At 56.5% G+C, this 57,671-nt stretch carries 50 protein-coding genes and 1 pseudogene (1 of these 51 only partly in view); 27 read left to right on the forward strand and 24 right to left on the reverse strand.

Annotated features, from left to right (window positions below):
- The 7 genes from ACR3EH_RS19745 to ACR3EH_RS19775 all read left to right on the forward strand — a co-directional run.
- Positions 1 to 60, forward strand: partial view of a sugar ABC transporter ATP-binding protein gene (locus tag ACR3EH_RS19745; protein ID WP_171187360.1) — the final stretch only. It extends 1,446 nt beyond the left edge of the window; the window shows 60 of its 1,506 coding nt (coding positions 1,447–1,506); its start codon lies off the left edge, out of view; it ends in the stop codon at positions 58 to 60.
- A complete protein-coding gene (locus ACR3EH_RS19750; protein WP_171187362.1) occupies positions 53 to 1,060 on the forward strand; it encodes an ABC transporter permease in 1,008 nt (335 codons plus the stop codon). The genes ACR3EH_RS19745 and ACR3EH_RS19750 overlap by 8 nt, the downstream gene beginning before the upstream one ends.
- A complete protein-coding gene (locus ACR3EH_RS19755; RefSeq protein ID WP_171187363.1) occupies positions 1,057 to 2,049 on the forward strand; it encodes an ABC transporter permease in 993 nt (330 codons plus the stop codon). Before ACR3EH_RS19750 ends, ACR3EH_RS19755 begins: the two co-directional genes overlap by 4 nt.
- A 2-nt stretch (positions 2,050 to 2,051) precedes the next feature.
- The gene (locus ACR3EH_RS19760; protein ID WP_216601663.1) at positions 2,052 to 2,900 is read left to right on the forward strand and encodes a sugar phosphate isomerase/epimerase family protein; all 849 of its coding nucleotides are present in this window, start codon (positions 2,052 to 2,054) and stop codon (positions 2,898 to 2,900) included.
- A gap of 61 nt (positions 2,901 to 2,961) precedes the next feature.
- Positions 2,962 to 4,389, forward strand: coding sequence for an FGGY family carbohydrate kinase (locus tag ACR3EH_RS19765; protein ID WP_174839931.1), 1,428 nt, complete (start codon positions 2,962 to 2,964; stop codon positions 4,387 to 4,389).
- Positions 4,382 to 5,062 carry a class II aldolase/adducin family protein gene (locus ACR3EH_RS19770; protein WP_171187367.1) on the forward strand — a complete coding sequence of 227 codons (681 nt, stop codon included), beginning with the start codon at positions 4,382 to 4,384 and terminating at the stop codon, positions 5,060 to 5,062. Before ACR3EH_RS19765 ends, ACR3EH_RS19770 begins: the two co-directional genes overlap by 8 nt.
- A gap of 32 nt (positions 5,063 to 5,094) precedes the next feature.
- Positions 5,095 to 6,708 (forward strand): FGGY-family carbohydrate kinase, encoded by a 1,614-nt coding sequence (locus ACR3EH_RS19775; protein WP_171676221.1) that lies wholly within the window; start codon positions 5,095 to 5,097, stop codon positions 6,706 to 6,708.
- Positions 6,709 to 6,842: 134 nt separating this feature from the next.
- Here the strand turns inward: ACR3EH_RS19775 and ACR3EH_RS19780 are convergent, their stop codons facing one another.
- The 7 genes from ACR3EH_RS19780 to ACR3EH_RS19810 form a co-directional block, all read right to left on the reverse strand.
- Positions 6,843 to 8,336: a mannitol dehydrogenase family protein gene (locus ACR3EH_RS19780; RefSeq protein ID WP_171187370.1), complete on the reverse strand. Its 1,494-nt coding sequence runs from the start codon at positions 8,334 to 8,336 to the stop codon at positions 6,843 to 6,845.
- Entirely contained in the window at positions 8,336 to 9,109 is a 774-nt protein-coding gene (locus ACR3EH_RS19785) for an L-iditol 2-dehydrogenase (RefSeq protein WP_171187372.1), read from the reverse strand. The genes ACR3EH_RS19780 and ACR3EH_RS19785 overlap by 1 nt, the downstream gene beginning before the upstream one ends.
- Positions 9,106 to 10,110 (reverse strand): ABC transporter ATP-binding protein, encoded by a 1,005-nt coding sequence (locus tag ACR3EH_RS19790; RefSeq protein ID WP_171187374.1) that lies wholly within the window; start codon positions 10,108 to 10,110, stop codon positions 9,106 to 9,108. Before ACR3EH_RS19790 ends, ACR3EH_RS19785 begins: the two co-directional genes overlap by 4 nt.
- A 12-nt stretch (positions 10,111 to 10,122) precedes the next feature.
- Positions 10,123 to 10,953 (reverse strand): carbohydrate ABC transporter permease, encoded by an 831-nt coding sequence (locus ACR3EH_RS19795; protein WP_171187375.1) that lies wholly within the window; start codon positions 10,951 to 10,953, stop codon positions 10,123 to 10,125.
- 12 nt (positions 10,954 to 10,965) lie between these two features.
- Complete coding sequence (locus tag ACR3EH_RS19800) at positions 10,966 to 11,832, reverse strand: carbohydrate ABC transporter permease (RefSeq protein WP_170534370.1); 867 nt, start codon at positions 11,830 to 11,832, stop codon at positions 10,966 to 10,968.
- Between the two features lie 107 nt (positions 11,833 to 11,939).
- A complete protein-coding gene (locus ACR3EH_RS19805; RefSeq protein ID WP_171187377.1) occupies positions 11,940 to 13,244 on the reverse strand; it encodes an ABC transporter substrate-binding protein in 1,305 nt (434 codons plus the stop codon).
- 95 nt (positions 13,245 to 13,339) lie between these two features.
- A complete protein-coding gene (locus ACR3EH_RS19810; RefSeq protein WP_171095549.1) occupies positions 13,340 to 14,365 on the reverse strand; it encodes a LacI family DNA-binding transcriptional regulator in 1,026 nt (341 codons plus the stop codon).
- Between the two features lie 108 nt (positions 14,366 to 14,473).
- Here ACR3EH_RS19810 and xylB point away from each other — a divergent pair, with 108 nt between their 5' ends.
- Complete coding sequence (gene xylB, locus ACR3EH_RS19815; protein ID WP_171187379.1) at positions 14,474 to 15,910, forward strand: xylulokinase; 1,437 nt, start codon at positions 14,474 to 14,476, stop codon at positions 15,908 to 15,910.
- A gap of 522 nt (positions 15,911 to 16,432) precedes the next feature.
- On the opposite strand, the gene ACR3EH_RS19820 is transcribed toward xylB, so the two are convergent.
- The 6 genes and pseudogenes from ACR3EH_RS19820 to ACR3EH_RS19845 form a co-directional block, all read right to left on the reverse strand.
- The gene (locus ACR3EH_RS19820; protein ID WP_171187381.1) at positions 16,433 to 16,732 is read right to left on the reverse strand and encodes a CcdB family protein; all 300 of its coding nucleotides are present in this window, start codon (positions 16,730 to 16,732) and stop codon (positions 16,433 to 16,435) included.
- Complete coding sequence (locus ACR3EH_RS19825) at positions 16,732 to 16,962, reverse strand: type II toxin-antitoxin system CcdA family antitoxin (protein WP_171187382.1); 231 nt, start codon at positions 16,960 to 16,962, stop codon at positions 16,732 to 16,734. Before ACR3EH_RS19825 ends, ACR3EH_RS19820 begins: the two co-directional genes overlap by 1 nt.
- 181 nt (positions 16,963 to 17,143) lie before the next feature.
- A complete protein-coding gene (locus ACR3EH_RS19830) occupies positions 17,144 to 19,162 on the reverse strand; it encodes an adenylate/guanylate cyclase domain-containing protein (protein ID WP_171676223.1) in 2,019 nt (672 codons plus the stop codon).
- Between the two features lie 335 nt (positions 19,163 to 19,497).
- Positions 19,498 to 22,074 carry a hypothetical protein gene (locus ACR3EH_RS19835; RefSeq protein WP_171676225.1) on the reverse strand — a complete coding sequence of 859 codons (2,577 nt, stop codon included), beginning with the start codon at positions 22,072 to 22,074 and terminating at the stop codon, positions 19,498 to 19,500.
- Between the two features lie 594 nt (positions 22,075 to 22,668).
- Positions 22,669 to 22,836: pseudogene (locus tag ACR3EH_RS19840) on the reverse strand (transposase); the annotation flags it as partial.
- Between the two features lie 306 nt (positions 22,837 to 23,142).
- Complete coding sequence (locus ACR3EH_RS19845) at positions 23,143 to 24,117, reverse strand: LysR family transcriptional regulator (protein WP_171187389.1); 975 nt, start codon at positions 24,115 to 24,117, stop codon at positions 23,143 to 23,145.
- A gap of 275 nt (positions 24,118 to 24,392) precedes the next feature.
- Between ACR3EH_RS19845 and ACR3EH_RS19850 the strand changes: the two genes are divergently transcribed.
- The 5 genes from ACR3EH_RS19850 (at position 24,393) to uxuA (ending at position 29,395) form a co-directional block, all read left to right on the forward strand.
- Positions 24,393 to 25,265, forward strand: a complete 873-nt coding sequence (locus ACR3EH_RS19850; RefSeq protein ID WP_371810736.1) for an ABC transporter substrate-binding protein — start codon at positions 24,393 to 24,395, stop codon at positions 25,263 to 25,265.
- Positions 25,266 to 25,335: 70 nt separating this feature from the next.
- Positions 25,336 to 26,364 carry an ABC transporter permease gene (locus ACR3EH_RS19855; RefSeq protein ID WP_171095564.1) on the forward strand — a complete coding sequence of 343 codons (1,029 nt, stop codon included), beginning with the start codon at positions 25,336 to 25,338 and terminating at the stop codon, positions 26,362 to 26,364.
- Between the two features lie 12 nt (positions 26,365 to 26,376).
- Positions 26,377 to 27,426 (forward strand): quaternary amine ABC transporter ATP-binding protein, encoded by a 1,050-nt coding sequence (locus tag ACR3EH_RS19860; RefSeq protein ID WP_171187392.1) that lies wholly within the window; start codon positions 26,377 to 26,379, stop codon positions 27,424 to 27,426.
- A gap of 321 nt (positions 27,427 to 27,747) precedes the next feature.
- The gene (locus tag ACR3EH_RS19865) at positions 27,748 to 28,209 is read left to right on the forward strand and encodes an FCD domain-containing protein (RefSeq protein WP_256368448.1); all 462 of its coding nucleotides are present in this window, start codon (positions 27,748 to 27,750) and stop codon (positions 28,207 to 28,209) included.
- Positions 28,210 to 28,231: 22 nt separating this feature from the next.
- Positions 28,232 to 29,395 carry a mannonate dehydratase gene (uxuA, locus tag ACR3EH_RS19870; RefSeq protein WP_171187394.1) on the forward strand — a complete coding sequence of 388 codons (1,164 nt, stop codon included), beginning with the start codon at positions 28,232 to 28,234 and terminating at the stop codon, positions 29,393 to 29,395.
- A gap of 132 nt (positions 29,396 to 29,527) precedes the next feature.
- Here the strand turns inward: uxuA and ACR3EH_RS19875 are convergent, their stop codons facing one another.
- Positions 29,528 to 31,963 carry a GcvT family protein gene (locus ACR3EH_RS19875; protein WP_171676227.1) on the reverse strand — a complete coding sequence of 812 codons (2,436 nt, stop codon included), beginning with the start codon at positions 31,961 to 31,963 and terminating at the stop codon, positions 29,528 to 29,530.
- A 190-nt stretch (positions 31,964 to 32,153) separates the two neighbouring features.
- Between ACR3EH_RS19875 and ACR3EH_RS19880 the strand changes: the two genes are divergently transcribed.
- Complete coding sequence (locus ACR3EH_RS19880) at positions 32,154 to 33,680, forward strand: trimethylamine methyltransferase family protein (RefSeq protein WP_171187398.1); 1,527 nt, start codon at positions 32,154 to 32,156, stop codon at positions 33,678 to 33,680.
- A gap of 280 nt (positions 33,681 to 33,960) precedes the next feature.
- Here ACR3EH_RS19880 and ACR3EH_RS19885 read toward each other — a convergent pair whose 3' ends face one another.
- Positions 33,961 to 34,335, reverse strand: a complete 375-nt coding sequence (locus tag ACR3EH_RS19885) for a hypothetical protein (protein WP_171187400.1) — start codon at positions 34,333 to 34,335, stop codon at positions 33,961 to 33,963.
- Between the two features lie 111 nt (positions 34,336 to 34,446).
- Entirely contained in the window at positions 34,447 to 35,403 is a 957-nt protein-coding gene (locus ACR3EH_RS19890; RefSeq protein WP_171187402.1) for an oxidoreductase, read from the reverse strand.
- Between the two features lie 90 nt (positions 35,404 to 35,493).
- On the opposite strand from ACR3EH_RS19890, the gene ACR3EH_RS19895 reads away from it, so the two are divergent.
- Complete coding sequence (locus tag ACR3EH_RS19895) at positions 35,494 to 36,042, forward strand: TetR/AcrR family transcriptional regulator (protein WP_171187404.1); 549 nt, start codon at positions 35,494 to 35,496, stop codon at positions 36,040 to 36,042.
- A gap of 126 nt (positions 36,043 to 36,168) precedes the next feature.
- On the opposite strand, the gene ACR3EH_RS19900 is transcribed toward ACR3EH_RS19895, so the two are convergent.
- Positions 36,169 to 37,053: a LysR family transcriptional regulator gene (locus ACR3EH_RS19900; RefSeq protein WP_171095580.1), complete on the reverse strand. Its 885-nt coding sequence runs from the start codon at positions 37,051 to 37,053 to the stop codon at positions 36,169 to 36,171.
- Between the two features lie 229 nt (positions 37,054 to 37,282).
- On the opposite strand from ACR3EH_RS19900, the gene ACR3EH_RS19905 reads away from it, so the two are divergent.
- Genes ACR3EH_RS19905 through ACR3EH_RS19920 form a run of 4 tightly spaced genes read left to right on the forward strand, consistent with a single transcriptional unit; the run spans position 37,283 to position 43,594 of the window.
- Complete coding sequence (locus tag ACR3EH_RS19905; RefSeq protein WP_171187408.1) at positions 37,283 to 39,736, forward strand: GcvT family protein; 2,454 nt, start codon at positions 37,283 to 37,285, stop codon at positions 39,734 to 39,736.
- 14 nt (positions 39,737 to 39,750) lie between these two features.
- Positions 39,751 to 41,271, forward strand: a complete 1,521-nt coding sequence (locus ACR3EH_RS19910; RefSeq protein WP_171187410.1) for a trimethylamine methyltransferase family protein — start codon at positions 39,751 to 39,753, stop codon at positions 41,269 to 41,271.
- A gap of 56 nt (positions 41,272 to 41,327) precedes the next feature.
- Positions 41,328 to 42,341, forward strand: coding sequence for an Ldh family oxidoreductase (locus ACR3EH_RS19915; protein WP_171187412.1), 1,014 nt, complete (start codon positions 41,328 to 41,330; stop codon positions 42,339 to 42,341).
- Between the two features lie 11 nt (positions 42,342 to 42,352).
- The gene (locus ACR3EH_RS19920) at positions 42,353 to 43,594 is read left to right on the forward strand and encodes an NAD(P)/FAD-dependent oxidoreductase (RefSeq protein WP_171187414.1); all 1,242 of its coding nucleotides are present in this window, start codon (positions 42,353 to 42,355) and stop codon (positions 43,592 to 43,594) included.
- A 53-nt stretch (positions 43,595 to 43,647) separates the two neighbouring features.
- On the opposite strand, the gene ACR3EH_RS19925 is transcribed toward ACR3EH_RS19920, so the two are convergent.
- The 6 genes from ACR3EH_RS19925 to ACR3EH_RS19950 form a co-directional block, all read right to left on the reverse strand.
- Positions 43,648 to 44,643: an ABC transporter ATP-binding protein gene (locus tag ACR3EH_RS19925; RefSeq protein ID WP_171095587.1), complete on the reverse strand. Its 996-nt coding sequence runs from the start codon at positions 44,641 to 44,643 to the stop codon at positions 43,648 to 43,650.
- Positions 44,640 to 45,674, reverse strand: coding sequence for a Gfo/Idh/MocA family protein (locus ACR3EH_RS19930; RefSeq protein WP_171187415.1), 1,035 nt, complete (start codon positions 45,672 to 45,674; stop codon positions 44,640 to 44,642). Before ACR3EH_RS19930 ends, ACR3EH_RS19925 begins: the two co-directional genes overlap by 4 nt.
- The gene (locus ACR3EH_RS19935) at positions 45,671 to 46,510 is read right to left on the reverse strand and encodes a carbohydrate ABC transporter permease (RefSeq protein WP_171187418.1); all 840 of its coding nucleotides are present in this window, start codon (positions 46,508 to 46,510) and stop codon (positions 45,671 to 45,673) included. The genes ACR3EH_RS19930 and ACR3EH_RS19935 overlap by 4 nt, the downstream gene beginning before the upstream one ends.
- Positions 46,511 to 46,520: 10 nt before the next feature.
- Positions 46,521 to 47,435: a carbohydrate ABC transporter permease gene (locus ACR3EH_RS19940; RefSeq protein WP_171095593.1), complete on the reverse strand. Its 915-nt coding sequence runs from the start codon at positions 47,433 to 47,435 to the stop codon at positions 46,521 to 46,523.
- Between the two features lie 64 nt (positions 47,436 to 47,499).
- Complete coding sequence (locus ACR3EH_RS19945) at positions 47,500 to 48,750, reverse strand: ABC transporter substrate-binding protein (RefSeq protein ID WP_171187420.1); 1,251 nt, start codon at positions 48,748 to 48,750, stop codon at positions 47,500 to 47,502.
- Positions 48,747 to 49,670: an N-acetylmuramic acid 6-phosphate etherase gene (locus ACR3EH_RS19950; protein ID WP_216601664.1), complete on the reverse strand. Its 924-nt coding sequence runs from the start codon at positions 49,668 to 49,670 to the stop codon at positions 48,747 to 48,749. Before ACR3EH_RS19950 ends, ACR3EH_RS19945 begins: the two co-directional genes overlap by 4 nt.
- Positions 49,671 to 49,829: 159 nt before the next feature.
- Between ACR3EH_RS19950 and ACR3EH_RS19955 the strand changes: the two genes are divergently transcribed.
- The 4 genes from ACR3EH_RS19955 to nagA are packed head-to-tail and all read left to right on the forward strand — an operon-like array spanning position 49,830 to position 53,634.
- Positions 49,830 to 50,705, forward strand: a complete 876-nt coding sequence (locus tag ACR3EH_RS19955) for a glucosamine kinase nucleotide-binding domain-containing protein (protein ID WP_253746631.1) — start codon at positions 49,830 to 49,832, stop codon at positions 50,703 to 50,705.
- Positions 50,692 to 51,447 carry a GntR family transcriptional regulator gene (locus tag ACR3EH_RS19960; protein WP_171187426.1) on the forward strand — a complete coding sequence of 252 codons (756 nt, stop codon included), beginning with the start codon at positions 50,692 to 50,694 and terminating at the stop codon, positions 51,445 to 51,447. The genes ACR3EH_RS19955 and ACR3EH_RS19960 overlap by 14 nt, the downstream gene beginning before the upstream one ends.
- A 13-nt stretch (positions 51,448 to 51,460) precedes the next feature.
- Positions 51,461 to 52,489, forward strand: coding sequence for an SIS domain-containing protein (locus tag ACR3EH_RS19965; RefSeq protein ID WP_171187428.1), 1,029 nt, complete (start codon positions 51,461 to 51,463; stop codon positions 52,487 to 52,489).
- Positions 52,486 to 53,634 (forward strand): N-acetylglucosamine-6-phosphate deacetylase, encoded by a 1,149-nt coding sequence (gene nagA, locus ACR3EH_RS19970; RefSeq protein WP_171676231.1) that lies wholly within the window; start codon positions 52,486 to 52,488, stop codon positions 53,632 to 53,634. The genes ACR3EH_RS19965 and nagA overlap by 4 nt, the downstream gene beginning before the upstream one ends.
- A 23-nt stretch (positions 53,635 to 53,657) precedes the next feature.
- Here nagA and ACR3EH_RS19975 read toward each other — a convergent pair whose 3' ends face one another.
- Positions 53,658 to 54,557 carry a LysR family transcriptional regulator gene (locus ACR3EH_RS19975; RefSeq protein ID WP_171187433.1) on the reverse strand — a complete coding sequence of 300 codons (900 nt, stop codon included), beginning with the start codon at positions 54,555 to 54,557 and terminating at the stop codon, positions 53,658 to 53,660.
- A gap of 161 nt (positions 54,558 to 54,718) precedes the next feature.
- Here ACR3EH_RS19975 and ACR3EH_RS19980 point away from each other — a divergent pair, with 161 nt between their 5' ends.
- The 4 genes from ACR3EH_RS19980 (at position 54,719) to ACR3EH_RS19995 (ending at position 57,529) form a co-directional block, all read left to right on the forward strand.
- Entirely contained in the window at positions 54,719 to 55,213 is a 495-nt protein-coding gene (locus ACR3EH_RS19980) for a nuclear transport factor 2 family protein (RefSeq protein WP_216600462.1), read from the forward strand.
- 20 nt (positions 55,214 to 55,233) lie between these two features.
- A complete protein-coding gene (locus ACR3EH_RS19985; protein WP_171647893.1) occupies positions 55,234 to 55,626 on the forward strand; it encodes a nuclear transport factor 2 family protein in 393 nt (130 codons plus the stop codon).
- On the forward strand, positions 55,623 to 56,225 hold the full coding sequence (locus tag ACR3EH_RS19990) for an NAD(P)H-dependent oxidoreductase (RefSeq protein WP_171676233.1): 603 nt from the start codon (positions 55,623 to 55,625) through the stop codon (positions 56,223 to 56,225). Before ACR3EH_RS19985 ends, ACR3EH_RS19990 begins: the two co-directional genes overlap by 4 nt.
- A 137-nt stretch (positions 56,226 to 56,362) precedes the next feature.
- Complete coding sequence (locus ACR3EH_RS19995) at positions 56,363 to 57,529, forward strand: adenylate/guanylate cyclase domain-containing protein (protein ID WP_171187438.1); 1,167 nt, start codon at positions 56,363 to 56,365, stop codon at positions 57,527 to 57,529.
- Positions 57,530 to 57,671: the final 142 nt, after the last annotated feature.

Raw genomic sequence — 57,671 nt, forward strand, 5'->3', positions numbered from 1 at the left:
GGCGAATACGATCCACGCACCACCAGCGTGTCTGAACTAGAGGCACGTATCTATGCGTGACCACTTTCGAACACACCCCGTCGAAGCGCGCCTCAGCGTCGTTCTGCTTTTGATGATCTTCGGTTTGTCGCTTGGCACCGACACATTCCTGACAATGGGAAATGTCACGTCGCTGTTGAACAATAACGCAGTCAATCTGATCTGGGCGGTCGGCTTGCTGGTTGTCCTAATTGCTGGCGGTATCGATATTTCCTTCGCGGTGGCTGCTTCGGTTGTTCAATATGTGGCAGCTCAGGTTTTCATGAGCATTGGCGGCGGCAATTGGGCGATTGGTTTTTTCGTTGCAGCTCTGCTCGGGATCGGTCTCGGACTGGTCAACGCGCTTTTGATCCACGGATTTCGGGTGATTTCCATCGTTATCACCATCGCCACCTTCAATGCGTTCTTTGGATTGCTGATGTTCTTCACCAAAGGCCGAAACATCTACAACCTGCCGGATTGGTGGACCGACCGCATCTTCATCTTCGAACGGCAGGCGGCGGACGGGACCTGGTCAGAACTGAATCTCTCGGTTGCTGTCATGATTGTCTGTGTGGTCGCGACTTGGGGTCTCATTCGCCTGACTACGCTTGGTCGCCAGCTTTATGCTTTTGGCGATAATCCCGAGGGCGCTCGGCGTGCGGGTGTGAATATCTGGCAAATGCAGATCGTCGCCTTTGGATGGTGCGGAATGATGGCCGGGATCGGTGGGTTGATGCAGGTAAACATTGCGCAAGAGGTGGTGCCAAATGCGCTTTACGGTCGAGAGTTGGACGTGTTGGCCGCGGTAGTGCTTGGCGGTGCCCGGTTGGGCGGCGGTCGTGGCACCGTCTTTGGATGCATTCTGGGGGTTATGTTTGTCGCGATCACGCAAAACGGTCTGAACCTTCTGGGGATCTCTCCCTTTGCGTTCCAGATGATTATCGGCGCTGCGATCCTGTTGGCGATTTCGTCATCGAACCTGAGCTTTGGTTGGCGTCCGCGTGCTGCCACTAGTATTGCAAAGGCAGAAACGGGATGAACCTGCGCGAACGGATACATGCGGCACTTGGGGCCGAAACCTTACCATTGCTTGTCTTTCTCGGCTTGGTCTTTCTGGCGTTTTCCCTGGCAACACCATTGTTTCTGACGGGCGCTAATTTACGCTCAATGGCCTTTCAAATGCCGGTATTGGGTCTGCTGACATTGGCCATGCTTGTGCCGATCCTGTCGGGCGGATTGAACCTTGCGATCATCTTTCAGGCCAACATCTCGGGGCTCGCATTGGCGTGGGTTCTCATCGCGTTCGGAGGGGCCGAAGCGGGGCCAGGGGCTTTCGTTCTTGGAGCAGCGCTTGCCTTGCTGGCTGGTGCCGCCTCTGGCGCCGTCATGGGAGTCGTGGTGGCTTATGTGGGCGCGCACCCCATTCTGGTTTCGCTGGCCATGATGATTTTCCTGCGTGGTTTGGGAGAATTTCTGACGCGCGGCGGCGATATTTCGGGTTTCCCGGAATATATGAATGTACTGGGTCACGGCAGTTTTCTGGGCATTCCGGTCCCGATGATCATCTTCCTGCTGGCCGCGCTTGTTTGGCACATCATGCTCAAACGCACGCGGCACGGGTTCTCGGTCTACATGATCGGTTCGAACATTCAGGCGTCTGAGTATTCCGGGCTGCCGACACGTCGTACCCTTGTGTTGATATATGCCATTTCAGGCATGATCTGCGCTGTGGCGGGCATTCTGATGGCCGCGCGCTTCAATTCAGTCCGTGTCGGCCATGGTGAGGCGTTGCTTTTGGTAACTGTTCTGGCGTGTTTTCTGGGCGGGATTGATCCGTTCGGAGGGTTCGGGCGCGTGCTGCCAGTGGTCTTGGCCCTGATTATTCTGCAAGCTCTTTCATCAGGTCTGAACCTGATCGGTGCCAACCAGCATCTGTCTACGGCTGTCTGGGGTCTGTTTCTGATTGGCGTGATGGCGTTGCGGTGGGTTGGCGCGCGATGGCAATTAAAACGACGAAGAGGGACATGATTATGGAAGGTTTCGGCGTACATACCAGCATGTGGACAATGCACTGGGATCGCGATGGGGCCGAGCGGACAATACCGGCCGCCGCCGCCTATCAGATGGACTTCATCGAGATTGCCCTGCTGGATACAGGCGTTGTCGACGCGGCCCATACGCGTGACTTACTTGAAAAATACGAGATGCGGGCTGTCTGCTCGCTGGGGCTGCCCGATCAAAACTGGGCCTCGGTCAACCCGGATGGCGCAATCGCGCACCTTGTCAACGCTATGGACAAAGCCAAGGAGATGGGCGCAGAAGCCCTGTCCGGTGTCACGTATGGTGGCATTGGAGAACGCACGGGTGTGCCGCCCACTCAGGCCGAGTATGACAATATCGCACGCGCCTTGGAGGGCGCCGCGAAACACGCAAAAACGCTGGGCATCGCCTTTGGTATCGAGCCCGTGAATCGCTATGAGAACCACTTGATCAATACGGGTTGGCAGGCGGTCGAGATGATCGAAAAAGTGGGCGCTGACAATATTTTCATCCATCTCGACACTTATCACATGAATATCGAAGAGAAGGGCGCAGGTAATGGCATCCTCGATGCACGCGAACACCTGCGTTACATTCATTTGTCGGAAAGTGACCGTGGCACGCCGGGCGAGGGGACGTGTGATTGGGACGAGATTTACGCCACTTTGGCGGCGATTGGGTTCAAGGGCGGGCTCGCAATGGAGAGTTTCATCAATATGCCGCCACAGATCGGGTACGGGCTTGCGATTTGGCGACCCGTTGCCCCTTCTTTCAAGGATGTTATGGACAAGGGTTTGCCGTTCCTCAGGAACAAGGCCGCCCAATATCGGCTCATATGACTGCGGTGCAAGGTTCACCCGGACATGAGAGAGGCTGTCCCACAACCCCCGTGGTAAGACGTTGACGGGCAAGGGTGATATCGCGGTACTTGACGTTGGTAAAACCAATGTCGAACTTTGGGTCGCCAGCAAAGATGGCACTTTGCTAGAGAATTGGTCGACCCCCAACACTGTGCTGGATGGAAAGATTTGGCGGTTTCACGACCTGGATGGTATCGCAGCCTGGCTGATCGGTACGCTTTCCGAGCTCTGCCAACGGCACCCCATTCGGACGATTGTTCCTGTTGGTCACGGTTCGGGCGGTGTGCTTGTGGGTTCCGATCCGGATAGCACCGGCGCCGGATGCGTCTTGCACATGATCGACTATGAACAGGCATGTCCACCCGAAATTGATGTTGAATATCGCAGAAAGGCGGGAACGTTCGAGGACCGTGGCAGTCCGGTAATGATGGCTTCCACTCACTCCGCCCGACAGTTGCTATGGATGGAGCGTGCCTGTCCAACTGAGTTCGGAAAGGCCCGGCATTTTCTGAATATAGCGCAATTCTGGGGATGGTGGCTGACCGGTGTTGCGGCTTCGGAATACTCTGCAATGGGCGCGCAGTCGCATCTGTGGAACGTCCCGCGCCGCCGCTGGACACCAATAGTTCAAGATCATGGCTGGCAGAGATTGATCCCAGAGTTTCGGGCGGCCTGGGAACCGCTTGGACCAGTTCGCAACACTCTGGTGCAGCGTTTCGGCTTGCCTCAAAACATGGTTGTACTGACTGGCGCGCATGACTCTTCCGCGAATTTCTTCAGGTATCTGGCTGCTCAGATCGCCGACTTTACACTTGTTTCCACGGGCACCTGGGTGGTTGCATTGTCGCGCGAAGCAGACATCGCAAGTCTTGATCAAACGCTCGGCACAACAATCAACGCCGATATGGACGGCGACCCGGTCGGAGGCGCGCTGACGATGGGTGGGCGCGAATTCTCGGCCATAGCAGGACCGGACGCCGATAATCAGGCTGCCGACCGCAAGGTCTTGGAGCGAATGATTGCACGCGGGACCATGGCGATACCAAGTTTTGGAGAAAACGAAGGGCAGTTTCCCGGCTCGGCAAGGCAAGGGCATTTCGTTGGGGCACCTCCGGCAGACGAGTTAGAACGCAAAGCGCTGGCGGTGCTTCATTCGGCGTTGCTGACAGTGACCTGTTCTGATGTGTTGAACGGTGGGGACAGGCTTATTCTGGATGGGACCTTTCTGAATGAGCCGCTTTATGCGCCCATTGTTGCTGCTCTGCGCCCGGAACGTCGGACCGAAGCGTCACATGAAACGCATGGTGTTGTCGCCGGTGCGTTGCAACTGGCTTGCAAACACTCTGGATCTTCACCGCCACCTCTGGCGCTTGATCCGGTAACCCCTATTGTGATGCCTGGTCTGGCAGAATACGCGAAGCAGTGGCGCAAGGCCGCAAACGGACAAGGAGCCCGCCTCAATGACTGAACGAGAATTGCGCGAGCGCATGGTCGAGACATGCCTAAAAATGAATGCCACCGGAATTAATCAGGGTACGGCAGGCAATTTGTCGGCCCGTTTCGAGCGCGGGTTCCTGATCACGCCATCATCTCTGCCGTATGACAAGATGAAACCCGAAGATCTGGTCGAGATGGATTTCGAGGGCACCTATGTCGGGCGCAGGCCATCGTCGGAATGGCGGTTCCACCGTGATATTCTGCAAAAGCGGGCGGATATCGATGTCGTGCTGCACTGCCACTCGGTCTACGCAACCACGCTTGCCTGTCACCATCGTCAGATTCCGGCGTTTCACTACATGGTGGGTGTGGCTGGGGGTACAACGATCCCTTGCGCACAATATGCAACCTTTGGGACTCAGGATTTGTCTGACGCGGTGCTGACTGCGCTTAAGGACCGAACCGCGTGTCTATTGGCCCAACACGGGCAGATCGCGATTGGCAAGACTTTGGACGAAGCTCTTTGGCTGGCGACTGAAGTCGAGACCTTGTCGCGCCTTTACGTGCAGGCGTTGCCGTTGGGGGAACCACCGATATTGTCGGACGATGAAATGTCACGTGTTATCGACCAGATGCAGCGTATGAAGTATGGTTTTGGCCCCGAGTCCGAGGGCAGCAACGATGTTGCGAGGCCACGCATCTAACAACGCCAGAGAAAACAGAAGAGACGGGAACAATGCGATTTTTCTTGGGGGTTGATGTCGGGACCGGCAGTGCGCGCGCAGGAATATTCGATTCAGAAGGTCACCTGCAAGGCTGCGGTGTGTGTGAACTTGCGCTGTTTCAAGAAGGCGCGGATATTGTCGAACAATCCTCGACGCAAGCTTGGTCCGCAGTCTGCAAGGCTGTGCAAGCAGCAGTGGCCCAGAGCAACGTCGACCCGAAGGATGTTGCCGGCATCGGGTTCGATGCCACATGTTCTCTCGTCGTTGTAGGCAAGAACGGGGCACCGTTACCCGTGGGATCCAGCGGGGACGCAGCGCGGGACATCATCGTCTGGATGGATCATCGTGCCATGGCAGAGACGGATGAAATCAACGCAACGAAGCATGCTGTTCTGGCTTATGTGGGCGGAGCTGTTTCACCCGAAATGCAGTTACCGAAGCTTCTTTGGCTCAAACGCCACATGCCCGAAACATTTACTGCTGCCGAGCATTTCTTTGACCTGACGGATTTCCTGACATGGAAGGCCACAGGATCTACGGCGCGGTCAAGTTGCACGGTGACATGTAAATGGACCTACGTCGCGCGAAGCGGCGGTTGGGATGAAAGCTTTTTCAAACAAACAGGTTTAGGCGAACTGGCGGAAGAAGGCTTTCGTCGCATTGGCAATGAAATCATCGACCCAGGGCAGCCTTTGGCGAATGGTCTTACTGCCGAAGCGGCCAAATCGCTTGGTCTTGTCGCGGGTACCCCTGTGGCTGCCGGATTGATCGACGCTCATGCTGGCGGTGTCGGAACGGTGGGCGCAAAGGGTCTTGGTCCTGCGAACGAAAACATGGCGTATGTGTTCGGGACATCTTCTTGTACAATGACAACAACCGCCGATCCTACTTTTGTTCCTGGTGTTTGGGGGCCGTACTACTCGGCAATGCTGCCGGGCATGTGGCTGAATGAAGGTGGTCAGTCCGCTGCTGGCGTTGGAATAGAGCGGCTGATTGCGATGCACCCCGCAGCCCAGCAAGCGGCAGATCGCGCCAAAAATGCCGGCCTTTCCGTTCCCAACTGGCTGATGACGAAGGCTACGGAAATGGTCGACAGCTCTGGCCATCTTGTTGACCTCGCCCGTGACCTGCATGTTGTTCCCGAGTTCCTCGGCAACCGCGCACCGTTTGCCGACCCGCGCACACGCGCGGTGATTGCAGGGCTGGACATGGACACATCTCTGGAAAGTCTTGTCAGCCTCTATATCGCCGGTCTTTGTGGGTTGGGCTACGGGCTGCGGCAGATCATCGAAACGCAGGCGGAACACAGTGCCAAAATCTCGAACATAGTTGTCTCCGGAGGGGCCAGCCGACAAGAGCCCGTGCGGCAGCTTTTGGCGGATACAACGGGCATCTCAATTTCTGGTCCGGAAACTGAAGAGCCGGTTCTTTTAGGCGCGGCGATCCTTGGGGCCTGCGCAGCCGGACAGCACGGTGCGAGTTTGTCCAAATGTATGTCAGAGATGTCACGCGTTTCTGATGTTTATCGGCCCTCGGGCGGACGGATTTCAGATCTTCATCAAAGACGATTTCAAACCTATCAAGCTTTTCAAACTGTAGCACGCGAAGCTGCTGCTTTGATGTAGGGTTTGTTTTTGCAACATTCCCCGTTGGCCAATTGTATCGCCAAGTTCTGACCATTTTACTGATAAAATGGTGCTGAAATCGAAACCGATACCCCGAAACACGGCTGCCAGTTCGCCTTAAGTGACCGGATCAATCATGCGATGTATCGAGCTATAGCTGCCCGGCTCCCATTCCGCCAAATCGCGTTCAGCCACATGGCAAAGACTTCGGCAAATCGCGTTCCGCGCCCGAGGTCGCCGTAATACTGACGCTGTTCGAGCCATGCTTCCGGATCGGCTTTAGAGACCAAAGCAGCTTTGTGAAGGGTGTCCCATTGCGGATCGTTGGGCTCAATCTCCGAGCCGTCTTCACGAATACCCGCACACATCCGGCACCAGAAAGCTTCGGCAAGTGCAAGCCCGTTTGCGAAAGACCCAGATGCCGTTGCATCGCGCAGCGACGGAAGCAGAAAACCCGGATGGCGTGCCGATCCGTCGAACGCAACCCGGCGCGTCGTGTCATGAACTGCGGTGTTTGCAAACCGCTTCTCAACCAGCTCTAGGTATTCTTTCGGGGTCGTTCCGGGAACGGCTTCGACAAACGGCAAAATATCATCTGCTTGAACTTTCCGAAAAAATGCCTGGATGTCCGGGTCCGACATACAATCAGATATTGTCGAAACATTTAGAATTTCACCGACATTCGCAAGCAGCTGGTGACCACCGTTCAATATGCGCAGTTTCATTGTCTCGTAGCTGTGGACATCGCGGGTCAGCGTTACCCCAACCTTTTCGAGTGGCGGTCGTCCTGCGCAGAAATCATCTTCGACCACCCATTGACGGAAGTTTTCGTGAGAGACTGGCACGCGGTCGTCGATGCCAAGCGCGCGGCACTGCGATATCACTTGGTCTGTCGTTGCCGGAACGATGCAATCCACCATGGAATTGGGGAACGCGCCGTTTCGGTCAATCCACTCGGCCAGATCAGTGTCAGACAGGCGCGCCAGCCCGACAACGCATTCTCGCAGGATTGCCCCATTGCCCTGAAGGTTGTCGCAACTTAACGCGGTGAATGGTCTGAGGCCTGTGTCCCGGCGTTTTTTCAAAGCCGAAACGATTGCGCCAAAAACCGTACGGGGTTGATCCGGGTTTTTCGCATCATACCGAATATCTTCGTGATCAAGGCCAAGCGTACCGGTATTGGCGTTCAGAAAATACCCGCCTTCCGTTACCGTCATTGACACGATTTTCGTGGATGGCTCAGCCATGCATTGGATCAAAGTACCATTGCCGGGTTCAATCGGCAGGTAATCAATCATCGAACCAATTACCTCTGCGGTTATCCCGTTGGGATCCAGCTCGATCAACGTTGTCAGGCAGTCCTGTTCCAGCAGGCGTTCTCGCATCTTGGCGTCATAGTTTCGTACACCGGCACCTATGATCGCCCAGTCATATGCCAGACCTTGTTGCATCAGTTGGTGAATGTACCAAGCCTGATGCGCACGATGAAAGTTACCAAGCCCGATGTGAACGATGCCCGGCGCAAGGTCAGCGCGTTCATACGCGGGCGTCCCAACACTTTCTGGCAGGTCTGGCAGGGTGTTGCGCTGTAACCTGACCGGGAGATTTGCGTTCGCCAGAGGGTCCATCAGCTCATCCAGTTTCCGCCGTCGACGTTGTAGGTTTGTGCGACAATGTATTCGGCCTCATCCGAGGCTAGAAACACCGCCATCCCGGTCAGATCGTCGGCGCGACCCATCCGGCCGTACGGAACGGCTGCCGCCACTTCGCGTTTCTTTTGACCAAGCGGTTTGCCTTCATGTTTTGCGAAGAAAGCATCGACACCGTCCCAATGCTCGCCGTCGACGACACCTGGGGCAATGGCGTTCACGTTGATCCCATGAGAGATCAGGTTCAGTCCCGCAGATTGCGTGAGGGAGATAATCGCGGCTTTGCTGGCACAGTAAACAGCGACCAAAGGTTCGCCCCTGCGCCCGGCCTGCGATGCCATGTTTATGATCCGACCCTTGGTTCCATGCTCGATCATATGGCGCGCAACGGCTTGCATTGTGAACAGAACACCTGCGACGTTTATTTCGAAAACACGGTTGTAATCTGAGCGCTCGATTTCGACGATGGGTGCCGCTGAGAAGATGGCTGCGTTATTGATCAATATGTCGATGGGGCCGAGAAGTGAGGCCGTCTTGGCAACGGCTGCGTCTATGCTCTGTTGGCTGGTTACGTCCATTTCGATAGCAAAGGCGGCCTCGCCTATCCCGGCGGCTGCGTCCTGCGCACGCTTAATTTCAATGTCGGCTATAGCTACGCGGGCGCCCTCTGCCACATATGCTTTGGCAAACGCCAATCCAATGCCACGCGCGGCCCCGGTGATCAGGGCGGTTTTGCCTGCCAGCCGTTTCATTCGATCCGCAGACCTTTTGCGTCAAACCGGTGAATGACGTTATCCCTTGGTGTCAGGTGGATGCGGTCCCCATGGCGGAACCCAACCTCGCCATCCGCACGGACGGTGATCGTTTCCGCCAATCCGGTTTCGTGAACGTGGAAAAAGGTGTCGGATCCAAGGTGCTCTGAAACACTTACAACCCCAGACCATTCACCTTCCGTTTCTGAGACAGCAATATGTTCTGGCCGGATTCCGATGGTTTGAGCGCCGTGTTTTGCCGCTTCTGGCCCTTCGATGAAGTTCATCTTTGGCGAGCCGATGAAGCCAGCCACGAACAGATTGCGCGGTGTGCGGTATAGCTCCAGCGGGCTGCCGACTTGCTCGATCACTCCGGCCTGTAGAACAACGATTTTGTCGGCCATAGTCATGGCTTCCACCTGATCGTGGGTCACGTAGATCATCGTGGTCGCCAACCGTTCGTGCAACTCACTGATCTCCAGCCGCATGCCGACCCGTAGAGCCGCGTCGAGGTTCGACAACGGTTCATCGAACAGGAACGCCGCAGGCTCGCGCACAATAGCGCGGCCAATGGCCACCCGCTGGCGCTGACCACCGGACAGTTGGCCGGGGCGGCGGTCCAGATAGTCGGTCAGGTTCAAAACGCTTGCAGCGCCTTCGACGCGTTTGTCGATCTCGGCCTGATCCAGCTTGGCCATGCGCAAGGGAAAAGCGATGTTCTTGCGCACTGTCATATGCGGGTAGAGCGCGTAGGACTGGAACACCATCGCCAATCCACGTTTGGCGGGCGGCACGTCTGTGGCATCCGAACCGTCAATGTCGATGGAGCCTGAGGTGATATCCTCCAACCCCGCGATCAGGCGCAGAAGGGTGGACTTGCCGCAACCCGAGGGGCCGACGAAGACGGTGAACTCGCCATCTTCGATGGTTAGGTCCAGCGGCGGGATGACCTGCACGTCGCCGAAGCTTTTGGTCACGGACTTGAGTTGAATGCGTCCCATGTGTCGTGTTCCTTATTTCACAGCGCCGAAGGTCAGGCCGCGGACGAGTTGTTTCTGGCTGAACCAGCCAAGGATCAGGATCGGTGCGATAGCCATGGTCGAGGCCGCGCTGAGCTTGGCGAAGAACAGGCCCTCGGGGCTGGAGTAGCTGGCGATGAAAGCCGTAAGCGGTGCCGCATCAACGGCCGTCAGATTGAGCGTCCAGAACGCCTCGTTCCACGCGAGGATGAAGTTCAGCAGCACCGTTGAGGCGATGCCGGGGATAGCCATGGGTGTCAGGACGAAGAGGATTTCCTCTTTGAGTGTCGCGCCATCCATCCGCGCAGCTTCTAGAATTTCACCAGGAATTTCACGGAAGTATGTGTAAAGCATCCAGACGATGATCGGCAGGTTGATCAGCATCAAGACGACGACCAACCCTCCACGCGTGTCCAGCAGGCCCAACCGGATGAACAGCAGGTAAATCGGGTACAGTACGCCGACGGCAGGCAGCATCTTGGTGGACAACATCCACAGCAGGATGTCCTTGGTGCGCTTGGACGGCACGAAGGCCATGGCCCATGCGGCGGGGACGGCGATGATCACACCCAGTATGGTCGAGCCACCCGCGATGATGACCGAATTCCACAGGAACCGCATATAATCAGATCGTTCCTGCACGATGGCATAGTTCTCAAGCGTCCAGTTGAAGTTCAGAAAAATCGGTGGGCTGGCAATTGCCTGCGCCTCGGTCTTGAAGCTGGTCAGGATGGTCCAGAGGATCGGGAAAAAGATCAGCAGTCCGACGGCCCAGGCAAGGGCAGTGTTCAGCGATTTGCGGCGGGTTGTGACGGCGCGGGCCATGGTCTTACCTCCTCACGCGTCCAGGTTTTTGCCGACGATGCGCATCAGGAAGATTGCAACGATATTGGCAAGAATGATGGCATAGACACCTCCGGCTGATCCGAGGCCGACATTCTGGCTCTCCAGCACGCGCTGGAAGATCAGGTAGGTGAGCGTGCGGGTGCCGAATGCGCCGCCAGTGGTCACGAAGATCTCGGCGAATATCGACAGCAGGAAAATCGTCTGGATCAGGATCACGATGGTGATCGCGCGACTCAGATGCGGCAGGATGATGTGGTAAAAGCGTTTCAGGACCGGTGCGCCGTCCATCTCTGCCGCTTCCAACTGCTCACTGTCCAGCGACTGGATCGCGGTCAACAGGATCAATGTTGCAAAGGGCAGCCACTGCCACGAGACGATCATGATGATCGAGGTCATCGACGCCTCGGACAGCCATGAGATCGGCTCGGCCCCAAAGAAACGCCACAGATGCGCCAGCAGGCCGTTGACCGGGTCCATGAACATGTTCTTCCAGACCAGCGCGGATACTGTAGGCATTACGAAGAAGGGCGCGATCACAAGGATACGGACAACTCCTTGGCCCCACATCGGCTGATCCAGAAGCATCGCCAGTAGGATGCCCAGAACAACGGTGATGACCAGAACACCGCCGACGATCATCAGCGTTGCCTGAACTGCAGGCCAAAACGAACTGGACGAGACAAAGCGGACGTAGTTGTCGAACCCGACCCATCCCAGATCACCGCCACGCAGGGGCAGGTACTTCTTGAAGGAAAAATACAGCGTCATCGTCAGAGGCACCAGCATCCAGCCAAGCAGCAGGACCACTGCGGGTGCCATCATCAGGCGAGCAACGGATCGGGAATGTTGAGTAGCCATGACGCAAGACCTCTCTGTTCAGGCGTAGCTTAGCCTGCGAGAAAAACGCGGGTTGTGGAAGGGTTGAGGCGGGGGGCAGAGCGCTGCCCACCCGCGGGGAGAAGACGTCAGTACCCTGCGGCTTCCATTTCTTCAGCGGTGAAGGCCTGCGCTTTTTCAAGCGCCTCGTCCACCGTCTGTTGTCCGGCATAGACTGCCGAGAACTCCTGGCTCACCTGCGTGGCGATGCCTGCGAATTCCGGGATCGCGACGAACTGGATGCCAACATAGGGCGTCGGTTGTGCACAGCAGTTGTCCGGATCGGCCGCAAGGATCGAATCCAGCGTCATCTTGGCGAATGGAACCTTCTGGTATTCCGGATTCTCATACAGTGAGGTCCGTGCACCCGGAGGCACATTGGCCCAGCCTTCATTTTCGGCCACCAACTCGATGTAATCTTTCGAAGTTGCCCACTCGATGAACTGCTTGGCCGCATCTTCCTGCTGCGTGCCCGCAGGAATGGCCAGTGCCCAAGCCCACAGCCAGTTGGCACGTTTGTCGACACCTTCCGAATTTGGTGCCAGCGCAAAGCCAACCTGGTCAGCCACGGTCGAGTCATTCGGGTTGGTCACAAAGGATGCCGCGACGGTGGCGTCGATCCACATGCCGCACTTGCCTTGCTGGAACAGCGAGAGGTTTTCGTTGAACCCGTTGGTCGCATATCCCGCTGGGCCAGACTCATTCATCATATCGACGAAGAAGGTCAGCGCTTCTTTCCATTCGGGTTGATCGAACTGAGGTTTCCAGTCCTCATCGAACCAGCGGGCACCGAAGGAATTCCCAGTCACGGTGATAAACGCGCCGCCCTCACCCCAACCGGCCTTGCCGCGCAGGCAGATGCCGTTGATGTCGTTGTCGCGGTCGGTCATGGCTGCCGCAGCTTCACGGATGAACTGCCACGTCGGCGCATCAGGCATCTCCAGCCCGGCCTGTTCCATCAGGTCGGTGCGGTACATCACCATCGAGCTTTCGCCGTAGAACGGGGCTGCATACAGTGTGCCGTCGTTGCTGAGGCCGTTACGCATCGCGGGCAGGATGTCGTCCACGTCATATTCGGCGGACATGCCTTCTAACGGGACCAGCCAGCCATTCGCGCCCCAGATTGGCGTTTCGTACATGCCGATGGTCATGATGTCGAACTGACCGCCCTTGGTGGTGATGTCGGTGGTCACGCGCTGGCGTAGCACGTTTTCTTCCAGTGTCACCCATTCCACATCAATGCCGGTCGCTTCGGTAAATTTGTCGGTATAGCCCTGCATCCGGATCATGTCGCCGTTGTTCACAGTGGCGATGGTAATGGATTGCGCGTGGGCCGCTGCCGTGGCGACGAAAGTCAATGCAGTCGCCGCACGAAGTGCGTGCTTCAGATACATCCCTGTCCTCCCTGAGCTTGGATGTCGTGCAGGGAGCCTAGATCGTAAATTGTCGCGCCGTCAATAAAAACTTTACGCGCGTTAAAATAATTCGCTTATGCAGAATCCCTCAGAACCAGCCTTGCGGGAAAAAGGGTTTCACTGCGTGTTTCAAATTCTCCACCATTTTCAATAAGTTCGAACAAAGTCTCTACGCTGCGCCCCGCAACGTTGTCGTAGTCATGTGCAGCAGTCGTCAGAGACGGGCACGTAAACTTTGCAAAGGGGTGATCGTCATTCGAGGCCACGCGCAGCGTGCAATCATCTTTGCGCCCTACCCGAATCCCCTGTTCAAAACAGGCCGCAAGAAATCCAATGGCCAGCCTGTCATTGCTGCACAAAACCGAGTTTGTTTTCAGCCCACGCTCTGCCAGAACTTTTAAAGCGCCCCGATGCCCAATCTCTTCAAAAGCCCAGCCTTTGCCATCGACTTTGATGATATGAGGCTCGAACCCCAGGCGTTCCATAACCTCAATATAGGCTTTCCGTCGTTTGTTGGCGTTTGGGTTTGCAGGTGTGCGCATTTCAAAGAATGAAGGCGGCTCGCCTGTCCGTGTCATGTATTCCACGGTCTGCGAAACAAAGCTGAAATTGTCCGAACCAACAAAAGCTGCCCCCAGACCATCAAGATTACTGTCGAACAGGACGGTTGGCACATTGGCACAGAATTTTTCGACTGCGGATCGGTCCGAGATGCGCCCCAATGGTGCCAGCAAAACCCCTGCGGGTTTCATGGATTGCAGCCCGTCCAGAATTTCGTTTTCTAGTTTTTGTTCCCCGTGTGAGCTGAACAGGGACGGTCGGTAGCCCGCCGCAATGCAGGATTGTTCCAGATACCTGGCAATTTCAGCGAAGAACGGATCGGCAAGATAGGGCACGACGATGCCAATGTTCTTGGTCAGTTTCCGGTTCTGGTTCACAGCATAGATATTCGGGCGGTAGTCAAACCGTTCCAGCGCCTCTTCGATGCGCGCCCTTGTTGTCGGGCGTACGCTGTCGGGGTCGTGGAAATACTTGGACACCGTGGGTCGCGAGATCCCGCTGAGGGCCGCGAACTCTTCCATGTTTTTTATCTTGGTCATTCCAGTCTGCCTGCGGATTCCAGCCGCCTTGATCTTATCATATTTTTACATATTCTTTGCGCGCGACAAAAAATCAATAGCCAGACATGAGCGGTGCAAGAGGTCTGAATGTATCTTGGGATTGATATCGGAACATCAGCAGTCAAACTTGTCTGCACGGATACCGACCGGATTCTCGCCACTTCCTCGGTAGGGATCGACACGTCCTCGCCGCGGCCCGGATGGTCAGAACAGCACCCGGATCTGTGGTGGGATGCAACACGCGACGCATTGAACCAACTTTCCGGACAAGTCACGCTGTCGGGCGTGAAAGCCATCGGTTTGTCTGGTCAGATGCATGGGGCCGTGTTGCTGGACCACAATCTGCGTCCGATCCGCCCGGCAATCCTTTGGAATGACAGCAGATCAGCACGAGAATGCGACGAACTGCGCGCGGTCCAGCCGAAAATCGGGCAGATCGCAGGTGTTCTTCCGCTGCCAGGGTTTACAGCGCCCAAGATTTCGTGGCTGAAACAGAATGAACCCGAACACTATTCGCGTCTCGCTCATATGCTGCTGCCCAAGGATTACGTCGGCTTATGCCTGCATGGAGAATTGGCAACCGATACCTCAGATGCTGCGGGAACACTTTGGCTGGATCAGGCCGCGCGCAACTGGCATGTCGGGATTACTGAGGCCACTGGCGTCTTACCCAGCTGGTTGCCACCGATTTTTAACGGCACCGACGTTGTAGGAAGTGTAACAGCACAAGCTGCCGCGATGACCGGGTTGAAGGAAGGTGTTCCCGTGGTGGCCGGAGGAGGTGACGCGGCAACAGGTGCTGTATCTCTGGGGGCTACCGAACCGGGACGTGGGTTTATCTCACTGGGAACATCCGGCCAACTGTTCGTTGCAGATCGCGAATACAAACCCAATCCAGAACGTTATGTACACGCATTTGCGCACACGTTGCCGGGCCGTTGGTATCAAATGGCCGCAATGCTGAACGGTGCGCGGCCAATTTCGTGGATAGGTGGGCAGCTGGGGCTTTCCGCTGCCGAGGTTGTTGCACTTGCCGAAACGGCCAGCGGAGAGCGTTTGCCGATCTTCCTGCCTTACCTGACTGGTGAGCGAAGCCCTTTGGGAGATCCCCATATCCGCGCGAGCTTCTTTGGTCTTGAGGATTCGACAACACGCGCTGAAATCTGTCGTTCTGTGGTAGAAGCAATTGCATTTTGCTTTGCTGACGCAGCACAGAGTTTCGGCGATACAATTGACAGCTTGCCAGAATTGGCCGCTATCGGAGGGGGCAGCCAGTCAGATCTGTTATTGCGCCTGATCGCCACGGTCACGGGGAAACCCATCGTGCGCTCACAAGGGTCCGATTCAGGTCCAGCCTTTGGCGCTGCCCGTCTTGCGGCCTGCGGTGTTGGTGCTTTGCAAGAGGCGGACCTTGCAGTTCAGCCGTCCACAACTGACAGGTTTGAACCTGACGAGATGGCCGCTTTGTCTGAACGATTGCAGCGATTTCGCCGGTTGTACAAAGCTGTCAGCGTTGTCGATTGATCGCCATGCGCAAACGGTCGGCATTGACCCCTGGGGTCAATAACATTCCTGCGAGCGGCCATGAATACGATCAGGCGTTCTGACAACAGTCATAGCCAGCCCTGAGGATACGGAGCCGGTGCGATGCCCCGAACTTGTCAGACAGGAAGCCCACCGACCACACATGATCGTTCCTCTACGCTCCAGCATTACCCCGACCCGAGGGCGACCAACCTGACGAACAACCCTAGCCGGTTTACATCGGCTGGGGGATTTGGTTCGCGATTTATAGCATGAGCGATCCAGATGTTTGTTCGTCCTGCTGGGAGATGCGCGGTACCCGTTTGTATGTCCGATTTGGTCCAACGCAAGTCTTTGCCAGAGTTTCGGTCCTGAAGCCCACTTGTTTTAGCGCGCCCTGCACCGGGCGGTAACGTGGTGTAAATTACAGTTTCTGGGGGCTGCGGGGGTCTATCCCCAGATTAAGTGCTTTCTCATTTCCTACGGCCCTAAAAATCATACCGCGATCGGAGCAAAATCGGACTAAAACCCTTGCATCAGCATGTCGACCGCGACGGTGATTTGCTCAAAATCGTCGTTCAGATTGCACACCTGCGACTTTAGTAGCCCAACGGGAACAGCCGCCATGAATTGGGTTACCATCACGACAGGCATACCTTCGATTTCAAAAACCGGATTTAACCGCGTCGCTGGTTTGGGCGCGATCGATTTGGGCAAGAGTGGCACCACAATGCGAGTATTCAAGTCGCTGAGTAGATCTGCTTGAATATCCAAAAGAAACCCATCCCCTGAAGGGTTCGGGAAAACATCGTATTTCGGCATCAGAATTGCCTGAAGCTTTCCAGAGGAAGGCCGTTCTGCTCAACATAAGAATTTGAGCTTCTCAGCGCAGCCGCGTTTTCTGATTTCCATAGTTCAGACTTTGCCGTGGCAACAGCAGCGCGCACGCCTTCCTCGGCTGCACGGGACAGGTTTACTTTCAGCGCTTTTGCCTCTGCAAGTAACGCACTATCAAGCGACAGATTTGTTGGCTTTCGCGTCTGCGCGTTCATCTTTGGGCCTCCGTATACGCGAAAATACTTCTATGAAGTATGCGTGTCAAACATGCGCATACAAAGGCAGGCTTTCCATTAGGGACCGTTGAGCCGGTTCGACTGCATTTGTCGTTTGCGTTGCATCGATGGCAATGGACCTTACTTGTCCGACCAAACGTTTTTTGAGCAGTACTCCCGGTTATGAAGCGCGAGCCTCATAGGCAGCTGCGCGCTTGATCATCACTTGTGATGCCATGTCGCCGCCGCGCAATGTGTCAGCAGTCTGAAATGCGGTGATGGCCTCTGGGAAACGACTGGCCCTAAAATGCGACAGCCCGGTCTCATAGGCATCAATCCAGTCGCGCGATCCTTTGAAACTGTCCGCCATAGCGATCAACTCATACACCACCAGCGCTTCAGAACGGCCTTGTATCTCAACTGTATCCAGCTCGCGTATGACAATGGCACTACCTGCTTCTTGCCGTGTTTCGGGGCCTATGATGATCGCACTGCCGTAGGTTTTGTTTGTCCCTTCAAGACGGCTGGCGACGTTCACCACGTCGCCGATTGCGGTGTAGTTCAGCCGCTGTTCGGAACCGATATTTCCAACCAGCGCTTCTCCGCTGTTCAACCCGATCCTGACATGCAGCGCGCTGTCGGATTGGCTCTGCAAACTCGAGGATTCGACCACATCCACCAGTTCAAGTGCTGCGCGGCAGGCATGTTCGGCATGGTTTGGATTTTGTCGCGGCGCACCCCAGAATGCCATAACCGCATCACCGATGAATTTGTCGATGGTTCCGTCGTGACGCTCGATGGTTGTTGTCGCGGCACTGAAGAATGGCTCCATAAGTTCGACGATCTTGGGGCCATGCTTTTCGGTCAGACCTGTGAACCCCGATACATCGCAAAACAGAACCGATATCTGTTTGGTCTCGCCGCCGGGTTGGGTTTTGATACCTTCCGCCACCAGCATGCGGACCAGATCGGTTGGTACGTATTTGCGGAATGCCGACAGACCCGCGGCCATACTGGCTGTTGCGGCGGACAGGTTTTCGAGCTCTTTCAGCCGAGAGGGTCTGCGAGAAACCTGTTCGACATCAAAACGTTCGATCCGACTGAGGTCTTCGGCCACGCGGGACAGTGGGTTTGCAACGACCCGACGGACAAACCAGATGGCCAAACCTATTGCCACGACGACGACGCCAAGCAGGATGTAAACCAAGTTTAGCAGGGTCTTGTCGATGCCCGACAGAAAGGCTGATTCCGGGATCACAGTGGCGACCCGCCAGCCATAGAACCCAAGAGGCGTCAACGCCACCGCATAGGGTACATCCTCAAAAACGATCCGTTTCGTCACTGGCCCGGGCGTTTTGTTTTCTGCATCGGCCATCAGCCTCTCACCCGAGATTTTGGCAACCTCATAGAGCTCCCCTTCGCCCATCCGTGCTGGTGTGATTTCGTCCGCCTCGGGGTCGGGGATGGCAATCACTTTGCCGTCTGCGTTGATGATAAAGGCCGCGCCGAACTCTCCGGGGCGCAGCGATCCCAGAAAGCGGGAAAGGCGGTCGGTATCAATCGCTACCGTCAACACGCCTTGCCGTTGGCGGCGCACGTCGATGGGACCAGCAAAGGCATATAGGGTCTTGTCGCTTCCCGGCAGATCCCTGACTTCAATCCAATCCGGTGTATCGCGGTCGATGAAGTTGCGATACCAGGCGTGTTCGCGTGGGTCGAAATCTGTGTCGGTGAAGGTCCGCTCCTCGAACTGAATGTCGCCAGGGATAAAGATATAACGGTCGTTGCGAAGCATCCGGTTGCGAATGTTCTCATCGATTTCCATCATCTCCAGACCGCTGTCACCCAGGCGATGTGCGGCGAAGAAATTCCCGTCGGGCCAGCCGAAGGTGATCCACGATATGTTGGGCTGCGCCTGTATTTGCGACAGAAACACAAACTCGCGCTTGTCTGCCTGGCGCGTCTGGATAACGTCTTGGATGAAAATCGTGCGGACTGCCGCCCAAGCTGCTTCGGCCGACCTGAGGGTCAGCCCAACTTCGATGCGTACGGTATTGGCGATCTGTCCGTTGATTTCAGCCGCCAGCATGCGGCTGTTTTCTCGCGCCGTTGTCCACCACAAAGAATGCACGACAAAGGTCGACACGCCGATCGACAGGGCAACAAGTATAGATACGGCGATCCCTACACTGACACGCATTCCAGCTCCACAACGACCCAAAATAGCAGACGGTTCAATCGGTTTTTCTGAAGGGTCGATTTGAGCTTAGTGGGTGCCCTGGCTTGTTTCCAGTCGGTTGAGTGGAATATGCCAACTTGTTTACTTGACGTTGAGCGCTTGTCTGCTTCGGACCTGCCAGACGCCGCGTTGCCGCCAGCTCAGCAATCAGAAATTTGGGCCAGTCGGGTCGGGGTCCTCTCTTTAGAAACGACCCCTGCACATTGGGCATCCGCTGACTGAAGGAAAATGAAGGATGCCGTTTCACAAATTAACACTCGACCGGCAAACCGGCCGAGTGCGTTTTGAGTTCTTCTTCAGGCTATGGACATTCCCAATGCTTCCAGCTGGTTAACCAGCGTGCTGTTAACCTCGTCGATAGAGTTCCAGTCATCTGCGGTGAGGTTGCCGAGGTTCAGGTCCTCCGCCTGAATATCCCGGAGCGTCACGGTATGGCCTCCGTTTCCAACAACCTCAAACACCAGATCATCGCCAATTTCGTTCACCGTGACATCTGCTGCACCCAGAGAGTTGAAGTCCAGAACATCCTCACTGGTGTCGAAGCCGTTGATCTCTGTCTGAACACCCCAATCCCAGGTTAGCTCGGCCACATCGGCACCTGCACCGAATGTGACAGCGCCTGCTGTTTCGCCATTGTCGGTGTCCGTGGTTCCGTCATCTGTACCACCACCATTGTCTGTGCCAGAGGAGTCTCCGGTGAGATCGCCGGTTCTGGTCTGATGGCCATCTGTCGTGGCACCGGCGGGCGCTTCGGGTGTCAGCAACATGGTGCGATCAACCAGAGTTACATCGTCTTGATCGAAGCCAAATGGCACCTCCAGATTGTCCTCCATCACCTGATCGTGGTGAAACTCCACCATTCCGGGGATCAGGTCCGCCTTGGTGACCCCTGTCAGCGTGACGCTCTGCCCGCTTGGCAAAGAGGATATGACCAGACCTTCGCTCGTGTCCTCGACACTCAGACGTTCGCGCGTGCCGAAATACAGAAAACTGATCTTCATGGTGGTCGGATCGAAACCGTCAATCACTTCGTGGACGCCATATTCGTGGCTGCGCACATAGACCGTGTCAGCGTCACGTGGGCCAACACCTTGTTCCCAGCTGACAACTCCCCCCATGTCTTGACGGAAGTGTTCGTTTCCAACCACGCCGAAATCGTCGATGGTGACATCCTGATAGGTGACGCCCTGTACAATTTGCGCTGCGTCCGACCACGGGCTGTCGATCACAATCTCACCCGAAGGTGACTTGGTGACAATCATCCCATGCACCGAGGTTCCGCCAAAATCCAACTGATCCGTGCCGGGGCGGAACCCGGTAATGTCATCGGCGTTGCTATCGGCCCTGTACTTGATGCCACCCGTGTCTGTTGCTCCTGTCGAGGCAGGGGGGTTCGACCCGTCAGAATCGTAACTCAGATCATAGCCTTCTCCCGCACCCGGGGTGACGACGATTTGACCCAACGCCGAGGAGACCTCGTTCAGAACCGCCTGATCCGGGATCGAAAAGTTGCTGATGTCCAGATCCGACAAACCAAATCCGGTGAAAATGATCTGTTTGGTCGTTTGGCCAACGGTCAATTCGATGCGGACAGTCTGACCCAGAGCATCTCCGCTTTCCTCAAATATGGCAAAGCTTTCGGCCGTTACGTCCGGGCCCAGCTCGATAACATCGCCCATCCCCGGCATAAAACCTTCAATCACCTGCGCGTCGGATGCCAAGTCGAGCGTAACATGCATGTGTTGGTGGCCACCTTCACTTCCATGCCCGCCATGGCCGGAGTTTGTGTCATCCGACCCCACCAGACCCAGCACTTCGGTTGCCGCGGTGCTGTCCAGAATGGTGAAGTTTGCAGGGCTTAAATCTGCCAGGGTCACGCCGCTCAATGTGGTGGATTGGTTGTTGGACGGGATGGCAAACACGACCGTTCCGTTGACCTCACTTACGTCCAACGCATCGGCACCCACCCACGATATGAATATCGTATCCGTCGCCGGGTCGAAGTCCGGAATTGTGACATCCGTGCCCCACGCCCATGTTATAACCACATCCGCCGCGCTTTCGTCGGTATTTGCAGTGCCGTTCCCGGCAGGGTCGGTCGGCGCTGGTGGTTCGGAGGGAGGAGAGACATCTCCGCCGTCAGTCCCACCTCCGGTTTCTGTTGGCAAAATGCCATCGGTATAGGCCTGGATGGCCTCTGCAAGCGAAGGGGCGTCATAGCCGCCGAACTGGTCGATATAGCGCAGAATAGACGTGCCATATTCATCAACAGAGACATCTCCGCCTTGTAGAAGAGACAGGGTTCCCCATGCGCCGCGTAAGTGCGCGGCTGCCATTATACCCGTCATGGTCAGTGTGACGGTCACTTCCTGGCCGTTGTCGATGTAAGTCCGCGTGGTCCCGATATAGTCGTCGAGGCTCTCGCCCTGATAGCCCAAACCAGTTTCGATCACCTGAAGGTTATACCCAAACGCCTCTTGGATCGCGCGCTCCTGTGCGGCCTCTGTCATAAAGTCCTCAAGCGAGTTCACGCCGTTCTTGCCGGTCCAGTTTCCATCCCATGTATTCGAAGCTGCGCCGTTCCCGTAATAGACGTCGTCTGTGTAATACCCGAGGTCGATTAACAGCGCCTCACCGAACTGATACCCCACAAAACCCAGTGAGTTCATGGATCGGTAGGACATGGCATCCCATTCTTCGGCGGTTAGGTCCGACCAACTGGAATAGTTTGGATAAAAGTCGGTGACTTCGCCCCCGGCCCATTGGTTCAATTGCCAGTCCTGAATGTTCCCGGAGTCATAGCGTTCGCGGTCCCAACCGGACTCAAACGCACGTAAGTCATCGCGAAACTCTTCGTATGTTCCATTGCTCATTTTCAAAGACTCCCATCTTGTCTTTTTGGCCAAAATGCTGCGGCTCTGTTCGCCCGGTGGTGTCGGGCCTAACTTGCGTAACAACTCAGATGTTCGGAAAACGTTAAGAGTTTGTTAACGGGTTGTTCTGCGCGGATAAGAGCCCAGATCAGCGCATGGCTACGCAAAAAATCGCCATAGGTCAGTGGGTTAAGTGATGTTTTGAGCAACTAACCGTTTCAGTTGCGCGACTCTTCGCCAAATTTAGATTTACACAATTTTTAATTTTAGCGCCGGGCAGAGTCCCTCCGGATCCAGCGCGCGCAGTTCAAGTTGAGCTCTTTTCAGCTAAGAGTATTCTTGTGTGGATTTTGATAACTGGTTGGGATGTAGCGGTTTGGCAATATTGGATTTCGAAAGTTCTGTTTGGTTTGACGCCTTGGGTCCGTCGCTTGGAGGCATTCCGGATGTTTTGATCCTTGAGGGCACTTGGTGGCGGGCGTCGGCCAGTAAATCCAGATTGGATCACTTGACGACGGTGAAGGAACTGCCGTTCCCGGATATATTCACAGGTCGGTTCAATGGCGCTCATGTCGCCTATTGTTGTGCCTATGGGGCGATGCCCTCTCGACGGCACAGCTTCGCAATGCTGTCCTCGCCCTTCAGACCGTCCAGCACGATCCTGATCTTCTCTTCAGCTGTATATTGCTTGCGCGTCGCGCGGCGGATGTTTTTGACAACTTTATCGCCGTGGCTCTGCTTGGTTCCGGGTTTCTTTCTCATCGCCACTCCTTGGCAGTTACGATGAGCCAGAAACCCTCTCTTATCAAATCGACCTAAATTGTCCCATTGGTGCTGATGTCAGACAGACCGGAACAAAGAAGCCTGAACGGCTGGTTGTCTTAAGCAACGGCGTTACAGAAGCGCCTGTTCCAGCCAGTCGCCATCAAAACTTCTTAATCCGCAAAAAGCTGCGAACTTTAGTGGAACACAAGCCGAAATACCTTACATCGGATCGGGAACGCCAAATTCGCGCGGTTCAATATTCTGAACCCGTGGTAAAAAAGCTGTTCGTCTAGGTCAGCTCTGTCAGGTGATCAGCCGGAAGCTTTCGGCCAGCCAAGCCCTGCTTTGGGTCTGCCGGGAAATGGCGTGCTCGGTGATCAGAGCTCGCATCTTGCCATCTACCAGTTCCAGCAACGACCGGGAACAATCAGGTGTCGCAACAATGGACAAACTGCGCGAAAAACTCTTGCCGGGAAAGCGATGCATGCTGAGTTTTTTCTGAAACCGTTTGGCGCGGGAAAACAGCAATGGCGTTGTGATGGTCCATCCCGCCCCGGCTGCGACCATTGCCATTAACGTCTGGTTGTTGCTGCATTCGAAATTGGACGCAGGGGATAAGCCAAGACGGCGCATCTGCGACTCGATTTGCCGTGCAATGATCAGATTTCCCGAGAATCTCAGAAAGGGTAGGGTGGTTTGGCCCTTTACGATTTTGTCTACAGCTGCGTCGCACCCTCGTGGCAGAACGACTACAAACGGATCGCGCAGCAAAGGCCGTTCCTGCAGGTCGCGCATACGCTCATTCGAAGAGGTTGTGATCCCCAGATCAAGATGCCGGTCACGCAACATGTCTGCTATCGTGTGACTTGAATCCGTCAGATACATGAAGTTGCAGCTTGGCATGTGCTGCGACAGGAACACGGCCAGTTCAGGCATTATGTCACTGTCGAAATCCTCGACCGACCCGACGCGCAACAGGCTTGCTTCAGCAATGCTTCCGGCTGACGCCTCGGCCTTGGCTTTTCGAATTGCGTAGAGAGCCTGGTCAATATTGCGTAGAAAAACCTCTCCCTTCGGTGTCAACACCATAGGCCTGCGAGAGTGGTTAAACAGCTCGACACCCAGATGGTCTTCGAGGTTGCGCAAATGATGCGAAACGGTACTTATAGTCAGACCGGTTTCCTTGGCCGCCGCCTGCAACGACCCCTTATGCGCGCAGATCTGAAACAGTTCCAGCCATCGCAGGCTCAGGTCTTTAACTGCAGACTGTCGACGCATTTTTGTCGTTCCTTCCTACCGAAAATCGAAAACTCTTAGTTCGATCGCGTAAAAGTAATAGTACCATTTTTTCGAAATAGAAGATTTGTTTTCGAGCGCCGCCAGAATCTGTGAAACCTTTTGATCCGTAGAGCCCAAACGGCCATCAAGCGCTGGGGCGTGACCAACTAGGGAGATTTTGAATGAACTTTAAGCTGCTCGCGGCGAGTGCTGCGGTATCCATGGGCGTAGCTGGTGCGGCGCAGGCTGATTGCGGTGAAATCTAGATTACCGAGATGGACTGGGGTTCGGCGATTATTGTGACGCAGGTCAGCAAGTTCCTGCTAGAGCAAGGCTATGGTTGCACGGTGACTGTTGTGCCGTCGGCGACGACGCCCGCGCTGGCCTCGGTTGCGGAAACTGGCGAGCCAGACATTCTGACCGAGCTGTGGACCAATGGTGCCCCAGCTTATCCGGGTCTGATCGAAAGCGGTGCGATCATCGAACGCGCCAAGGTGCTGTCCGATGGCGGTGTCGAAGCGTGGTGGATTCCGACCTATCTGGCCGAAAAACATCCGGAACTGACCACGATGGAAGGCATCCTAGCTAATCCTGAACTGGTCGGTGGCCGGTTCCACAACTGCCCGGTGGGCTGGACCTGTCAACGGGTCAGCACCAACATGGCAAAGGCGGCCGGTTTTGCTGATGCAGGGATTGAGGACTTTATCCACGGATCGGGAGAGACTCTGGCAGCGTCCATTGCCTCGGCCTATGACTCGAAAGAACCCTGGTTTGGCTACTATTGGGCTCCAACCTCGATTCTAGGCCGCTACCCGATGGTGCAGGTCGATGTAGGCCCACATGTGGCAGAAGCGCATGAGTGCAACAGTCAGGAAGAATGTGCAGAACCGGTGCTTGGTGCGTTCCCGGCCAGTGACGTGACCACGGTCGTGACCAACACTTTCGCGGATTCGCACCCCGAAGAGACGGCGCTGATGGAGAATGTTCAATTCACCAATGACGTGATGAACGGTCTGCTTGCCTGGCAGGAAGAGAACAACGCGTCCGGAGAAGAGGCTGCGGTGTATTTTCTGACCAACTTCCAGGACACCTGGAGTGAGTGGCTGAATGACGACGCGCGCGCGAAACTGTCAGCGCTGCTGAAATAACAATAAAACACGGTAAGGATCTGGGCGCCTCATACAACGGGGCGCCCGGGTGTTGTTGGAAGGGGACGATATGGCTTTTTATGACCGCATGTTCGATGCGTTGGGACTCCGTGACTGGTGCGAGTCTTCTGGCGGCGGGGCAAATCTTTCGATGGCCGATTTGCTGGCGCAGGCCAATGCTGAGAATGTCGACAATGGCCCGACTTTTCCCTTTCCCTCTCTTGATGCCTTGAACGAAGCCTGTCCTGCGATCCCACAATCGCGGGATTTTGTGTCTGCGGTTGAGGATGGCTTTCTTGCCATCAAGGACGGGTTGAAGCTGGTGCTGGACCCGTTGACGCAACCGCTGTCATGGATGCTGGAATGGGCGCTGCTTGCGGTGGATGCGGTGCCGTGGTGGATCATGCTGCCGGCGCTGTTTGTGCTGACTTGGTATGTTTCACGCTCGGCCATCGTAACCGGATTCGTGATCTTCGTATTTTGCTTTTTGGGCTTCATCGATCATCTTGAGCCGGCGATGCAGACACTGTCGATTGTGCTGGTCTGTACCGGGCTTTGTATTCTGCTGGGGGTGCCCATCGGCATCGCCATGGCCAAATCCGATAGCTTCCAGCGTATGATCCTGCCGGTTCTGGACCTGCTGCAAACGCTACCGACCTTTGTGTATCTCATCCCGCTGATCTTCCTGTTCAGCGTTACCGAACCGAAACTCTACGGCATTGCGATCATTGTGTACGCCATCGTGCCTGTGATCCGCCTGACCGACTTGGGCATTCGTCTGGTTGACAAGGATGTGGTTGAGGCGGCGAATGCCTTCGGCATGTCGCCGCGTCAGAAACTGTGGGGGGTCGAGCTACCACTGGCCTTACCAAACATTATGGCGGGTGTGAACCAAACCATCATGATGAGCCTTGCGATGGTGGTGATCGCCTCGCTGGTCTCGGCGCCCGGTCTGGGCGTTTTGGTGTTGCGCGGCATCCGTAATCTTGAACTGGGCGTCGGCCTGATCGCTGGTCTCGGCATCGTGTTGCTGGCAATCGTGCTGGACCGGGTGTCCAAGGCGGCGCTGGCCCGTGTCGCAGCGGCACAGAAGCATTAAGGAGGGCGGGACATGAGTGCTGAACCTAAAATCTCGATCCGCAACCTTTACAAGATCTTCGGCGCGCATCCTGATCGCGCGATGGAACAGGTGCGCCAGGGTATGGGCAAGACCGACCTGCTGGAGAAGGAAGCCCACGTGCTGGGCCTGCAAGACATCAATGTCGACATGCAGGCCGGTGAGATCACAGTGATCATGGGTCTGTCAGGGTCGGGCAAATCGACCCTTATCCGACACCTGAACCGGCTGATCGAACCCACGGCCGGAGAGGTTTGGGTCAATGGGCAGAACGTATTGGACTATGACCCGTTGAAGCTGCGCGACATGCGGCTGAACACAATGTCGATGGTGTTTCAGAAGTTCGCGCTGCTGCCGCACAAGACGGTGGCGGAGAACGCGGGCATGGCGCTGGCCGTGCGCGGCGATACCAAGGACGAGATCGTGGCGGCGGGCAAGAAGTGGCTCGCGCGCGTTGGCCTTGCGGGATACGAGGACCACTATCCGCACCAGCTGTCAGGCGGGATGCAGCAGCGCGTGGGGATCGCCCGGGCGCTGGCCTCGGATTCCGAGATCATGCTGATGGACGAGGCGTTCTCGGCGCTTGATCCACTGATCCGCACCGACATGCAGGACCTGTTGCTGGAGTTGCAGAAGGACCTGCACAAGACGATCATCTTCATCACCCACGATCTGGACGAGGCACTGAAACTAGCCGATCACCTGGTGATCCTGAAGGATGGCTACGTGGTGCAACAGGGCGAGCCGCAGCACATCCTGTTGAACCCGAACGATCCTTACATTGAGGACTTCGTGAGCGACATCAACCGCGCCCGCGTGCTGCGCGTGCGCTCGGTGATGGACAAGGACGGAACCCACGAAGGTGAGTTTGACGGCGACGTGGATGTCAACGACAACCTCGAGCACCTGATCTCGATCTCGGGTGGCGACACCTACAAAACCTACCGCGTTATGAGCGGCAACACACAGGTCGGCATCCTCAACATGAAAGACCTCGTCCGCGCCCTCGTTCCAGCGCATGTCGAACAAAGAACCGTCATGTGAGGGGGCGGGACCTTACGGCGAAAGACCGAGCTGCCCGGGCGCGGAACAATTGCTTCGAACACGTTGGGTCAATCGGCGTGGCGCGCCTCCGCCGTGATGAGCGCGCAGTTAATGTGTTCTTTGCAAACCGCATTCAGCCCAAATGGAATGCCACAGAAAACTATGGTCCGGGAAACCGGTTATGGACCGTCGTTCTTCGGCTGCATGGCTTGGGACAGAGCTGCTCTTGCGCCTTGTTTTGAAACTGCCCGATAGGCGTTCTGAAGCAGGCGCGAAACTTGGGTTCGGCCGCCAGATCGGTGGGAAAACCTGTTCGAGCTGTTGCAAGCTCGGCAATTTTTGGAAAGCAGCATCGCCGGGTTCGCGGCCACCTCGGTGACCAAAGCCGATATTCTGTCGCAGCGTGAAACGCTTGAGTTGGAGAAACGCTCGATCCAAGCCGGTGAAGACGACTATCGGGCGGATCGTCAGCTTCATTTGCAGATTGCCGAGGCCACGCAAAATTCGGTTCTGGTCAATCAGATCGATACGCTTTGGCATCTCAGGGAATCCAGTCCGATGTGGGACAGGTTGCATTCTCGCATATTTGACATCGGGTATCGCAGTCAGTGGCTGGACGATCACGCAGCTGTTCTTGAATCCCTGCGTCGTCGCGATGCGGAAGGCGCGCGGCAAGCGATGTGGCAGCATCTTGAAAACGTTCGGTTGACACTTTTGGAACTATCGGATGTTGAAGACCCCGAGTTTGATGGGTTTCTGTACTCCAAATCGGTGTCAGGTTAAGCGCAGGGAACAGGGGGCAGTCATGCTGGAAAGTTGGCGTTGGTTCGGGCCGAAAGACCCTATTCCGCTGGCTCATATCCGTCAGACCGGCGCGCAGGGGATCGTAACTGCTTTGCATGAGGTTCCCAACGGGCAAGAATGGCCGGACGCAGAGATCGCGGCCCGGCGCGAATTGATTGAGGCGGCCGGGCTGCGCTGGGTCGTGACCGAAAGCATTCCGGTGCACGAGGACATCAAGACTGGCGCGCCAGATTGGGAGCGTTACGCGTATATCTGGGCTGAAAACCTGCGGCGTCTGGCCCGTCAGGGCATCCGCAACATCTGCTACAACTTCATGCCAGTGCTGGACTGGACGCGCACCGATCTGAATTTTGCTTTGCCGGACGGGTCTCTGGCGCTGCGGTTCGATTTCACTGCCTACGCTGCCTTTGACCTATTTGTTTTGCGGCGCGACGGAGCACAGGACAGTTATACGGCACAGGATCTGGCGGCGGCGGAAGATTGGTTTGCGAGGGCAGATCAGCCGATGATCGATCGGTTGTCACGCACGGTGATTGCCGGACTGCCGGGGTCAGAGGAAAGCTATACGCTGGATACGTTCCGAACCCGACTTGCCGCCTATGACGATTGCGATCACGCGACACTCAGGCGGCAGCTCGCCGCGTTTCTGGAAATCGTTCTGCCAGTGGCAGAAGCCGAAGGGGCAAAGTTGTCGATCCACCCCGATGATCCGCCGATGGATCTGTTCGGCCTGCCGCGGATTGTTTCGACCCAGGCCGATCTCGAAGCCATTGCCGCAATCTCTTCATCTCCGGCGTCGGGATTTACCTTGTGCACCGGATCGCTGGGTGCACATTCCAAAAACGATTTGGTGGCCATTGCTCGTCAGCTCGGGCCCCGCATCCATTTTGCCCATCTGCGCGCAGTGAAACGGGAAGCCGATCCACGGAGTTTCCACGAGGATGCACACTTGGCCGGCGATCTCGACATGATCGGGGTTGCGCGCGAGCTCTTGCGTATTGAGCGTGAGAAAGGCGTTGAAATCCCAATGCGCCCGGATCACGGGCATCGCATCCTGCACGATCAAGAACGAGACTCAGTTCCCGGTTATCCCGCAATCGGGAGGCTTCGCGGATTGGCGGAACTGCGCGGGGTCATGCACACGCTGAATGCCGTTGGCATCTGATCGGGCTCTACTGCAAAGTTCTGAACGCGTACATTTGTTCTTACGATCCCAACGAATTAAGCAGCCGGGCAGTCTCTTCGAGTAATGCCCGTGCCTGCCAGAGTTAATACTGGCACGGTGGTCATGGCGACCTCAACTGCGCATGAGGGTGTGGTCTGGATCGTAGGGTGAAGACGAAATGACCTCTGCAGTAACCAGATCCCCGTACAAATCCAATTGCATTGTGGTGCCAACAGCAGCCAGATCGGGGTTCACGAAGGCATAGGCCAGGTTCAAGCCAACCCGATGCCCCCAATCGCCCGAGGTGATGGTGCCGACAACGGTGTCACCTTGCATCATTGAGGCGCCGCCGTGGGCCGGGGCGTGGGTCGCATCGACTTTCAGGGTCACCAGCTTTTTGTTGGGGCCGCTGGCGTGACGTTTTTCCAACGCCGCTTTGCCGATAAATTCGCCTTTACTCAACTTGACGAAGCGGTCCAGTGCGGTCTCGAACGGGTCAAACTCGGTTAGCAAGTCGGCTTTCCAATGCAAGAAGCCTTTCTCCATCCGCATGGACTCCACCGCGCGAGCCCCGAACAGCTTCAGGCCGTGCGTCTCACCCGCCGCACACAATGCCAGATAGGCGGCATAGAGCGAAGCGTTTGGTACGTGGATTTCATAGGCGAGCTCGCCTGAGAAGCTGACGCCCATGACAGTGGCCGGAGCAAACCCGATGAAGCACTCTCGGACTGATAGCCAGGGGAAAGCTTGTTTCGACCAATCGCCGCGGGAACATGCGGACAGGACATCGCGCGCCTTGGGACCGGCCAGAACAAGGATTGTCTGGTCGTTGGTCAGAGAGCGTATCTGCACGTCCTCTCCATCACGCAGGTGCCGGGTCAGCCAATCCATATCGTGGTATTCACTCGCCGCTGCCGAGCCGTACCAGACCCGTTCAGGACCTCGGTCGCTGGCTGGGATGTTGGCCACGGTGGCCTCGCCCTTAATCATCCCATGATGGTTCAGCAGATAGCCCAAACCGACCCGGCCCGCATGTTTGGTGACCGCGCCGCAGAACATGCGGTCTAGGAAAGCATGGCGGTCCGTACCGGTTATTTCAAACCGGTTAAAGCCGTTGACCTCGCACAGGCCAACATTCTCCTGCACGTTCTTGATCTCAGCGGCGACCACGTCAAAGGCTTCGTCAAAGTTAAAGGTCAGGCTGGGGTGAAAGTCGGCCGCAGGTTTGATGTAGTCGACCCGCTCCCACCCGTTCACCACGGTGAACTCAGCCCCTTCAGCGGCCAGAATCGGTGTCAGCGGCGTGGTCTTCGCTGGACGACCTGCGGGGCGGTGTTCATGGGGAAAGTGGAAGCGGAATTCGTTCTGGTAATCCTCGATGGCTTTCAGCGAGGTCAGTTCGGCATTCGTGTGCCCGGTAAAGCGGCGGGGGTCGAGGCACCAAGTGTCATAACACGCCTCGCCATGCACGATCTGTTGCGCCAGCAACCAGCCGTGGCCGCCGCCTTCGCCCAACCCGGCGCGCAGACCGATGATACAGAAAGCGTTGCGCTTACCCGGAATCGGCCCGACCAACGGTGCGCCGTCGATTGTGTAGGTGATCGGGCCATTCACCACGGATCGGATGCCGGTTTCGCGCAAGGCGGGCATGCGTTCAAAAGTGCCTTCCAGCACATCCATGACCCGGTCCAGATCATCGGGGCACAGCGCGTTGACAAAGTTCGGATCAATCCCGTCCATGCCCCACGGTTTGCAATCCTGCTCGTAGAAGCCAACCAGCAGACCGCCCTTTTCCTGACGGCTGTAATAGTCGCTGATCGGGCAGCGCAACAGTGGCATCCTGTGGCCTGCCTCGGCGATGCCGGGAATGTCCTCGGTCAAGAAATATTGATGCTCCATAGACGCAACCGGGTGATGCACACCCATCATCGCGCCGACTTCGTTGACGCGGTAACCGCAGGCGTTGACCACGATGTCGCAATCAATATCGCCCTGTTTTGTATGCACGGTCCAGGTGTCGTCCTTGTGTTGGGTCAGCGCGGTGACCGGCGTGTTGCGATAGACCTCGGCCCCGGCCTTGCGGGCGTGATAGGCCAGTGCTTGGCACAGCTGCGCCGGGTCAATATCGCCATCCAGCGGATCCCAGAGCCCGCCCAGCAGATTTGTAGTCGAGATCAGCGGATGGCGGCGGGCGCATTCCTCGGCATCGATCACCTCGAAGTCAACTGCCATGCCCCGCGCCATCGAGGCAAAGTGGCGGTAACCCTGCATCTGCGCTTCGGTATTGGCGAGGCGAATGCCGCCATCGGCATGGTGGTAGTTGATCGGGTATTCTGGGTTTTCCGACAGCTCTTTATACAGGTTGATCGAATGCGTCTTCAGCCCGACCATCGTCTGGTTCATGCCAAAATTGGTCACTTGCGCGGCGGAATGCCAGGTCGTGCCACTTGTCAATTCGTTGCGTTCAACCAGAACAACATCGCTCCATCCCTCTTGGGTCAGGTGATAGAGCGTTGAACATCCGGCAATACCACCGCCAATGACGACAACCTTGGTGCGGGACTTCATGTGACGCAATCCTCCGACAGAAGTTTAGTCGTGATAGGCATGCACAATGCTTTTGGCTGCAATGATTTACGCGTCTCTCGCATTAAATCGAACTCTGAATTCGAAGTTTTGATATTAGTGCGAGGCGGTGTTGAAATTGCGGTGAAGGGGCCGCTTCTATCGTGCGGTAATCTCGATAACAGGAACAGCCATGGCAGGGCAGCGTGGAAAGAGAGGAGGCCGCCGCGAACGGCTGGCTGCGCGTGCGGCGAAACCGGCTGTTGATCCGTGCCCTCCGGGTCAGGTTGGCGGAGCTTACAAACCGCTTAGCGATGCGGATCTGCGACGCATTTACGACACCGCCCTTGACCTGCTGGAACAGCTGGGCGTGGGAGAGGTGCCGAAACGTCTGCAAAAAGACTTTTTGGCGATTGGTGCCATCGACAATGGCAAAGGGCGTATCCTGTTTCCGCCAAAGCTGGTGGAGGAGGCCATCGATCAGGCCGCAAAGACGTTCATACTGCATGGCCGGGATCCGGCCCGATCCATCGAGGTGGGTGGCAACAAGGTCTATTTCGGCACCGGTGGCGCGGCGGTGCAGACACTGGATTTGGACAGCGGGCTGTACCGGCCATCGACATTGCAAGACCTGCACAACTTCACACGGCTGCAGGACACGCTGGCCAATGTCAGTTGGTACACCCGCTGCTGTGTTGCGACGGATGTGCCGGACAATTTCGATCTGGACGTCAATACAGCCTTCGCGCTGATCAAGAACACAACCAAACCCACGGCAACCTCGTTCACGCTGGCTGAATATGTCGCTCCGATTGTCGAGATGCTGGACATTGCAGCTGGTGGGCCGGGCGAATTTGCCAAGCGTCCGTTCATGAAGGCGCATATCAGCCCGATGATCTCGCCCATGCGCTATGGCGAGGATGCGGTGGATGTGGTCTACGAGTGCATCCGGCACAATATCCCGATTTCGTGCATCACCGCCGCGCAGGCGGGGGCGACCGCGCCTGCCACGCTGGCCGGGTTTCTGGCGCAATCACTGGCGGAAACACTGGCCAGCTTGCTTATGGTCCATGCGATCCAGCCCGGTTTTCCGATGGTCTTTTCCAACTGGCCACTGGTGATTGACCTGCGCACCGGTGCGTTCTCGGGGGGCAGCGGCGAGACGGCTGTGCTCAATGCGGCCTCGGCGCAGCTGTCGAACTGGCTGGGTTTACCCTCAGGCGTGGCTTGTTCGATGACCGATGCCAAGGCGATTGACGCGCAATATGGCATGGAGAAGGGCATCACCTCGATGGCGGCGGCCCTGGCCGGAGGAAACCTGATCTATGAAAGCTCGGGCATGACAGCATCCCTGTTAGGGGCCAGCTTTGAGGCGTTTGTGCTGGACGACGAAATGCACTCGAACACCTACCGCGCGCTGCGGGGGATAGAGGTGAATGATGAAAACCTGGGCTTTGACGCGATCTGCGATGCGGTCTTGGGTGAGGGGCATTTTCTGGGCGGTCAACACACCTATGCGGCGATGGAGCGGGATTATTTCTATCCCACGCTTGCCGACCGTGATGAGCCGCGCACATGGGCGGAAAACGGGGCGCAGGATGCCTGGGCCCGAGCCCGAGCCCGTGCGCAGGACATCCTGGCCGAACACAAACCCCAATATCTGACGCCCGAGCAAGAGCGCGAAATTCGCGCGAGGTTCAAAATTCTCAGCCCGTTTTAGCCATTGCCAGATGGCCGGGGCAGATGATCAATCTTCGCATCTTTCGATCGACCAGTTCCCACAAAAATTGGGAACAGTGCGGTGTCGCCACGATGGACTAGGTGCGGGAAAAGCTTTTGACCGGAGGGCGGAGCAGTCGAAGTCTGTTTTAAAACCGTTGGGCGTGAGCAAACATCAAAGGCGTCTTTATGGTCCATCCGGCCCCAGCCGCGACCATCGCCACTAAAGTCTGATTGGTGCTGCGTTCGAAGAGGTTGTGTTACCTGCAGCTGGAGGGAATTCAGTTTGACCTGACCTTTGGTTCCGTACGCCAAAGATGGATGCCAAATCCGATCATAGCAAATTGCACAAACAGGCGCGCTATCGCGGCCCAAAAAGGTGCGACAACCGGATCGGGCCGGAACAAGTCCCAGATGTGGAACGGCAAATAGGCGGTGCACAGCATTGCTGCGAACAGCCCGCCAAAGGCTCGGAATTTAGGTAAGACCAGGGCAACGGCAATTGTGATCTCGGCGACACCGGCCAGAATATGCGCCGGAATCTTGGGGGTGAATGATGGCATGAACCCATCAAATACAGCCGGATAAATAAAATGGGTTATCCCGCCCGCCATCAGGAACAGGGCAAAGAGCCAGACAAACAGCGTTATGATCACGAGCCGCTCCGTGTGATGGGAGAATTTACAAATGGTCCGGGCGAAGCTTTTGCGCCGCCCGGACCTGTTTCGTGAGTGAGGGGTGTATCGAGGGGGTCTGTCTTTAAGTGGTTATGCCGCGTGTGCGACGGCAGGCAGGTTGAATTCAAAACCGACCAGCTGCTCGCTTTTTGCCCACAACTGACGTTGCTTTTCGAGATCCAGTGCGTGATCTTTCACCTTGGCGTCGGAAACCGGGCCGCGGGATTCACCCATTTTTTGCGGGCCGTAATATGCGCCACGTTTCGCTTCTTTCCCGACGGCGGCAAGCACCGTCGGATAGGCTCCGGCTTCGGGGCGTTGCGCGACCAGTTTGTTCATCACGGCCAGCATGGCTTTCATAAAGCCGGTCGGGCCGGTGGATTGCAGGTTGGTATCGGTATAGCCGGGGTGGCAGGCGACGCAGATGGCCTTGCTGCCGGCCGCCTTTAGGCGACGATCCAGTTCAAACGCGAACATCAGGTTCGACAGTTTGGACTGGGTATAGGCCTTCATCGGCGTGTATTTGGTGTCGGTCATGAAATCATCCAGATCCAGAGGTCCGTACTTGTGAACCAGGCTGGATAGCACGACAACACGGCCTTCGGCAGCTTCAACCAGATCCAGCAGCAGGCCGGTCCATAGGAAATGCCCCAGATGGTTGGCTCCCATCTGCAGGTCAAACCCATCAACGGTCTTTTCCTGCGGGGTCATCATGATGCCTGCGTTATTGATCAGGCCGTCGATTTTGGTATAGCGACCGCGCAGTTCCTCGGCCGCCTTGCGAACCGACGACAGATCGCTGAGGTCCATCAGGATAAGGTCGACCTTGCCCTTCGAGGACGCTGACAGCTTGCGCTGTGCGGTTTCACCTTTTGCGCGTGAGCGGCAGACCATTACAACGTTCGCGCCTTTTTCACCCAGCATCCGGGCGGCTTCATAACCGATGCCCGAATTTGCGCCGGTGATGACATAGGTCTTGCCATTCAGTTCCGGGAGTTGCGAGGGCTTCCAGCTACTGAAGCCCGAGTCAGTGATTTTCTGTTCCATCCGAGGGGATCCAATCGATATAGGTTGCAGACGGGTATATTCTTGTGTACTCTATTTACAAACACGACCCAAAATGTCAACAAGGTAAAAATGAAAAAATCGTCAAACGCTTTCGAAGTCCTGTCTGTCTTTGCGCAATATGGCTTTCGCAAAGTGTCCATGAATGACATTGCCGAAGCTGCTGGTTTGTCGCGTCAGTCGATCTACAACCAGTTCGGATCGAAAGAAGCCGTTCTGGAATGGGCTGTCAGAACAGTGCTGACATCGATGACCAATGCGGCCCTTGATGTTCTGAGCCAGTCAGAAGGTTCGCCCCGGGATGTTCTGGCCCGGGCGTATCAGACTTGGATCGGAGATCACGTGGCCATATGGCGGGGCACGCCTCATGGTGCCGAGATTATGGAATTTGCCATCGAATCCGCGTCAGATGCCGAAATGGATTACAACGCAGAATTCGAAAAAGCCCTGTCGGGTTATTTGGTGAAAGCAAACGTGGTGCCAACACCCGAAGCGGCGGCGGATTTGGCCTTTCTGCTCACGACTGTATCAACCGGTCTTTTGCTAAAGACCACAACCAGCGAACAATACGCCGCTGGCATGACCCGCGCTACAAGCGTGCTTCTGGCTCATAGTACCTGAACCGGATTTGAACGGAATCGGTGCCCGCAAATGGGTGCTGAGAAGGGGAAAAGAAACGACCACTTTGGCTCTGATTCCGGTTCCCCCTTTTGTTGACGAGCGAACATTTCAGCAAAGTGTTGGCGATCAGTTGGAATCCTCGACCAACCATTTGTAGACCAATGCAGCCCGGTCCGAAGAGGTGTTGTGTAGCACGACATAAAAGTCCAAAGGGGCTGACAGTGTCTGTGGCAATAACTTGGCCAGTTTGCCTGACCTAACCAAACCTGCGGTCAGCCCTTCCCATCCCAGTACAGCGCCCATATCATCCTGTGCTGCTTGCAGGGCAATGGTGTAGTTGTTCACCCTGTGCCCCGATTTGAGTGAGCCGGAGTAACCCAAACCAGCCGCCCATTCCTGCCAACCTGTCCAATCGGTGCCGGGCGCGTCCAGATGTATAAGTGGGATTTTGGGCAGGTCCTGCAGTTGTTCGACTTTATTTTGCCGGACAAATTCAGGGCTGGCCAAAGCCATGATCCGGTCCCGGAACAAAACATGATATGTGCCACGTTCGCGTGATGCGTCACCATACCTGATGCTTATGTCACATTTTTGCGTGTCGTATCCCAAATCAGTGACGACTTGCGTGACAGAGATATGCCCGAAATTCTTCCAAAACTGTGCCAAGCGCGGTGTCAGCCACAATGAGCTGACCGCCGTGCTGGATCGTATCGTCACACCTGAACGATCGTATTGCGAGCGCAACTGCTTGAGTGCCTCGCTGATCCCCTCAAACCCGCGTTGCAAAGCAACCAGCAAATAAGCACCGCTTTCGGTGAGTTCCACACCGCGATGATGGCGCTGGAACAACGCGCAATTGAGTTCGACCTCGAGTGCTTTGACCTGATGGCTGATGGCGGCCGGAGTAACGTTCAGTTCACTGGCGGCCTGTTTGAAGCTGACATGGCGGGCGGCGGCTTCGAAACTGATCAGCGAGCTGAGCGGTGGGAAATCGTAGGGACCATAGGGCAAGGTGGTTTGACCTGTATTATGAGGTTTCGGTGTATTTACGTTATCCTAGGCGTATTCGCATTAGCTGAATTTGCCCAGAGTGAATTTTTTTGCGATTGCGGTCTTGGCCCGTGAGCGCAAAGAATTGGGTAAAGCAGCATGTGCTGCGCTGAATCCCTGACCCACCAAGTTTCCGCCTTGCGGAGCGGCGTTGGCCGGGGTTTCAGCGCAGTGGGAGAGGAGAAAACAAATGCAGTCACATGCCGAAGTTGTTGTTGTAGGGGGCGGCTGTGTCGGAGCCTCGATTCTGTACGGCTTGACCGAGCATGGGTGCACCGAAGCCGTTATGTTGGAACGGACGACGTTGACCTCGGGGTCGACCTGGCATGCGGCGGGCCTTTTGGTGACTTTTGTACGCTCTCACAACGTGTCTAAGATGACGATGGAGACCATCCGCATCTATACCGAGGTCGAGGAAAAGATGGGCAGCTCGGTTGGGTTGCGCAAAGTCGGCCAGCTGCGCGTTGCTAACACCGAAAAACGCTGGGACGAATTCCAGTCTTATATCTCGATTGCCGAAGCCGCCGGCGTGCCGTGCAAACTGCTGACCCCGGAACAAGTGGCCGAGGTTCACCCGCTGTTGAACCAGTCTGAACATATCCGGGGCGGTATCCTGCATACTGAAGACGGCTATGTGAACCCCGCTGACATTACCATGGCAATGGCAAAGCTGGCGCGTGATGCGGGAGCAAAGGTTTACCAGAACACCGAAGCGCAATCTTACGAAAAGCTGGAGAACGGGCTTTGGAAAGTGACCACCGACAAGGGTGAGATCACCTGTAAGCATCTGATCTTCGCCACCGGCAACTACGCGCGCGAAAACGCACGGCGGGTGGGGTTGGATCTGCCTTGTATTCCAATCGTACACCAATACTGGACCACCGAGACCGTGCCGCTGCTGAAGGAACGTCGTGCACAGGGGCTGCCGGAATTCCCGATCCTGCGCGACGAGGATTACGGCGCATATCTGCGCGAGGATGTGGGCGGGATTCAGTTCGGTCCTTATGAATTCACCAAGGACCTCAAACTGTTTGCCGAGGATCGCGTGCCGCCTGATTTCGGAGCCGATCTGCTGCCTGAGGATTTCGATGCGGTGGAAACCCAATGGGAGCGCGCCATTGAGCGTGTGCCGACCCTGGGCGAGGTTGGTATCAAGGCCAACACACGCGGGCCGTTTCAGATGACCCCGGACGAATTGCCGTTGGCGGGCCCCGCGCCGGGGCATGACAATCTGTGGCTGGCCGAAGGTATGCCGGGCGGTATTCTGTGGGGCGGCACAGTCGGCAACCGCCTGGCGAAATGGATCGTGAACGGTGATCCGGGTATGGACATGTCCGAACTCGACCCACGCCGTTTTTCCGACTACGCTTCGAAGCGCTGGACGATGGACAAGGTGCGCGAAACCTGGGGCACCCACATGGACGCGCATATTCCGGGAGAGGACTTCCCGGACGCGCGCCCGATGAAAACCATGGGGTCTTATGATCTGCTAACCGCACATGGCGCAGTCTGGACCAGCTTCAACGGATACGAGTTCCCCCGGTGGTTTGCCAAATCCCCCGCGGAGGCGATCCCCGAACACAGCTTCCGCCGCACCGACCACATGGAACTGGTACAGGCCGAGGTCCGCACGACCCGCGAAGAGGCCGGGTTCATCGAAATGTCGCCGATGACCAAGTTCACCGTGCGCGGCCCCGGTGCCGCAAAATGGCTGGACAGCCTGATGGCCAACAAATTGCCGAAGATTGGCCGCATGACCCTGTCGCTGATGTTGAACGACAAGGGCGGAATGGATGCGGAATACACCATCGTTCGATATGCCGAGGATGATTTCTATCTGATTTCGACCCCGAACTGGCGCGCATACAACTGGGATCAGTTGCAGCGCTTGCTGCCCAAGGACGGCTCGGTCGTGTTGGAGGATATCTCGGAACAGCTGGGCGTGATTGCTTTGGCCGGTCCGAAAGCTCGTGAGATTCTGCAACCGCTGACCGACAACGACCTGTCGAACGAAGCTTTCCCGTGGCTGTCGGCGCAGATGGGTGAGGTAGGGTATGCCAAGGGCGTTCATCTGTTGCGCGTCTCGTATACCGGCGAGCTGGGATGGGAGCTGCACCATCCGGTTGGATATAACCGCCACCTGGTCGATCTGCTTCTCAAGGCTGGGGTGAAGCCCTTTGGCCTGGAAGCCTTGGAGTCGATGCGGCTTGAGAAATCCTATCGCGCGATCAACCGCGAGATTTGCAAGGACATGACACCTTACGAAGCTGATCTGGGTCGCTTTGTGGCCATGACTGAAAAGGTCAATGGCGAGGTGGTCGAGCGGGAGTTCATTGGAAAGGCTGCGCTGCAAAAGCAAAAGGCAGAGGGTGGTTACAACACGCTGGTGACTCTGAAACTGCCGTTCTGCGATACCTCGGTGATGTTTGACGAAGGTGTGTACGCCGATGGAAAGTTGATCGGGCGCGTCACCTCGGGTGGATTTTCCTACTACTGCAACCACGACATCGCGATGGCCCTGGTGCCACAGGACATGACCGCACCAGGCACGAAAATGCAGGTGATGGTTCACAATGAAATGCGCGATGCCGAGGTGATCGACGTTTGCGCTGTTGACCCAACCAGCGCGCGCGCCCGGGCCTGAGAAGGAGAGCTGACATGGCACAAGCACGAGGACGGTCCAGCCGTGGCGGTGGGCGCGCGGCACGCGTTCAGGCCCGCACAAACCCACCCCCGGTCTACCTGCCGACCCTGAACCGTAAGGTCGGACCCATTGACCTGCTGGGTCCTGAGGGGGTCGAGCGTATCCACAATGCTGCGATGACCATTCTGGAAACCACCGGCATTGAATTCCGCGATCCGGTGGCGTTGGCTGACTGGAAGAAATACGGCGCGGACGTGCAGGGCGAACGCGTTCGTATCGGTCGCGACATGCTGATGGATCTGATTTCGTCGGTGCCGTCGGAATGGGCTTATGCGGCACGCAACCCAGAGCGGTCTTTGCGTGTGGGTAACGAGCACTCGGTCTTCGCGAACGCCTATGGCGCACCCTTTGTCTATGACCTTGACGGCGTGCGTCGCCCCTCACAGCTGGAGGATGCGCAGAACTTCTTCAAGATGAGCCAGATGAGCCAGTCGATGATGGTTCCGGGCATATTGCCGGTGGAACCGCAGGATGTTCCGGTTCCGCAGCGCCATCTTGAGCTTGTCCACGCGGCGCTGACGCTGACCGACAAGCCGATCAAGGGTTCGGTATTGTCAGAACAGGCGGCGCGTGACTCGGTGGATATGACCCGGATCGTGTTCGGAGAAGAGTTTGTAGATAATAACGTAGTCATGGCTGCGCTGCTGAACTGCAACACGCCGCTGGTCTGGGATGAGACCATGCTGGAAAGCCTGCGCGTCTATGCAGCGGCCAACCAGCCATGCCTGTTGTCGCCCTTTGTTTTGGCAGGCGCTTCGACCCCGGCCAGCCCGCAAGGCGGCGTGGCGCTGTTGATTGCGGAATCCTTGGCGGGAATGGCCTATAGCCAGATCATCCGACGCGGCGCGCCGATGGTTCTGGGTGTGGCAATCATGGGCGTGTCTATGAAAACCGGCGCGCCGATGATGGGGTCGCCTGAGCCGGGATTGATGAACCTGTTGGTGGGTCAGATGGCGCGGTTCTATCAGGTGCCGTGGCGGACCTGCACAATGTGGACCGGGTCAAAATCGCCCGACATGCAGGCCGGTTTTGACACGGCCAACACGATGTGGCCCGTGCTGCTTGGCGGGGCAAATTACATTGTGCACTCGGCCGGTTTTCTGGAAGGAGCGCTGGGGGTCAGCTACTCGAAATGGGTGCAGGACACGTTGCAGCTTGAGAATTTCCATCGCTTCTTCAGCGGACTTCAGGACGAAGATCTGGACCCGTTGCTGGATGACATCGCCCGCATCGGCCCCGGAGGGCATTTCCTGGGTACAGACCACACGCGCGAAAACCCGATGCATATGAACCACTTGCAAAACAACGATAGTTTTGAACAGTGGGAGGCAGAAGGATCGAAAACGGCTGAGGTTGTTGGCAATGAAGCCGCGCGGCGTATGCTGGACAACTATGTGCAGCCTCCGATGCCTGACGATCAACGCGGTGCGCTGGACGAGTTTGTTGCCAAAAAGCGCCGGGAATACAGCAGTTAACCCTGACGTGGGCGCTGGCGCGCCCCATTGCGCCCTACAAGGACAGGATCACCCAGATGACGGAAATCTCGACGAAAACGCTCTCACTCGCAGAGGTTAGGGAACTGGCCAAATCGGTCCTTGTGGCTGCGGGCATGGATGCACATAGCAGTGCTGTTTTGGCGGAAATTGTCACCCGGTCCGAACGGGACGGTCCCCGCAGCCACGGGCTGCGCATGTTGCCGGTCTACGTGCAAAGCTTCACTTCGGGATATGCCAATCCGACGGCGTCGCCCCGGGTTGAGCGTATTGCCCCCGGCGTTTTACGCGGGGATGGTGACAACGGGTACTATCAACTTGCAGCCGGCATGGCGCGGGATGAACTGATTGCGATGGCGCGTGAAAACGGCATTGCCTCTTTCACCTGTGCCAATTGCCACCACCTTGCAGCGTTGCGTTTTGACACCGAACCACTGGCCGAGGCGGGGTTGGTGGCGCTGGGAGTTGTGAACTCATTGTCTATGGTGGTGCCGCAGGGCGGTGTGCGGCCGGTATTCGGAACGAACCCGATGTCTTTCGCCTGCCCGCGCGAGGGGGCCGAGCCGGTTGTCTGGGATCAGGCGTCATCGATGGTTGCGCTGATGGATATTCGTATGGCCGCGGCAGAGGGGCACGATCTTCCGCGCCCGGCGGGTTTGGCCCTGGATGGTCAGCCCACTGCCGATCCAAATGCCATTCTGGAATCCCGAAGCCTGCTGCCCTTTGGCGAGCACAAAGGGGCCGCGATTGCCTTTCTGATCGAAGTCTTAGGCGCGGCGTTGGCCGGTGGCACGCTATCGGTCGACAATACCGAGCGTGTAGAGCATGGCGCTTTGAACATCAAAGGCGGGGCCACACTGATCGCCATTGATCCTGCGCGCTTTGGAAACCCGGGTTTCAATGACTACGTCAAGCGTATCTGTGCGGAAATCGAAGGCAACGGCTCGGCCCGTGTTCCGGGTGACGGACGGTTGAAAAACCGCGCCACCGCTCAGGAACAGGGCGTAGTTGTTAGTACGGAGTTGTTGTCGCAACTGCATGATTTGCAATAGGAATGCTTCAGATGGAAGAGGTCGCGGTTGTCGGCGGCGGCATTGTTGGCATTTCATGTGCGCTGGCGCTGCAGGCTGAGGGACATCAGGTTACGGTTTTTGAGCCCAACACCATCGGTGAGGGGGCAAGTTGGGCGTCATGCGGTTGTATTGCCGTAGGTGAAATTGTTCCGTTGTCGCAACCCGGAATGATGTTGAAAGTGCCCGGGTGGTTGCTGGACAGCGAAGCGCCCTTGTCGTTGCGTCCCAGTTCAGCGTTGAAGTTGTTGCCGTGGTTCACGCGGTTCACAGCGAACGCTCGCCCGTCAAAGATGCGCGCCATCGCGGCGGATCTGGCGCGGCTGACATTCTTGGCCACGGCGGATTTCAAAGCCCAATTGGATGACATCGGCCACCCGGAATTGCTGATCGAGCGCCCGATAATCAAGCTGTTTGACGATGACGTTGACAAGGCGACTATGGGCGCTGCCTTTGATCTTGCGCGCGAACTTGGATGCACTATTGACGAGATTTCGGGCCATGAAGCTCATGAACTCGACCCCGCCATAGCACCTGATTTCAAATATGCCGTGCTGTTGCGCGACTGGAGCTATGTGACGGATCCAAAACGTTTGGTTGAAGTTCTGCATCAAACGTTCCTAAAGCGGGGCGGCATCGTCAAACGGGCAGGGGCTGCAGGGTTCGACCGAGAAGGTCGACAGGTGCGCTCGGTCAGGCTGACCGATGGCACGGTGGCGCCAACAGGACGCGTTGTTTTGGCTGCTGGCGCCCGATCCAAGGTGCTGGCGCGAGATTTGGGTGTTCCGATCCGATTGGAAGGCGTGGCCGGATACTCAACGGCTCTGTCTGATCCGGGTCTGGAACTGAAGCACACGATTTTTTATCCTAAAGGAGGGTTCGGTGTTACGCCATACGACGGGGCCCTGGCTGTCGCCGGAACGATTGAGTTCGCAAGTTTGGATGCAGCGCCGAACTGGAACCGGGCGGATGTGCTTGTCCGGCGGGCGCATCGTGTCTTGCCCGGCTTAAAAACAGAAGAAGCTGAACGACGTATTGGGTATCGCCCCTTCACCCCTGACACGCGTCCGATCATTGGGCGCAGTGACCGTCTGGACAACGTTCATTTCGCCACGGGTCATGGTCAGCTTGGGTTGACTTTAGCGGCCACCACGGCCCGATTGGTCGCGGCCGATATGGCCGGGCGGAGCCCTCATGTCGACATAGGGGCCTTTTCACCAGACCGCTTTGCCTGATGGTAACGCACAGGTCATTTGGCTGACTGGGGCGGGTGAAGTTCAACAGAGGTTTAGGCGAGCCGAGCGCCCTGCGTATCGAAGCGATAACTGCGATCCGGTGTGAAACCAATATGTATCTCTTGGCCGGTTGCGACCTCGTGTTGACCGAACAGGCGGGCTGTAACCTGATGACCTTGCATCATTGCGATCACGTTGGTGTCCCCTCCCAAATGTTCGACATGGGTTACTTGTGCGCTCAAAGGGCTTTCATCTGTCAGATAGAGGTCTTCGGGCCGGACCCCCATTGTGATGTCTGTGCTTTCTCCAACTAAGCTGGCGGGGAAGAAATTCATCGATGGTGCGCCAAGGAAACCGGCGACAAATTGATTGGCAGGATTGTTGTACAACTCCATCGGGCTGCCAACCTGTTCCACACGCCCGTCGCGCAGTACGACGATCTTGTCCGCCAACGTCATCGCTTCGGTCTGGTCATGGGTGACATAGATCATCGAGGCATCGAGCTGCTGGTGCAAATTCGCGATCTCCAACCGCGTGTTCATACGCAAAGCCGCGTCCAGATTGGATAGAGGTTCGTCAAACAAAAACAATTTGGGTTCGCGAACAATCGCGCGACCGATAGCAACACGCTGACGCTGACCGCCGGACAGCTCAGACGGGTAGCGGTCGATATAGGGTTCAAGGTTCAGCATCTTGCTGGCCTTGGCGACACGTTCCTCGATGACCTGCTTGCTTTGACCTTCCTGTTTCAGCGCCAGCGACATGTTCTTGCGCACGTTCAGATGAGGGTAAAGCGCGTAGCTCTGGAACACCATCGCGATACCGCGTTTTGAAGGCGGTGTGAGGTTCATCAGCTCGCCGCCAATGCGCACTTCGCCCGATGTAACATCTTCCAGACCTGCGATCACGCGCAATAAGGTGGACTTGCCACAGCCCGAGGGGCCGACGAAGACGACGAACTCGCCCTCTTCCACTTCGATGTTGATGTCTTTGAGCACCTCGACAGTGCCAAAGGACTTGTTCACGTTCGTAAGCGTCAGGGCGGTCATGTGTGTGCCTCTTTCAGCGAAATGGGTTGGCCGGTACGGATGCTTTCGTCTGCTGCCAGACAGATGGCCAGCGATTGCACGGCGTCATTCATGTGGCGGGTTAGATCGATGTCGTCGGCAATAGCGCGCAGCATAAAGGCCTGCTCTGCGTCGCAAAGCTCCTGATGGCCGGGTTCGTCGGGCATGTCGATCTGACTGTCCCCCTCGGGGCGGTGGACCAGAATGCCGCCGACCTTGGTGTGGCCGTCGATATCTGAGGATGCGCCCGTGTTGCCATCGGTGATCGAAACCGACCCGTTGGGCGAGACGATGTCTTTCACGAAAAACGCGGTCTCAGACATCATCGGGCCCCAACCGGCCTCGTACCAACCGACCGAGCCGTCCTGGAAGATGACCTGAAACTGTCCGTAATTGTACATATCTTCGGCGATCTCATCGCTCAGGCGCAGGCCCATGCCATGTACGCGCACCGGGTCCGAATCCGTGATTTGGCACATCACATCGACGTAATGCACGCCGCAATCGACGATGGGCGAGGTGGTTTGCATTAGCGCCTTATGCGTTTCCCACTCGGCCCCGCTGCTTTGCTGGTTGAGGTTCAGGCGAAACACATATGGCCCGCCAAGGTCACGCGCCTCGGAAATCAGGCGCATCCACGACGGGTGATGACGCAGGATATATCCAACGACCAGCTTGCGGTTGGTCTGGGTGGCCTTTTCGACAACGCGTTTGGCATCGGCCACGGTGGTGGCCAGTGGTTTTTCAACGAAGACGTGCGCGCCCGCCTCCATCGCCGCGCAGGCATAATCTGCATGGCTGTCGGAATAGGTGGCGACAACGACCAAATCCGGATTTGTCTCGGCCAACGCCGAGTGGAAATCCGAATAGGCAGGATACTGGCCCAGCTCGGGGTGATCCACATGACCGGACCTGTTCACCAATCCCACGATTTGCGCGTCCGGATGGTGGTGATGGGCCAGCGCGTGGCTAAGGCCCATATTGCCAAGGCCAGCAATCAGAACTCGGGTCATTTGACAGCTCCTGAAGTGATGCCGCGGATCAGTTGGCGCGAGAAGATGACATAGAGCACCAGCACCGGCAGGATTGCCATCGACAGGGCCGACAGAACCGCATTCCAATCGGTGACGAATTGACCGATGAAGACCTGACTGCCCAGCGTCAGGGTTTTGGTCTCCTCCGCCGGGGCGAGGATCAGCGGGAACCACAGATCGTTCCAGATCGGGATCATGTTGAATACCGCGACCGTTGCCATGGCAGGGCGGACGAGCGGCAGGACAAGACGGAAGAAGATCGTATATTCCGACAACCCATCGACCCTGCCTGCATCCTTCAGGTCGTCGGACACCTGTCGCATGAACTCGGACAGGATAAACACCGCCAACGGTAATCCTTGTGCCGTGTAGACAAGGATCAAGGCCCAAAGCGTGTTCACAAGCCCGGTGGCCACCATCATCTCGAGGATCGCGACAGTACCGATACGGATTGGAATCATAATCCCAAGCGCCAGATAGAGACCCATCAGCAGGTTGCCCTTGAAGCGGTATTCACTGAGGGCAAAGGCCGCCATGGCACCAAAAAGCAGGATGAATGCCAGCGACACCACCGTAACGATCATCGAATTCTGGAAATAGAGGAAGAAATCCCCTTGTTTCATCACCGTCTGGTAACCGATCAGCGAAAAGCTCTCAGCGTCGGGCAGGGCAAGCGGTTCGCGAAAGATGGCGCGGCGGGTTTTGAAGCTGTTGATGATGATGACGAAGACCGGGAACAGGGCGATCAGCGTGTAAAGGATCAGCGCCCCGTGCATGGCGGCGGTGTTCAGCGGGTTTTGGCGTGCTTTGTTCATGGCCATGCCCTCACAACTGGTACCGGCGCATCCGGGTCTGGATGCCGAAGAGGTAGATGCAGACCCCCACGAGGATGATCGCGAACATGGCCCCAGCGATAGCGGACCCCATATGCGGATCTCCCAATTGCAATTGGAAGCCAAAGAAGGTTCGGTACATGAATGTACCAAGGATATCAGTTGAGAAATCCGGCCCAGCTAGCGCGCCTTGCGACACGTATATCAGGTCGAACGCGTTAAAGTTGCCCACAAATGTCAGGATCGAGATGATGCCGATGGACGGCAATATGAGCGGCAGTTTGATTTTCCAGAACGCGGAAGCCCCGGTAATCCCATCGATCTCTCCGGCCTCAAGGATTTCTTCGGGGATCGACAGAAGGGCAGCATAGATCAACATCATCGGGATCCCGACGAACTGCCAGACCGACACCAGCGCCAGCGTTGTCAGTGCGTATTCTTCTTTACCCAGCCACGGTGCAAACAGTGACTTTAGACCGATGGCGTCCAGCATCGACGGCGCGATACCCCAAAGGGGTGACAGGATCAGTTTCCAGGCGAAGCCAACGATCACAAAGCTTAGGATCGTGGGGATGAAAATCGCCGAACGGTAAAGCGCAGCGAACCGCAAGCGGGGATGTGACAAGATTGCCGCCAAGGCGATGCCGATGGGGTTCTGCACCAGCATGTGGATCAGGAAAAACCAGAAGTTGTTTCCCAACGCGTTCCAGAACTGTTCGGACCAGATCGGGTCGAAAAACAGGGTGCGGAAATTTTCCAAGCCCACATAGACGCGCGCCTGATCAACCTCGCTGAACAGTGCAAGACGGAGGGTGTTGAACAAAGGGAAGATCATCACCGCCGTGTAGACCAGAACCGCAGGGGCAAGGAAAACGGCGATGTGCCAGCGGATGCGGCGGGTCTGCATGACGGTCTCCGGGAAAAGGTCCGGACGCGAAACCCCGCGTCCGGTGATGGTTAGCGCTCAGGCTTTACTGATGGGGTGCGTACCAACTGGCCAAACCGTCCTGCAACTGCTGGCCCAACGCCTCGGGGCTTTCCGTGCCTTTAATGGCAGCGACAGATGCACCCCAGGTTTCGTTTTCCAGGTTTGGCGTGCCACGCGACAGGATCTGATAGGTCGAACGGATTGTGCTTTCACACTCATCCCGCCAGCCGACGATTTCCTTGGCCAGCGGGTCTTCCAGCTCGACCGGAGTGTTGGACAGGGGGAAGAACCCGGGAACCGCGTTGCCAAAGATGCTGGCGAATTCCGGGCTTGCGACCCAGGACAGGAAAGTTTTTGCGGCCTCTTGGTTTTCACTGGCCGCGTTCAGGCCGATGCCAATGTCAGTGTGGTCAGAGATATAGCAGGTGTCGCCTGCATTCTGGACCGGAGGTTTGAAAGCGCCCATTTCGAAATCGGCCTGCGTATTGAAGCCAGCGATTTCCCAGCTGCCCGCCGGGTAGATTGCGGCGCGACCGAGGGTAAACAGGTTCTGACTGTCGGGATAGGTTTGCGCTTCGTATCCGTCGCCCAGATAGTCCGCCCATTTAGCCAGTGTCGCATAAGGTGCAACCCATTGCGGGTCCGTCAGTTTCTGCTCGCCTTTTATCAGCGCCAGGCGGCCTTCTTCGCCTTTCCAGTAGTTCGGGCCGATATTGTTATAGCCCATCGTGGCAGCTTCCCACTGGTCGTTTGTGCCCATCGCCATTGGGATATAGGTACCGTCTTCCTTGATCTTGTCCAAAGCGGCAAAGAACTCGGCCTCTGTGGTGGGGACTTCAAGGCCCAACTCATTGAAGGCGTCTTTATTGTAGATAAAACCGTGGATCACCGACGCCATAGGCACGCAGAAACTGGCGGATGCGTCATCGGTCTGCCATGCGGATTTCGCAACATCCGAGAAATTGCCCATGGCCTCGAGGTCGGACAGGTCAGTTAGGTGCCCGCTTTCGTACAGCGCCAGCGAAGCGTCAAACGGGCGACAGGTGATCAGGTCACCGGCCGATCCGGCCTCAAGTTTCGAGTTCAGAACTGCGTTGTACTCGGCAGGCGCGGAGGGTGAGAAGATGACTTTGATACCCGGGTGCTCTGCTTCGAAGGCGGGAATGATCTTTTCCTGCCATAGGGCCAGGTCGTCATTGCGCCAGCTTTCGATTGTCAGCGTAGCCTCTTGTGCATAAGCGCTTGTGACCAGCGCTGTGCTCATCAGAGCCAGGCTTAGAACTTTGCGTTTCATTTTGCTTCTCCCAGGTTTGTGTTTTCGTTGTTTCGCTTTAATCGGTTCATTGCGGGTCGGAGGTGGCCGTTTGTTTCATCCAGAAGTGCTTGCGCGGTTTCATCAGATCCGACACCTGCTGCGACGAGTACCGCACATTTGAGGTCGCCGCCCGTGATGTTCAGCGCCGATGCCGCTTGTTTGGGATCAACGCCCGTCAGCTGACAGACGATCCCGTTGGCGCGAGCACGTAACTTGTCGTTGTCGGCGCGTAGGTTGATCATCATTCCGTCCTGAATATGGCCCAACTCGACAGCCATCAGTGTGGAAAGCATATTCAACGCAATTTTCTGCGCGGTGCCTGCGCCCATTCGGGTCGAGCCGGATACAAGTTCCGGCGGGGTCTCCAGCAAGACCGCATGATCCGATAGCTGCAAGAGTTCGGAGCCAGCGTTGTTGGCGATGCCAATGACCTGGGCACCTTTGTCGCGAGCAATGCGAGCGGCTGCGATGGTGTAAGGTGTAGTTCCACTGGCCGAAACTGCGATCAGTGTGTCACGGACGGAAAGTTCGGCCAATTCATCTGTAAGAGTGGTCGAGATGTCTTCGACATCTCCGGGCATCTCTGCGCTGGAAGGCAATCCGCCCGCCATGTGAATTTGGACCTGATTTGCCGGGATGGAAAAAGTGCCCCCAAGTTCCAGAGCATCCGCTGCAGCCATGAGGCCAGAGGAACCTGCCGCCAAATAGCGCAGAACGCCTTTCGCCCGGACCGTGGCCGCCATGGCCTGTGCCCCATCACAGATTGGCCCCACCGCATCCAGTGGCGCAGACGCGGCCAAGGCTTGCGACTGCGCCAGAAGGGCAGCGACATCTGACAGTGGGCGCGTGTCGAGCCCGATTGCATTTGGGTGCAACTGTTCTGTCACAGGTGTGTTCAAGTGATTCTCCCCCGGTCTCTCGGCATCATACCTTTTAGATACCATTAGTCTACCATTTTGTTTATTTCCCTCAATAATGCAATTTAACTCGCATGAGGTCGTATTTTGGCCTTCTAAATTCGGCAAAGGTATTATAAAGGTCTCTTCATGACTCGCTGCATGGATAATCTGGTTTTGGCAATAGACGGTGGAGGTACGCGGTGCCGCCTCGCTTTGTCGGATCGTGCTCGAAGCTGGCGGGTTGAGGTTGGGTCGGCGAACGTGTCGACCGATTTCGATGCGTCCTGTGCTGAGCTTTCGGAAGGATTGGCCGCATTGGGTCAACAAGCTGGCATTGACGTCGCAGACCTCGCCAAAGTGCCGGCATACCTGGGTTTGGCAGGTATCACGGGGCCTGCGATAGCTGATCGTCTGGCCGCGGTCCTGCCCTTTACGCATGTGCGCATAGAAGATGATCGCCCATCTGCCCTTCGCGGGGCGTTAGGGCCACGTGACGGGTTTGTTGCACATTGTGGAACCGGGTCGTTTCTGGCCATGCAGCAGGGTGGAAAGCCAAGTTTTGCCGGAGGATGGGGGCCGGTGTTGGGGGACCAGGCTTCGGCTCAGTGGGTCGGAAAACGGGCATTGTCCGAGGTGCTGGAATGTGCTGACGGGGTGATTGCGTCGTCTGAACTGTCCGGGCACTTGCTGCGCCGGTTCGAGGGTGCGACTGGTATCGTCAAAGCCGCATCGACAATGTCTCCTACGGAATTTGGTGCCCTTGCACCTGTCGTCACACAGTCTGCGGGGAAGGGGGACACAATTGCGATGTCGATCATGCAGGCGGGTGCCGACTATTTGGCGGACAGGCTGAAAAAGATGGGCTGGATCCCCGGTGTTCCCATTTGCCTGACGGGTGGAATAGGTCCGCACTACGCTGCCTTTTTGCCAAAAGACATGCAGCAAGTTTTAACGCAGCCATCAGGCGATCCGCTTTCAGGGGCAATCGCTTTGGCGCAAGCGTTCAAAGAGGAGGTCGAACATGAGCGTTGTTGATTTCCTAAAGCCCGAGGGCTGGCTGGGCCAGTCTGCCGGACCACGTTACGTGCAGCTGCGCCAGCGGCTTGAACAGGGGATCGAGGAAGGTATCCTGCCGCCAAACAGCTCTCTGCCGCCCGAACGTGAGATCGCGGAATTGACCGACCTGTCGCGTGTAACAGTCCGCAAGGCCATTCAGGAGTTGGTGCGCAAAGGAACAATCGAGCAACGGCAAGGCTCAGGTTCGTTTGTGCGGGAACCAGTCGCGCGGGTCGAGCAGTCCCTGTCGCATCTGACCTCATTCACCGAGGATATGGAGCGGCGTGGTTTTGAAACGACCTCGACGTGGCTGGAGCGGGGAATTTTCCTGCCCGCACCCGATGAAATGCTGGCGTTGGGCCTGTCGGCCAATGATCAAGTGGCCCGAATCCACCGTCTGCGTGCAGCCGGAGGACGCCCGATGGCCTTAGAACGCGCCGCGCTGCCATTGGACATCCTACCCAACCCCACCGAGGTGACCGGGTCGCTTTATGCCGTACTTGAACAGTCAGGTCGTCGCCCGGTCCGCGCGATCCAAAAGATCTCGGCCATCAATCTTGAAGCAACCGAAGCGCGGCTGCTGGACGTCGCCGAGGGGACGGCAGGATTGCGTATTCAGCGTACGTCATATCTGGAAAGCGGACGTGTGGCCGAACTCACCCGTTCCATCTATCGCGGGGATGCCTACGATTTCGTGGCCGAACTGCGCCTATCAAACTGAAAGGGCGGACCTGATGTCCAACCAACTCACGCTTATGCGGCAGGAAATCAACGAAGTACCTGTCGCCGTTGACCGCCTGCTGACCGAAGGATCCGAGGCCATCAAATCAGCGGCGCAAGAAGTGCGCGCGCGCGATCCGCTCTTTTTGATTTCTGTTGCGCGGGGATCATCCGATCATGCTTGCAGCTATCTGAAATACGCGTCAGAGCTGTTGCTGGGCCTGCCCATGGCGTCGGTTGGGCCAAGCGTCAAATCGATCTACGGCGTCGATATGCGCTGTCCAAACGCGCTGTGCATATCGGTGTCGCAATCTGGGCAAAGCCCAGACATTGTTCGCCTGACCCAATCGCTGACCCAAGGCGGCTCTTATTCTGTGGCGATTACCAATGATACCGGTTCGGCCCTGGCGAATGTTGCCTCGGCCGCGCTGCCCATTCATGCCGGGCCAGAGTTGAGTGTCGCAGCGACCAAAACATTTGTGACGTCTTTGGTTGCGGGGCTTTGGTTGCTGGCCGAGATCAAAGGCGACGCAGATTTGCTGGCGGCCATCCGCAACCTGCCCAAAGATCTGGAGCAGGCCATTGCCTGCGACTGGGGTGTAGTAATCGATGCGATCGATGGCCAGTCGCTGTTCACGTTGGGCCGCGGAACGTCCTGGGCGATCTCGAACGAGGCGGCGTTAAAGTTCAAGGAAACCTGCCAGATCCACGCCGAAAGCTACTCCTCTGCCGAAGTGTTGCACGGTCCGGTTTCAATAGTGGATCAAGGTTTTCCGGTCCTCGCCTTTTCCTCCGGCGACGCTGCCGAGGCAAATATTGCAGAGGTCGCAGATGCACTTGCCGCCAAGGGTGCACAGGTTTTTGCAACGACGGATCGCGTAAAGGATGCTGTTTCGCTGCCGCATGTGCGGACAGCGCATTGGATGACCGATCCTGTCGCTGCCATTGCTTCTTTCTATGGTATGGTTGAAGCCGTCGCTGCGCGTCGCGGCATCAACCCTGATACACCGCGCCATCTTCGGAAAGTGACCGAAACAGTATGAATGGCTCAATCATCACCTTCGCCGGCGGTCCGATTTTTGACGGAGAGACACTGTTTCAAGATCATGCCATTCGGTTTGTAGACGGCACAGTCGACGCGATAATACCGACAAATGAACTGCCGACCTACACAAGGATTGAGGATCTGTCAGGTGACATCCTCAGTCCCGGCTACGTTGATTTGCAGGTGAATGGCGGGGGAGGTGTGATGTTCAATGACGCTCCCTCGGTCGAAACGTTGCAGCGGATCGCTCAGGCACATCGCGGGTTGGGGGCAATTGCAATTCTGCCGACGCTGATCACGGACACGCCAGCGAAAACAACTGCTGCCATACAGGCTGCGATACAGGCGGTGCGCCAGAGGGTTCCTGGCATTGCAGGTCTGCATCTTGAAGGGCCGCATTTGTCGGTGCGTCGCAAGGGTGCCCATGACGGCGCGCTGATCCGCCCGATGGAGGAAGCTGATCTTGATCAGCTTTTGGCTGCCGCCCGCGAATTACCTGCGCTGATGGTCACGTTGGCACCAGAGAATGTTTCGGTTGACCAGGTTAAGGCTTTGACCCAGGCGGGGATTATCGTCTCGCTGGGCCACACCGACGCCTCATTTGACACTTGCATCACTTACGCAAAGGCTGGTGCCCGCTGCGCGACGCATCTGTTCAACGCAATGAGCCAACTCGGCAGTCGAGAGCCCGGTTTGGTGGGAGCAGTGCTTGCAAGCGGGAACCTGTTTGCAGGTTTGATCGCAGACACTGTGCATGTTCACTCCGAAACGATGCGCGCTGCATTTGTAGCCAAACGCGGGCCGGGAAAAATATTCTTGGTCAGCGATGCGATGGCCGTGGCTGGCACTGATCAAACTGCGTTTCATCTGGAAGGGCGGCTTATCCGGCGCGAGGAGGGCAGACTGACACTGCAAGACGGTATATTGGCAGGGGCGGATTTGGACCTGACAACCGCCATACGGAACCTGGTGACTAAAGTCGGAATGCCACTGTCACAAGCTTTAGCAGCAGCAACCAGCGTTCCGGCTGAATTGATCCTCAAGGGGGCGTCCAAGCCAGTCCCGCAACTGCCTGACATGGTGCGTATCTCGCCCGATTTGTCGGAAGTGGCACCAGTTCAGCGCTTAACTGATGCTGCTTGAACGGAAATAGTATTCTTATTTTTCTACTTAGAACCTCTTTGCTGTTTTATGTGCTCAATGAACAGCTTTAGTGGCATCATGCCCCTGTATTCCCGCGGGTAATAAAGGAAAATACCAGGCGTCTGGCCCAGATGGTTTTCAAGAACAGGCTTAAGGTGGCCTGCCCTGATTTCAGCGGCCACAAAGGCCCGGAATGTATAAACCAGCCCCAACCCCTGTTTTGCAAGATCAACCGAAGCTGGCAAAGTGTTTGTGATCAGATTGCCTTGCACTTGAACGGAATACGGTCCCTCTCTGGCTTCAAAACGCCACGGAGCAATCTGGCCAGAAGACTGAAACCTGTATCGAATACAGTTATGCTCAAGAAGATCGCGTGGGTCTCTGGGCGTGCCGCGGGCAGTCAGATAGTGCGGACTTGCTGATACGGCCAGTTGCAATGGCTGAGTAAGTCGAACCGCGACCATATCTTGCGCAACTCGGTCCCCCAACCGGAACCCAGCATGCAATTCTTCGCCCAAAATGTCCGAGAGCGCATCCGTCAATGACAGCTCCAGCTCAATCTCGGGAAATTTGGCGCAAAAGCTGTTCAGGATCGGGCTCACGTACAAATGGTACGCAAATTCAGGCATGGCCAACTTCAGCGTGCCCCGGGCGGCATGGCCTGTGCTGCGTGCACTTTCTACCGCCTCGGACAGTTGGTCAAAGGCTGGGCCCGCTCCACGGATGAGCGCACGCCCGGCTTCGGTCAGGCTGATTGAGCGCGTTGTTCTTATGAAGAGTGCCGTATCCAGCTGATCTTCCAGCGACTTTAACTGATGACTCACGGTCGATGGTTTGATGCCAAGTGCGTCTGCGGCGGCCCGCAGCGACCCGTGCCTGGCTATGGCGGTGAAGATTTCAAGCGTTGCAAGCGGTAAGCGCATAGGATCCCCGATCTTGGCTTTGTTCGACTCTATACATGAAAGTAGTGAATTTCGGGGGAATTATCACGAAAGAGCTAAATAACTAAGTTCTCGTTATCACAGCGTAGACCGGCAGAAAGCGTTGCAGTTGCCCGACGCCTAAGCGCCTGAGAGGACAAGAGATGAAAACCCTGACCAAAGCCGCAGCACTCGCCACCGCAATCATCGCAGGAGACACCGCCATGGCGGCCTCACCGGAAGAGAACATCAAAGTGGTCCAAGACTTTTTTGCCGCCTACGGCGCGAACGATCTGGACGGAATTGCTGCCGTGATGGACGAGGACGTCAAATGGCACATTCCGGGTCGTCACCCATTGTCTGGAACGAAGAACGGGCGTGAGGAAGTGCTCGCCTTCTTCGCACAATTGGGCACAGCCGGGTTCCAAGCCCAGCCGATCTATTTCGGCGCGGATGAAACACATGTCGTGGACATTCATCGCGGTTGGTCGAATGCAGACGGAAAACCGAATGTAGATACGACCTGGGCGCTGGTCTATCGCATCGAAGAGGGCAAGATCGTCGAAGCGACGAACCTTTCTGCCGATCAGGATGCGGCAAATACGTTTTTCTGGTCGCAGTATGATCTGGCTCCGCTGCCGGACCGGCTGGCTGATTAAGTCGCCGAATGGTGAACTCCATGAACGACTATCCCAAAATACGTTCCTTTATCGCAGATTGGTTCGCGCGGTTTGACCGGCTTGATCCGATCGAGGCATTCCTTGAGGACCTACACCCCGATGTGGATTGGGACATGCCGGATGTTGACGCGACCTTGACAGGGCACGCTCGGGTGCGCGCGTGGTATACAGACGTACTTGCAACCTTGCAGCGCCCGACCGAACATCACGTCAGCAAGATAAAGGTCACGCCGGGCGCTACGGAGTTCGAAGTTCTGTTTCGTGCCACAACCGTGAGCGGAGAACATATCGAAGCGCGGGTTCAGGAAAACTGGCGGTTTGACACGCGTCCCGATGGTCGCCCCCTCATCACCGTTCATTCAGCGAAACTTCTGCAAGAGGCAGACACATGAAAACACTCGTTCTCACCGCGCATCCAGACCTGAGCAAATCCCGGATCAACCGAGTCTGGTTCGATGCGCTTTCAGACGCGCAAGAAGTCACCACACGCGATTTGACCGATATCGGTGGTGCTGAGTTGCGTTTTGACGTCGAAACGGAACAAGCATTGCTGATGGCCCATGACCGGATTGTATTTCAGTTCCCGTTTTACTGGTACTTTGCGCCGCCTGTCATGAAGGCGTGGATGGATCAAGTTCTGAGCTATGGCTTTGCCTACGGACCCGGTGGGGATCATCTGAAGGGGCGCGAGTTTCTGATCCTTGTCTCTACAGGTGGGCCCGAGCACAGTTACCACGCGGGAGGGTACAACAATTACACGATGGCCGAGTTTCTTAAGCCTTTCCAGCAAACCGCGAACCTTGCCGGAATGACCTATCTGCGCCCCTTTGTGGCTCATGGGATGGCGCTGGCCTCGCAAGATCAAATCGAAGCGACCGTACCGGACATGTTGGCTCATTTAACCGACCCGGACTTGGATCCAAAAGTTAAACAGGCACGCTTGTTGAAACAACTTGAGGATGACCCGACCAAAGCCGCCGCTGTCAGTTGATCATACCCCAAAAGAAACCGCCGCACGTTTGGCAAACCGCATTGATGCAGAATTTCAAAAGCGTCTGCATCAGTGCGGGTTCTCTCCTAGGAATTGATATGTAGACTGTAAACACGTCCATTTTGTGCGAGGGACTCGTGTCCGAAATTGATGCACTGAACCATTGGCTGATTTCTGAAGGACGGTTGTTGGGCGATGAAACCGCAATCGTGCAAGGCTATTGCGAAGGCCTTGTAAAGCTTGGTGTACCATTGGCACGGGCACGGATTGCACAAAACTACTCAAATCCATTGCTCAGCGCATGGGGTATTATCTGGACCCCTGAAAACACCCGTCGCTATACGGTTCCCACGACTGTGCTGTCGACAAGTGCTTGGCATGGCAGCCCATTTGAATACATCGTCACGCGTCGGTGCCCTCTGCGAAAGCGGCTGGCGGACCTCAACCTTGAAGATGAACACCCGATCTATTCAGAACTTGCCGAAGCGGGTGCCACGGATTTTCTGGCCATCCCACTGGAACATGGAAATGGATCGGTTCAAGGCACCAGCTTCACTTCAAATGCTGAAATCGGGTTTTCCGATACGCACATTCGATACATTGAAGAGTCGCGTTACGCACTTGCGGCAGCTTTGGAACCCATAGCGATGCGTCAGTCACAAAAAAGCCTGCTACAGACTTATCTGGGTCATGGTCCAGCGGTGGAGATCGGTCAGGGGCATATTAAGCGCGGGGAACACAGAACGGTTGCAGCCGCGATCTTGTTTGCGGATCTCAGGGGGTTTACCGAAAAGGCCCAGGCTTGGCCCGAGGAAAAACTGCTGGCCATGATGGGAGACTATTTTGAAATGGTGGTCTCGCCAATTCAGAACGCAGGCGGCGATGTGCTCAAATTCATGGGCGATGGCATTCTGGCAGTTTTTGAGACCGACAACAGCGACGAGTCCACTTGCAGATCGGCAGTCGAGGCTGCTTCTGGAGCCTTGGCCAATCTTGGCGAATACAACAAACAAGCGGATGAACGAAGCCAAGAGGCAATCGAGTTTGTCATCGGCATCGACTTTGGTCCTGTGACATTTGGCAATATCGGCAGCCCTGATCGGTTGGACTTCACAGTTGTAGGACAGACTGTCAATGTCGCTAGTCGTGTGCAGGATCTTTGTAAGATACTGGGTGAAAAGACCCTGATCACTTCGCGTGTTGCGAAACACATGGGAAACATGGTTCAGTCCGTTGGTCGTCACGCTGTTCGAGGTTTAGACCAAGATATTGAGGTTTTCAGAATTTCTGCCAAAGGATCGTAACGCTTTAGGTTTTGAGAGCGGGTTAGTCTGTTTTGATCCTTGCAGACATACTTTCCGCGCACCTTTGATCGGTCGGGAAAAGGGGTACCCAGAAGTGAATGAAGGGCACCCGAATCCTGCGCACCCAGAGAGTTGGACGTTT

The sequence above is a fragment of the Ruegeria sp. BG7 genome, from assembly GCF_056535685.1.

Excerpts from the sequence above, each read along its gene's own strand:
- ACR3EH_RS19750 (WP_171187362.1), top strand. The coding sequence starts at position 53 with ATGCGTGACCACTTTCGAACACACCCCGTCGAAGCGCGCCTCAGCGTC.
- ACR3EH_RS19755 (WP_171187363.1), top strand. The coding sequence starts at position 1,057 with ATGAACCTGCGCGAACGGATACATGCGGCACTTGGGGCCGAAACCTTA.
- ACR3EH_RS19760 (WP_216601663.1), top strand. The coding sequence starts at position 2,052 with ATGGAAGGTTTCGGCGTACATACCAGCATGTGGACAATGCACTGGGAT.
- ACR3EH_RS19770 (WP_171187367.1), top strand. The coding sequence starts at position 4,382 with ATGACTGAACGAGAATTGCGCGAGCGCATGGTCGAGACATGCCTAAAA.
- ACR3EH_RS19775 (WP_171676221.1), top strand. The coding sequence starts at position 5,095 with ATGCGATTTTTCTTGGGGGTTGATGTCGGGACCGGCAGTGCGCGCGCA.
- ACR3EH_RS19780 (WP_171187370.1), bottom strand. The coding sequence starts at position 8,336 with ATGGACCCTCTGGCGAACGCAAATCTCCCGGTCAGGTTACAGCGCAAC.
- ACR3EH_RS19785 (WP_171187372.1), bottom strand. The coding sequence starts at position 9,109 with ATGAAACGGCTGGCAGGCAAAACCGCCCTGATCACCGGGGCCGCGCGT.
- ACR3EH_RS19790 (WP_171187374.1), bottom strand. The coding sequence starts at position 10,110 with ATGGGACGCATTCAACTCAAGTCCGTGACCAAAAGCTTCGGCGACGTG.
- ACR3EH_RS19795 (WP_171187375.1), bottom strand. The coding sequence starts at position 10,953 with ATGGCCCGCGCCGTCACAACCCGCCGCAAATCGCTGAACACTGCCCTT.
- ACR3EH_RS19800 (WP_170534370.1), bottom strand. The coding sequence starts at position 11,832 with ATGGCTACTCAACATTCCCGATCCGTTGCTCGCCTGATGATGGCACCC.
- ACR3EH_RS19805 (WP_171187377.1), bottom strand. The coding sequence starts at position 13,244 with ATGTATCTGAAGCACGCACTTCGTGCGGCGACTGCATTGACTTTCGTC.
- ACR3EH_RS19810 (WP_171095549.1), bottom strand. The coding sequence starts at position 14,365 with ATGACCAAGATAAAAAACATGGAAGAGTTCGCGGCCCTCAGCGGGATC.
- xylB (WP_171187379.1), top strand. The coding sequence starts at position 14,474 with ATGTATCTTGGGATTGATATCGGAACATCAGCAGTCAAACTTGTCTGC.
- ACR3EH_RS19820 (WP_171187381.1), bottom strand. The coding sequence starts at position 16,732 with ATGCCGAAATACGATGTTTTCCCGAACCCTTCAGGGGATGGGTTTCTT.
- ACR3EH_RS19825 (WP_171187382.1), bottom strand. The coding sequence starts at position 16,962 with ATGAACGCGCAGACGCGAAAGCCAACAAATCTGTCGCTTGATAGTGCG.
- ACR3EH_RS19830 (WP_171676223.1), bottom strand. The coding sequence starts at position 19,162 with ATGCGTGTCAGTGTAGGGATCGCCGTATCTATACTTGTTGCCCTGTCG.
- ACR3EH_RS19835 (WP_171676225.1), bottom strand. The coding sequence starts at position 22,074 with ATGAGCAATGGAACATACGAAGAGTTTCGCGATGACTTACGTGCGTTT.
- ACR3EH_RS19845 (WP_171187389.1), bottom strand. The coding sequence starts at position 24,117 with ATGCGTCGACAGTCTGCAGTTAAAGACCTGAGCCTGCGATGGCTGGAA.
- ACR3EH_RS19850 (WP_371810736.1), top strand. The coding sequence starts at position 24,393 with ATGGACTGGGGTTCGGCGATTATTGTGACGCAGGTCAGCAAGTTCCTG.
- ACR3EH_RS19855 (WP_171095564.1), top strand. The coding sequence starts at position 25,336 with ATGGCTTTTTATGACCGCATGTTCGATGCGTTGGGACTCCGTGACTGG.
- ACR3EH_RS19860 (WP_171187392.1), top strand. The coding sequence starts at position 26,377 with ATGAGTGCTGAACCTAAAATCTCGATCCGCAACCTTTACAAGATCTTC.
- uxuA (WP_171187394.1), top strand. The coding sequence starts at position 28,232 with ATGCTGGAAAGTTGGCGTTGGTTCGGGCCGAAAGACCCTATTCCGCTG.
- ACR3EH_RS19875 (WP_171676227.1), bottom strand. The coding sequence starts at position 31,963 with ATGAAGTCCCGCACCAAGGTTGTCGTCATTGGCGGTGGTATTGCCGGA.
- ACR3EH_RS19880 (WP_171187398.1), top strand. The coding sequence starts at position 32,154 with ATGGCAGGGCAGCGTGGAAAGAGAGGAGGCCGCCGCGAACGGCTGGCT.
- ACR3EH_RS19890 (WP_171187402.1), bottom strand. The coding sequence starts at position 35,403 with ATGGAACAGAAAATCACTGACTCGGGCTTCAGTAGCTGGAAGCCCTCG.
- ACR3EH_RS19895 (WP_171187404.1), top strand. The coding sequence starts at position 35,494 with ATGAAAAAATCGTCAAACGCTTTCGAAGTCCTGTCTGTCTTTGCGCAA.
- ACR3EH_RS19905 (WP_171187408.1), top strand. The coding sequence starts at position 37,283 with ATGCAGTCACATGCCGAAGTTGTTGTTGTAGGGGGCGGCTGTGTCGGA.
- ACR3EH_RS19910 (WP_171187410.1), top strand. The coding sequence starts at position 39,751 with ATGGCACAAGCACGAGGACGGTCCAGCCGTGGCGGTGGGCGCGCGGCA.
- ACR3EH_RS19915 (WP_171187412.1), top strand. The coding sequence starts at position 41,328 with ATGACGGAAATCTCGACGAAAACGCTCTCACTCGCAGAGGTTAGGGAA.
- ACR3EH_RS19920 (WP_171187414.1), top strand. The coding sequence starts at position 42,353 with ATGGAAGAGGTCGCGGTTGTCGGCGGCGGCATTGTTGGCATTTCATGT.
- ACR3EH_RS19925 (WP_171095587.1), bottom strand. The coding sequence starts at position 44,643 with ATGACCGCCCTGACGCTTACGAACGTGAACAAGTCCTTTGGCACTGTC.
- ACR3EH_RS19930 (WP_171187415.1), bottom strand. The coding sequence starts at position 45,674 with ATGACCCGAGTTCTGATTGCTGGCCTTGGCAATATGGGCCTTAGCCAC.
- ACR3EH_RS19935 (WP_171187418.1), bottom strand. The coding sequence starts at position 46,510 with ATGAACAAAGCACGCCAAAACCCGCTGAACACCGCCGCCATGCACGGG.
- ACR3EH_RS19940 (WP_171095593.1), bottom strand. The coding sequence starts at position 47,435 with ATGCAGACCCGCCGCATCCGCTGGCACATCGCCGTTTTCCTTGCCCCT.
- ACR3EH_RS19945 (WP_171187420.1), bottom strand. The coding sequence starts at position 48,750 with ATGAAACGCAAAGTTCTAAGCCTGGCTCTGATGAGCACAGCGCTGGTC.
- ACR3EH_RS19955 (WP_253746631.1), top strand. The coding sequence starts at position 49,830 with ATGGATAATCTGGTTTTGGCAATAGACGGTGGAGGTACGCGGTGCCGC.
- ACR3EH_RS19960 (WP_171187426.1), top strand. The coding sequence starts at position 50,692 with ATGAGCGTTGTTGATTTCCTAAAGCCCGAGGGCTGGCTGGGCCAGTCT.
- ACR3EH_RS19965 (WP_171187428.1), top strand. The coding sequence starts at position 51,461 with ATGTCCAACCAACTCACGCTTATGCGGCAGGAAATCAACGAAGTACCT.
- nagA (WP_171676231.1), top strand. The coding sequence starts at position 52,486 with ATGAATGGCTCAATCATCACCTTCGCCGGCGGTCCGATTTTTGACGGA.
- ACR3EH_RS19975 (WP_171187433.1), bottom strand. The coding sequence starts at position 54,557 with ATGCGCTTACCGCTTGCAACGCTTGAAATCTTCACCGCCATAGCCAGG.
- ACR3EH_RS19980 (WP_216600462.1), top strand. The coding sequence starts at position 54,719 with ATGAAAACCCTGACCAAAGCCGCAGCACTCGCCACCGCAATCATCGCA.
- ACR3EH_RS19985 (WP_171647893.1), top strand. The coding sequence starts at position 55,234 with ATGAACGACTATCCCAAAATACGTTCCTTTATCGCAGATTGGTTCGCG.
- ACR3EH_RS19990 (WP_171676233.1), top strand. The coding sequence starts at position 55,623 with ATGAAAACACTCGTTCTCACCGCGCATCCAGACCTGAGCAAATCCCGG.